Annotated in this window: 53 protein-coding genes, 1 tRNA gene and 1 pseudogene (1 of these 55 running past the window's edge); 27 read left to right on the forward strand and 28 right to left on the reverse strand. The window is 34.2% G+C overall.

Annotated features, from left to right (window positions below; translation table 11 throughout):
* From dnaA to VIX88_RS00015, 3 genes are all read left to right on the forward strand, one after another.
* Positions 1-1476: a chromosomal replication initiator protein DnaA gene (dnaA, locus tag VIX88_RS00005; protein WP_214193931.1), complete on the forward strand. Its 1476-nt coding sequence runs from the start codon at positions 1-3 to the stop codon at positions 1474-1476.
* Positions 1477-1569: 93 nt separating this feature from the next.
* Positions 1570-2001, forward strand: a complete 432-nt coding sequence (locus VIX88_RS00010; RefSeq protein WP_214193932.1) for a low molecular weight protein-tyrosine-phosphatase — start codon at positions 1570-1572, stop codon at positions 1999-2001.
* A gap of 13 nt (positions 2002-2014) precedes the next feature.
* Positions 2015-2719: an SAM-dependent methyltransferase gene (locus tag VIX88_RS00015; protein ID WP_109474919.1), complete on the forward strand. Its 705-nt coding sequence runs from the start codon at positions 2015-2017 to the stop codon at positions 2717-2719.
* Between the two features lie 5 nt (positions 2720-2724).
* Here VIX88_RS00015 and VIX88_RS00020 read toward each other — a convergent pair whose 3' ends face one another.
* The 4 genes from VIX88_RS00020 to VIX88_RS00035 all read right to left on the reverse strand — a co-directional run bounded on the left by VIX88_RS00020 (position 2725) and on the right by VIX88_RS00035 (position 8928).
* Complete coding sequence (locus tag VIX88_RS00020; RefSeq protein ID WP_214193933.1) at positions 2725-3159, reverse strand: RrF2 family transcriptional regulator; 435 nt, start codon at positions 3157-3159, stop codon at positions 2725-2727.
* 11 nt (positions 3160-3170) lie between these two features.
* Positions 3171-3548 (reverse strand): hypothetical protein, encoded by a 378-nt coding sequence (locus tag VIX88_RS00025; protein ID WP_079208363.1) that lies wholly within the window; start codon positions 3546-3548, stop codon positions 3171-3173.
* 60 nt (positions 3549-3608) lie between these two features.
* Entirely contained in the window at positions 3609-4079 is a 471-nt protein-coding gene (locus VIX88_RS00030; protein ID WP_109474920.1) for an Lrp/AsnC family transcriptional regulator, read from the reverse strand.
* A gap of 130 nt (positions 4080-4209) precedes the next feature.
* A complete protein-coding gene (locus tag VIX88_RS00035; protein WP_214193934.1) occupies positions 4210-8928 on the reverse strand; it encodes a translocation/assembly module TamB domain-containing protein in 4719 nt (1572 codons plus the stop codon).
* A gap of 4 nt (positions 8929-8932) precedes the next feature.
* Between VIX88_RS00035 and tsaD the strand changes: the two genes are divergently transcribed.
* Both tsaD and VIX88_RS00045 read left to right on the forward strand, forming a co-directional pair.
* Positions 8933-9958 carry a tRNA (adenosine(37)-N6)-threonylcarbamoyltransferase complex transferase subunit TsaD gene (tsaD, locus tag VIX88_RS00040; RefSeq protein ID WP_109474922.1) on the forward strand — a complete coding sequence of 342 codons (1026 nt, stop codon included), beginning with the start codon at positions 8933-8935 and terminating at the stop codon, positions 9956-9958.
* Positions 9959-9969: 11 nt separating this feature from the next.
* Positions 9970-10665: an RsmE family RNA methyltransferase gene (locus VIX88_RS00045; protein ID WP_153926538.1), complete on the forward strand. Its 696-nt coding sequence runs from the start codon at positions 9970-9972 to the stop codon at positions 10663-10665.
* Positions 10666-10774: 109 nt separating this feature from the next.
* On the opposite strand, the gene ggt is transcribed toward VIX88_RS00045, so the two are convergent.
* The 7 genes from ggt to VIX88_RS00080 form a co-directional block, all read right to left on the reverse strand.
* Positions 10775-12463 (reverse strand): gamma-glutamyltransferase, encoded by a 1689-nt coding sequence (gene ggt, locus VIX88_RS00050; RefSeq protein ID WP_109474924.1) that lies wholly within the window; start codon positions 12461-12463, stop codon positions 10775-10777.
* 153 nt (positions 12464-12616) lie between these two features.
* A complete protein-coding gene (locus VIX88_RS00055; RefSeq protein WP_225908238.1) occupies positions 12617-13168 on the reverse strand; it encodes a DUF6624 domain-containing protein in 552 nt (183 codons plus the stop codon).
* Between the two features lie 195 nt (positions 13169-13363).
* Positions 13364-13903 (reverse strand): hypothetical protein, encoded by a 540-nt coding sequence (locus VIX88_RS00060; RefSeq protein ID WP_153926539.1) that lies wholly within the window; start codon positions 13901-13903, stop codon positions 13364-13366.
* A 68-nt stretch (positions 13904-13971) separates the two neighbouring features.
* Complete coding sequence (trpA, locus tag VIX88_RS00065; protein ID WP_079208084.1) at positions 13972-14706, reverse strand: tryptophan synthase subunit alpha; 735 nt, start codon at positions 14704-14706, stop codon at positions 13972-13974.
* A 10-nt stretch (positions 14707-14716) separates the two neighbouring features.
* Positions 14717-15016, reverse strand: coding sequence for a hypothetical protein (locus VIX88_RS00070; protein WP_079208082.1), 300 nt, complete (start codon positions 15014-15016; stop codon positions 14717-14719).
* 3 nt (positions 15017-15019) lie between these two features.
* A complete protein-coding gene (trpB, locus tag VIX88_RS00075; protein ID WP_079208080.1) occupies positions 15020-16204 on the reverse strand; it encodes a tryptophan synthase subunit beta in 1185 nt (394 codons plus the stop codon).
* Between the two features lie 12 nt (positions 16205-16216).
* Positions 16217-16855, reverse strand: a complete 639-nt coding sequence (locus VIX88_RS00080) for a phosphoribosylanthranilate isomerase (RefSeq protein WP_064971322.1) — start codon at positions 16853-16855, stop codon at positions 16217-16219.
* 107 nt (positions 16856-16962) lie between these two features.
* On the opposite strand from VIX88_RS00080, the gene VIX88_RS00085 reads away from it, so the two are divergent.
* Positions 16963-17841, forward strand: coding sequence for an IS982-like element ISRa1 family transposase (locus tag VIX88_RS00085; RefSeq protein WP_127919822.1), 879 nt, complete (start codon positions 16963-16965; stop codon positions 17839-17841).
* Between the two features lie 14 nt (positions 17842-17855).
* Here the strand turns inward: VIX88_RS00085 and trpC are convergent, their stop codons facing one another.
* From trpC to VIX88_RS00110, 5 genes are read right to left on the reverse strand one after another with little or no spacing between them, the layout of a single operon-like run.
* Complete coding sequence (trpC, locus tag VIX88_RS00090) at positions 17856-18623, reverse strand: indole-3-glycerol phosphate synthase TrpC (protein ID WP_064969544.1); 768 nt, start codon at positions 18621-18623, stop codon at positions 17856-17858.
* Positions 18624-19202, reverse strand: coding sequence for a DNA-3-methyladenine glycosylase I (locus VIX88_RS00095; protein ID WP_064969545.1), 579 nt, complete (start codon positions 19200-19202; stop codon positions 18624-18626).
* On the reverse strand, positions 19202-20188 hold the full coding sequence (gene trpD / locus VIX88_RS00100; protein ID WP_064969546.1) for an anthranilate phosphoribosyltransferase: 987 nt from the start codon (positions 20186-20188) through the stop codon (positions 19202-19204). The genes VIX88_RS00095 and trpD overlap by 1 nt, the downstream gene beginning before the upstream one ends.
* A gap of 23 nt (positions 20189-20211) precedes the next feature.
* Positions 20212-20784 carry an anthranilate synthase component II gene (locus VIX88_RS00105; RefSeq protein ID WP_064969547.1) on the reverse strand — a complete coding sequence of 191 codons (573 nt, stop codon included), beginning with the start codon at positions 20782-20784 and terminating at the stop codon, positions 20212-20214.
* Positions 20785-20802: 18 nt separating this feature from the next.
* Entirely contained in the window at positions 20803-22218 is a 1416-nt protein-coding gene (locus tag VIX88_RS00110) for an anthranilate synthase component I family protein (RefSeq protein ID WP_064969548.1), read from the reverse strand.
* Positions 22219-22583: 365 nt separating this feature from the next.
* Between VIX88_RS00110 and thrS the strand changes: the two genes are divergently transcribed.
* The 9 genes from thrS to purF all read left to right on the forward strand — a co-directional run bounded on the left by thrS (position 22584) and on the right by purF (position 33291).
* The gene (gene thrS / locus VIX88_RS00115) at positions 22584-24509 is read left to right on the forward strand and encodes a threonine--tRNA ligase (protein ID WP_214193935.1); all 1926 of its coding nucleotides are present in this window, start codon (positions 22584-22586) and stop codon (positions 24507-24509) included.
* Between the two features lie 86 nt (positions 24510-24595).
* Positions 24596-25093, forward strand: a complete 498-nt coding sequence (gene infC, locus VIX88_RS00120; protein ID WP_064969550.1) for a translation initiation factor IF-3 — start codon at positions 24596-24598, stop codon at positions 25091-25093.
* A 37-nt stretch (positions 25094-25130) separates the two neighbouring features.
* Positions 25131-25328, forward strand: a complete 198-nt coding sequence (rpmI, locus tag VIX88_RS00125; protein WP_004918979.1) for a 50S ribosomal protein L35 — start codon at positions 25131-25133, stop codon at positions 25326-25328.
* A 123-nt stretch (positions 25329-25451) separates the two neighbouring features.
* Entirely contained in the window at positions 25452-25796 is a 345-nt protein-coding gene (rplT, locus tag VIX88_RS00130) for a 50S ribosomal protein L20 (RefSeq protein WP_004918977.1), read from the forward strand.
* 120 nt (positions 25797-25916) lie between these two features.
* A complete protein-coding gene (locus tag VIX88_RS00135) occupies positions 25917-26810 on the forward strand; it encodes a 3-hydroxybutyryl-CoA dehydrogenase (RefSeq protein ID WP_014938699.1) in 894 nt (297 codons plus the stop codon).
* An 85-nt stretch (positions 26811-26895) separates the two neighbouring features.
* Positions 26896-27135: a hypothetical protein gene (locus VIX88_RS00140; RefSeq protein ID WP_004918972.1), complete on the forward strand. Its 240-nt coding sequence runs from the start codon at positions 26896-26898 to the stop codon at positions 27133-27135.
* Positions 27136-27317: 182 nt separating this feature from the next.
* Entirely contained in the window at positions 27318-31022 is a 3705-nt protein-coding gene (locus VIX88_RS00145) for a phosphoribosylformylglycinamidine synthase (RefSeq protein ID WP_214193936.1), read from the forward strand.
* 45 nt (positions 31023-31067) lie between these two features.
* Positions 31068-31787, forward strand: coding sequence for a phosphoribosylaminoimidazolesuccinocarboxamide synthase (gene purC, locus VIX88_RS00150; RefSeq protein WP_052911047.1), 720 nt, complete (start codon positions 31068-31070; stop codon positions 31785-31787).
* Between the two features lie 28 nt (positions 31788-31815).
* On the forward strand, positions 31816-33291 hold the full coding sequence (gene purF, locus VIX88_RS00155) for an amidophosphoribosyltransferase (RefSeq protein ID WP_214193937.1): 1476 nt from the start codon (positions 31816-31818) through the stop codon (positions 33289-33291).
* Between the two features lie 107 nt (positions 33292-33398).
* Here the strand turns inward: purF and VIX88_RS00160 are convergent, their stop codons facing one another.
* Positions 33399-34277 carry an IS982-like element ISRa1 family transposase gene (locus VIX88_RS00160; RefSeq protein WP_127919813.1) on the reverse strand — a complete coding sequence of 293 codons (879 nt, stop codon included), beginning with the start codon at positions 34275-34277 and terminating at the stop codon, positions 33399-33401.
* 106 nt (positions 34278-34383) lie between these two features.
* Here VIX88_RS00160 and VIX88_RS00165 point away from each other — a divergent pair, with 106 nt between their 5' ends.
* Both VIX88_RS00165 and VIX88_RS00170 read left to right on the forward strand, forming a co-directional pair.
* On the forward strand, positions 34384-35262 hold the full coding sequence (locus VIX88_RS00165; protein ID WP_049334384.1) for a helix-turn-helix transcriptional regulator: 879 nt from the start codon (positions 34384-34386) through the stop codon (positions 35260-35262).
* 64 nt (positions 35263-35326) lie between these two features.
* Positions 35327-36031 (forward strand): intradiol ring-cleavage dioxygenase, encoded by a 705-nt coding sequence (locus VIX88_RS00170; RefSeq protein ID WP_064969554.1) that lies wholly within the window; start codon positions 35327-35329, stop codon positions 36029-36031.
* Positions 36032-36115: 84 nt separating this feature from the next.
* Here the strand turns inward: VIX88_RS00170 and lysS are convergent, their stop codons facing one another.
* From lysS to VIX88_RS00185, 3 genes are all read right to left on the reverse strand, one after another.
* Positions 36116-37813, reverse strand: coding sequence for a lysine--tRNA ligase (lysS, locus tag VIX88_RS00175; RefSeq protein WP_004918966.1), 1698 nt, complete (start codon positions 37811-37813; stop codon positions 36116-36118).
* 139 nt (positions 37814-37952) lie between these two features.
* Positions 37953-38996 (reverse strand): cytochrome-c peroxidase, encoded by a 1044-nt coding sequence (locus tag VIX88_RS00180; RefSeq protein WP_064969555.1) that lies wholly within the window; start codon positions 38994-38996, stop codon positions 37953-37955.
* Positions 38997-39203: 207 nt separating this feature from the next.
* Entirely contained in the window at positions 39204-40493 is a 1290-nt protein-coding gene (locus VIX88_RS00185) for an adenylosuccinate synthase (protein WP_214193938.1), read from the reverse strand.
* A 125-nt stretch (positions 40494-40618) separates the two neighbouring features.
* Between VIX88_RS00185 and VIX88_RS00190 the strand changes: the two genes are divergently transcribed.
* From VIX88_RS00190 to VIX88_RS00200, 3 genes are all read left to right on the forward strand, one after another.
* Positions 40619-41134: a TlpA family protein disulfide reductase gene (locus VIX88_RS00190; RefSeq protein ID WP_064969556.1), complete on the forward strand. Its 516-nt coding sequence runs from the start codon at positions 40619-40621 to the stop codon at positions 41132-41134.
* Between the two features lie 69 nt (positions 41135-41203).
* On the forward strand, positions 41204-41434 hold the full coding sequence (locus VIX88_RS00195) for a DUF2007 domain-containing protein (protein ID WP_004918958.1): 231 nt from the start codon (positions 41204-41206) through the stop codon (positions 41432-41434).
* A gap of 54 nt (positions 41435-41488) precedes the next feature.
* Positions 41489-41562, forward strand: a tRNA-Ala gene (locus VIX88_RS00200).
* A 99-nt stretch (positions 41563-41661) separates the two neighbouring features.
* On the opposite strand, the gene typA is transcribed toward VIX88_RS00200, so the two are convergent.
* Entirely contained in the window at positions 41662-43467 is a 1806-nt protein-coding gene (typA, locus tag VIX88_RS00205; RefSeq protein ID WP_064969557.1) for a translational GTPase TypA, read from the reverse strand.
* A 429-nt stretch (positions 43468-43896) separates the two neighbouring features.
* A complete protein-coding gene (locus VIX88_RS00210; RefSeq protein ID WP_004918955.1) occupies positions 43897-44136 on the reverse strand; it encodes a YdcH family protein in 240 nt (79 codons plus the stop codon).
* A gap of 144 nt (positions 44137-44280) precedes the next feature.
* On the opposite strand from VIX88_RS00210, the gene udk reads away from it, so the two are divergent.
* The 3 genes from udk to rsgA are packed head-to-tail and all read left to right on the forward strand — an operon-like array spanning position 44281 to position 46239.
* The gene (gene udk, locus VIX88_RS00215) at positions 44281-44901 is read left to right on the forward strand and encodes a uridine kinase (RefSeq protein WP_310503712.1); all 621 of its coding nucleotides are present in this window, start codon (positions 44281-44283) and stop codon (positions 44899-44901) included.
* A complete protein-coding gene (locus VIX88_RS00220; RefSeq protein WP_310503713.1) occupies positions 44898-45272 on the forward strand; it encodes an FtsB family cell division protein in 375 nt (124 codons plus the stop codon). Before udk ends, VIX88_RS00220 begins: the two co-directional genes overlap by 4 nt.
* A 19-nt stretch (positions 45273-45291) precedes the next feature.
* Entirely contained in the window at positions 45292-46239 is a 948-nt protein-coding gene (gene rsgA / locus VIX88_RS00225) for a ribosome small subunit-dependent GTPase A (protein WP_310503714.1), read from the forward strand.
* Positions 46240-46241: 2 nt separating this feature from the next.
* Here rsgA and VIX88_RS00230 read toward each other — a convergent pair.
* The 6 genes and pseudogenes from VIX88_RS00230 to VIX88_RS00255 form a co-directional block, all read right to left on the reverse strand.
* A pseudogene (locus tag VIX88_RS00230) lies at positions 46242-47308 on the reverse strand (anhydro-N-acetylmuramic acid kinase).
* Positions 47309-47566: 258 nt separating this feature from the next.
* Positions 47567-48421, reverse strand: a complete 855-nt coding sequence (locus tag VIX88_RS00235; RefSeq protein WP_064969562.1) for a nucleoside phosphorylase — start codon at positions 48419-48421, stop codon at positions 47567-47569.
* Between the two features lie 19 nt (positions 48422-48440).
* On the reverse strand, positions 48441-48770 hold the full coding sequence (locus VIX88_RS00240; RefSeq protein WP_064969563.1) for a translation initiation factor: 330 nt from the start codon (positions 48768-48770) through the stop codon (positions 48441-48443).
* A 128-nt stretch (positions 48771-48898) separates the two neighbouring features.
* Complete coding sequence (gene rny, locus VIX88_RS00245; protein ID WP_064969564.1) at positions 48899-50473, reverse strand: ribonuclease Y; 1575 nt, start codon at positions 50471-50473, stop codon at positions 48899-48901.
* Between the two features lie 266 nt (positions 50474-50739).
* Entirely contained in the window at positions 50740-51018 is a 279-nt protein-coding gene (locus VIX88_RS00250) for a cell division protein ZapA (RefSeq protein ID WP_052911069.1), read from the reverse strand.
* Positions 51018-51320, reverse strand: a complete 303-nt coding sequence (locus VIX88_RS00255) for a hypothetical protein (protein ID WP_064969565.1) — start codon at positions 51318-51320, stop codon at positions 51018-51020. The genes VIX88_RS00250 and VIX88_RS00255 overlap by 1 nt, the downstream gene beginning before the upstream one ends.
* A gap of 254 nt (positions 51321-51574) precedes the next feature.
* Between VIX88_RS00255 and VIX88_RS00260 the strand changes: the two genes are divergently transcribed.
* The 4 genes in view from VIX88_RS00260 to VIX88_RS00275 are tightly spaced (at most 41 nt apart) and all read left to right on the forward strand, a layout consistent with a single transcriptional unit that may run on beyond the window.
* Entirely contained in the window at positions 51575-53434 is a 1860-nt protein-coding gene (locus VIX88_RS00260) for a DNA topoisomerase IV subunit B (RefSeq protein WP_061710066.1), read from the forward strand.
* A 19-nt stretch (positions 53435-53453) separates the two neighbouring features.
* On the forward strand, positions 53454-53948 hold the full coding sequence (locus VIX88_RS00265; RefSeq protein ID WP_004919024.1) for a hypothetical protein: 495 nt from the start codon (positions 53454-53456) through the stop codon (positions 53946-53948).
* A 2-nt stretch (positions 53949-53950) separates the two neighbouring features.
* On the forward strand, positions 53951-56524 hold the full coding sequence (locus tag VIX88_RS00270; RefSeq protein WP_061710067.1) for a DNA gyrase/topoisomerase IV subunit A: 2574 nt from the start codon (positions 53951-53953) through the stop codon (positions 56522-56524).
* A gap of 41 nt (positions 56525-56565) precedes the next feature.
* Positions 56566-57671, forward strand: partial view of a RelA/SpoT family protein gene (locus VIX88_RS00275; protein ID WP_061710068.1) — the 5' portion only. 1102 nt of this gene lie beyond the right edge of the window; the window shows 1106 of its 2208 coding nt (coding positions 1-1106); the start codon lies at positions 56566-56568; its stop codon lies off the right edge, out of view.

Genomic DNA, 57671 nt, shown 5'->3' on the forward strand with positions numbered 1-57671 from the left:
ATGGAGCAAGATTTATTCATTATTTGGGATAGATGCCTACAATTTATGAAGGATAATCTTAATGCTATGGAGCAAGGAGATGCTATGGGTAAACTAGGCAGCTCATTCCATTTGTTGTTTGATAGAGTACAGCCAATATCATTAGTTAATAACAATTTGACCATAGGTGTTCCTAGTGATTTTTATAAAGAATACATAGAGGAAAACTATTTGCCATTATTGTCAGCAGCTCTTAGAAAAAATATAGGTAAAGGTGTTAAGTTGTGGTATTCTGTACTAGATAAAAAATCTCAAGAAAATCAACAGGTACAGCAGCCAACTGCTCATATAAAAGGTATGAGTACACCAGCACCAAAACCACAGGAAATTATGCCACCGTCTTTGTCTGGTAAGATACAAAATCCTTTGGTAGTACCTGGTTTAAAAAAGATAAGTGTAGAGTCTAATCTCAATCCAGTACATTCATTTGATAATTTTGTGGAGGGAGAAAGTAATAAGTTCGCTTTTTCTGCTGCTAAAATTATAGCCAAAAGACCTGGAGAAACTTCTTTTAACCCAATGTTTATCTATGGTGGTGTTGGAGTAGGGAAGACACATATTGCCCAAGCAATTGGTTTAGAAATCAAAAATACATATCCAGATAAAGTTGTACATTATTTATCATCTGAGAAATTTATACAACAGTTTATAAAGGCGGCTAACTCTAACAGAGGTAATGCTAATAGCAGAGAAGACTTTGCTAACTTCTATAAGATGTTAGATGTACTTATTGTAGATGATATTCAGTTTTTATCTGGTAAAAAAGCAACACAAGACTCATTCTTCCATATTTTTGACTATTTGCACCAAAATGGAAAGCAAATTATCCTTACTTCGGATAAAGCTCCAGCAGATATTATGGATATTGAGGAGCGAGTAGTATCTCGTTTCAAATGGGGACTTACGGCAGAAATTAAATCACCTGATTACGATACTAGAAGAAAAATTATAGTGGATAAACTCCATAGAGATGGTATTGTTCTTAGTGAGGATATGATAGACTTCTTAGCGGGTGAGGTACAATCTAATGTTAGAGAGTTGATTGGTGTTATCAATGCAGTTATTGCTTATTCTACTATTTATAAGTCTGATTTAACTTTAGACTTATTGAAGGAGACAATCAATAAAATATCAGCTAACCAAAAGAAAGTTATTAGTATTCCTTACATTCAAGAAGTGGTTTGTGATTATTTTGGTATCAAGAGAGAGCAATTATTATCTAAAACTAGAAAGAGAGATATTGCATTACCAAGACAGTTGGCTATGTATTTCGCAAAGGAATTTACAGATGCAACCTTTACGAAGATAGGTGAGGAAATGGGAGGTAAAGACCATTCTACGGTAATGTATGCTTGTGATACGGTTAAAAATACGGCAGAGGTAGATAAACAAATGCGAAAGTACATAAAAGAATTGAAGGAGAAAATAAGAAAATAATTTTGATTTTTTAGGTTAGTATTAGAAAAGGGATTATCTTAGGGCGTTCGTAGTTTTAGGGTAATCCTTTTCAATTTAGTAAAAATATTGGTTATGAAAATTTTAATGCTTTGTTTGGGTAATATATGCAGAAGTCCTTTAGCAGAAGGTATTCTAAGGGCTAAAATATCAGAAGAGTATTTTATAGATTCAGCAGGGACAAGTGCTTATCATGAAGGAGCTGAGGCAGATCCAAGATCTATCCAGACTGCCGATTTTTACGGTATTGATATTAACGGTCATAGATCTCGCCCTTTAGTGAAGGAAGATTTTGAAATTTTTGACCGAATTTACTGTATGGATAAGCAAAACTACAAAGATGCTATGGCTTTAGCAGAAAATGAGGAGCAACGCCAAAAACTAGTACTTATTCTAGAAAATAATGCCGAAGTACCAGACCCTTATTATGGTGGTGTAGGTGGCTTTGAAAAGGTGTATCATATGTTGGATAAAGCTTGTGATAGAATATTTTGGAACTTAATTTAAAACCTCGTTTATAATGTTATTTCTTATACCTGCCTATTTGTCAGAAGAAAGTCCAAAGGAATACTTTGCTCCTATTATAAAGGATTATATCTTAAAGACTGATTATTTTTTTGTAGAGAATGAAAAAACAGCAAGAAAGGTAATTAAGTTTTTTTGCCCTGAAAAAAAACAGTCAGAACTCAGGCTATTTTTACTCAATAAACATTCCGAAGAGAAAGATTTGCAGGAAGCAACACTCTTGATGAAACAGGGGACAGATTTTGGGCTTTTATCTGAGGCTGGATTGCCATGTATTGCCGACCCTGGTAATATTATGGTAAAATGGGCGCATCAAAATGATATTCAGGTAGTGCCTATTAGTGGACCTTCATCTATTATTTTGGCTCTTATTTCAAGTGGATTTAATGGGCAAAATTTCACTTTTAATGGTTATCTTCCTATAGATAAAGTGGAGCGAAAAAAACAAATTTTGTTTTTGGAGCAGCAGGTTCAAAAGACAGGATATACACAAATTTTTATGGAAACACCTTATAGAAACAATCAACTTTTGGAAGATTTGTGTAAGTTTCTAAATCCTAATACTAAGCTTTGTATTGCGGCTAATGTTACTCACCCTAGTGAGGAGTTTATTAAAACAAAAGAAATTAAAAACTGGAAAAAGGAAAAACCTGATTTACACAAAATTCCAGCTGTGTTTGTTATTGGTGCTACTAGATAAAAAATCTAAATTTTTAGCCAAGCTAAACCTTGTTCTGTCTTTAAAGCTAAATCGTAGAGAGAGTAACTTTTAGTAATGTTCTCTAATTTGGCTTTTATTTCTCTAAAATCATTGTGTACAGGGCAAGGATTTACAGATGAGCATTCTTTTAGTCCTAGTCCACACTTGGTAAAAAGTCCACTTCCATCTATGGCGACAATAATGTCGTAGATTTTAATTTCTTTAAGTCGTTCTATATCAATAGAAAATCCACCTTGGTGCCCTCTTACAGACTCTATGATATTAGCCTTACAGAGCTGTTGTAGTATTTTGGCAATAAAAGCTACAGGAGCATCAATAGACGCTGAAATTTCTTTTACATTAACCCTTTGATTGTTTAGTCTTTTTTGGGCAATGCAAATGGCAGACCTAATGGCATATTCGCACGCTTTAGAAAACATAACTAGATGGATTATTTAAAGTATTGCCATTTAGGGATAATCATCAATAGCCCCAGTCCTACATATAAAAATAGATTGGTAACATCTGTGTATAGGAAGGTAGAAAGATAAAACTGATGTAGAATAAAATGGGCTATTACAGCTAAGGGGAATAAAAAGATACCTATTTTTCTATACAATATGATAAGAAAAAGCCCAACTAATGCTAATAAATCTACTCCGAATATAAGGTAAAAATACCAAGTAGGTATATTGATACTTTCGTGCTGAGAGAACTCATCTATATCAATACCCAACCCCATAAGAGTAAATATAGCTAAAACTCCAATAGCTATATAAAAGCTATTAGTTTTTTTAGGCTCATCATTAAAGTAGTTTCTGTCTTCCATTCCGTAAAATTAAAAAAAGCCTTTGATAAAACAAAGGCTTCTTATAAAAAAATAAGTTTATTAAGCTTTAACAGCTTGTATTAGTCTGTTTTTATCACTTAGATACTCTTCCATAGAAATCATACTTTCTGTTCTGGTAACATCTTCAATGTCGTCTATTTGGTAGATGACATTCTTAGCATCTTCTGTATTTTTGGCTTTCATTTTACAGAAAATGTTGTATCTACCAGATACTACACTAGTTTCTATAATGTTAGGGATTTTTTCTAATTGTTTCAACACTTCTTGGGTTCTATTAGATTTAGTTAATAGTATTCCTATAAATGCGGTAAAAGTATAGTCTAGTTTCTCGTAATCTATTTTCAGAGAAGAGCCTAAAATAATTCCTGCGTCTTCCATTTTCTTAACTCTTACATGTATGGTTCCTGCAGAAACATTAAGATTTTTTGCTATTTCTGTAAAAGGCATTCTTGTATTTTGTACTAAATAATCTAAAATGCTTTTGTCTATTTCGTCCAAACGGTAATCCATAGTATTAAATATTTTTACTTTATTATCAAAATTTGAGTTTTATTTTTACAAAATTACGAAAAAAAACGAATAACTTAGTTATTAAATTTTGACATTTTATGTTAATTTTTTTGAGAAAAATTTAACAAATTTATTTTGTCTTAGTACTGTCCGTAGTTTCCTTAGCTTTGAAACTATCTTTTTTCTTTCTACTGAAGAAACGATTGAAACTTTTACTATAAACCACACCGCCTCCCCAAGATTGGTTAGCTCCTGCGTTTTGTCCCACAATATTAGAAATATTAGAAGGTTTAGAGTAGGCTCTTAAGATACGACTACCATCATTACTTTTAGACCAATCATACTCTATAATTCCTTCTCCAGAAAGAAAATTATTTGCTTCTGCGTTTTGGTTTCTTGCGATAGGAACACCTAATCCTGTTTTAATATTAACTCTAGGAGAAAGGATAAAGCTTAATCTACCAGAAGCTCTATCAGCGGTATTGGTAGCTTGATCTCCGCGGATATAATCCAAATCTATTTGGAACTGATTACTAATGGTATTAAGTACCGCACCAAGCTGCTTCATTAGAAGAGCGTATCCTTGGGAAGTTACAGTACTTCCTACATCAAATGTAAGGCCTCCTGTGTTAGCTACATTGAAATTGTTAAGTGCTAGAATAGAACCGAACTGAATGATTTTTTCATCTGGGGTACTCATTCTAAAAGCAAGAGCTTCTTTAATCTGACTAGAAACATCAGGTGTCTTTATATCAAACTGAATATCAGGGTTAGACAATGATTGTGTGATTTTAGTTTCTAGCATTACATTTACAGGAGGAAGTTTTCCTGTATTAAGGTACTCTCCCAAATTGGTTACAGTTCTATAATAGTTTGCCGAAATATTGAGTGCTGGATTCATTACATTATTATCCCAAGAAATGCTACTTCCTTTTGCAATTTGAAAAGAGCGTTCTAGTATTGCTTTTGAAACATATGTACCATTATCTACTATATATGTTCCGTTCATAGACATTTGCCCGTTTCTGTTCATTCTGAACCTCAGATTTTCTGCAGTTCCTCTCACACTAATATCTCCTATATCATCTCCTACCAATACATTTACGGTAGAGCCTCTATCTACATCTAGGGCTAAATCTATATTCATATTTGCTCCAGATTTTTCTCTTTTGGCTACAGTGAGTTGCCCGTCTTCATTTCGTTCTACAAAACGAAGCATTTTAAATTCATCTACCGAAGTTGCCGAGTTACTATTAAGTGTAAATACACTATTATTTAAAACTTTTGTTCTAGCATTGATGTTAAGAGCTGTAACAGCACCATCTACAAATATATCTCCTGTACCGTAAACTCTTCCCCAAAAAACATCAAAATCTCTTTGAGTGGTATTAAGAAGCATTAAATTATCCGTCCTGATAATGAGGTTGAGCCCCATAGACGCAATATTATCAAACTGGATAGCTCCAGAAACACTACCTTTAGAACTAGTTCTACCATCACTTATTCCAATATTATTGAGGGTGGCAAAACCTTTTGATAAAGGGATAACGGTGTCATCAAAGTAATAATCTACGCCTGAGAAATTGAGTTTAAAACCAAATTTAGATAAGGCTATATCTCCACTATAATTGATGTCGTCTACAGTACCATTTATCTTAAGCTGTCCACTAGCATTACCTCTAAAGTTGCTAAATACAGCTTTTACAAATTCTTGTACAAATGCTAAATCAAATTTATTTAAATCAGCGGTAAGGTCTAGACTAGGAGAAGGCGTATTATTATCTACTTTTCCAAAGATTCTGAGCTTATCATTTCCGAAAATTTCTGAAGAAGTTACTTTAACATTTACATCAAAAATGTTAGGACGCTCGGTTTTCTCTGCATTGATTAGTAAATCTCCTAAGTTTTTGTCATGTATAGAGAAACCATCTACTTTTAAATCTACAATAGGTTCTATATTATTTTTGAGGATAGCTAGTTTTATGGTTCCGTTAGCGTTACCCTTAATATTTAAGTCGGAGCTACCTTCTTTTAAGGCTAATACTTTAGAGAGATTAACATTTTTAACATCAATATTAGCATTGATGTTTTTAGCATCTTTATAAGTACCATTAACTAAAACTTCACTGTCGTCGGAATAAAATTTTAGATTTTCAATGTCTATAAATCCTGTTTTTTTTCTGTAGGTAATAGAGTGATTAAGCTCTGGCGAAGTGTCTACATTCCACACAAAGCTATTGAGTTTAACCTCGGTAGGCTCGAATCTTATAATATAATCACCGTTTGCATTAGTCGTTTGATTAAGATTAACCGCGTAAGATTTCATAGCATCTTCCTTCTCATCTTTATCGGTGCCATGTAAAAATCTTATGGCAAGATGTAGATGTTCTCCATCAGGATTTTTGCCTATAATACTGGCATTTTTAAGGATATTTTTATTGTATTCAGCACGGTTCATTTCCAAAGAGAAATTATCTTCTCTACTTTTGGTATCTATTTTAAGTGCTAATCCATCAATCATGATGCTATCCTTTTTAGCAGGAGATTTTATATTATACTTAACATCTGTTTCTGCTAAAATTTGGTTTACCTTTTCGGTTTCTTTTTTACCAATGATATATTTTAAATAGCTAGTATCTGCATTTAATAGTAAATCATTACTATTGCCGTCATAACTTCCAGATACAGAGAGTATGTTACTTACTCTCAAATTAGGTTCAAAAAAGTTGATAAGTCCTTGTGAAATTTTGAAGTCTAAATCTAAATATTGCCCTCTATATAGGCGTTTAGGTTGATTAGTAACCAGTAGTTTGCTTATACTATTTTGCACCATACCACCTATGTCTCCCAAATTGAATTTTCCTGCAACTTTACCTTCTACTACATTAGGTGCGTTTACGGATACAATTCTTTTTCCGTCCTCAAAATAAGCTTTAACATCTCCTGTTGGAAGAGCTATTTTTTGGTCTTTGGATAAAACTTTAACATCTCTAAGATGAGCGTTTAGTTGCATATCGTTAATATCCTTCATAAACACTTCTGTATCTACATATCCACTTATTATCTGTCTTTCAGAACTTCCAGAGAAATAGCTGGCGTTCAAATGGTTGATGTCTGCTGTTACATTGGCATACAATCTAAGAGTACTAAAATCAAAAATACCTTTAACATTTGCTTGCGCATTTTCATCATTTATGTTTACAATACCTTCGTAGCGTTTTTTGTTAAGATATCCGTCTAAAACCAGATTATTGAGGGTTTTATCTAACAGTTCTATACGCCTGATGTTAGACTTGGTTCTGAGTTTCATTTGATTGATATCAAAGCTTTCTCCATCTAAATCAAATCGACCAGAAATAAGCCCAACCTGTGGATTTTTGGTAATAGTGGCTACATTCAGATTAGTAACTTCTAATAAGCCATTATACTTAGGAACTTTACTATATTCTCTTAGAGTAAAACGGTCTATTTTTGCCTGCCCAACACCTGAAATTAAATTTCCTCTAAGAGCAATTTGTTCAGGATTAGCTTTTAGCATACCATTATATTTTATTCTACCAAAATCATCAGCCACATTACCCATTTTTTTTGAAATAAAACTAGGGAATAAACTTTTTAGCCCTTTATAAGTAAGGTCTGTAGAGATACTATTGGTTTCTACGGAGAAACTTTTGTCTAGTATTTTGGCAACCTTTATAGATGATGAAACTATTTTAGAATCATTATCACCTATGGCAAATTGATTTAGAGTAAAGTTATTGAGTACGCCAGTCATATTTCCTGAGGTACTGATGGGCTTGTAGTTATCCCAATCTCTTACAAAGTAACTGATGTCATAACCACTTATTTGGCTACCTTTTTTCATCTGCATATCCCATTTTACTTTGTTACCAAAGTCTGCCCAAGTACCATTGTTAAGATTAAATTTTAAACTTCCGTGTAGCAAGCTGTGGTCAGTATTGATGAGTAAATCGTCTAAGAAAAGAGCCTCTTTGGTTAGAGAAAAATCCGTAGAGAAAGTATCCAAAAAGTGTTTTTTGCCCCATCTTTTGGTCGTCATTCTAAATTGATTTACTTTAGCACTAACTTCCGGACCTTTAACTTTTAACTCAGGGATTATCAAGTTTAAATTTTCGGCATCTAGCCATCTTCCCTCGTCTCCTGGGTGATTCTGATTGACGATAGAAAGTTTGGAATCCTCAATAATTACACGAGTTTTAAGTTGAAATGGAGGTTTATTTGGGTCTGGTTTTTTGCCATTATCGAAAAGCTCTACAAAACGGATAAAGTTAGGAATGCTATCACCTTTGTAGGTAATCACTTTCATATCCAAGTTTTTGATAGATAGTGATTGGAACTTGATATGTCTAGAATTTGCTAAAATAGAAAACCAGTCTGAATCTGCGTACAACTCTTTAGCCTTAATAAATTGATAACCTTTATGGTCTTTTACAGTTACTTTATGTAGCGTAACATCTCCAAAATAATTAAGGTCTATTTTTTCAAAAGCTATTTGGGTATTAAGGTCTTGGTTGAGTTTCTTTACCACCTTTTGGGTAAGCCAATTTTTAGTAACAGGTAGATTTATGGCAATAAATCCAATAGCAAATAAAGATAAGAGCGTCCAAAAAAGTACCAACAAAAGTTTAGCCCACCAAGAGTAGCTGGTAACATCTTTAGCGGCTTGTTTTGCAAATTCTTCGGCGGTTTCTTTAGGGTTTTCTATAGCATCTTTTAAAAACTCTTTGGTTTCTTGTACTTTCTTTTCTATATGTTGTTCCGCCTCATTTATTTTATTAGAAATAGGATTATCTTTTTTGTTATCGTTATTATTATTTAAATTTGCCATAATTATGAAACAATCTATTATCTTAGGTATAGAATCCTCTTGTGATGATACTTCTGCCGCTATTATTTCTGGTAGAAAAATTCTTTCTAATGTAGCCGCTACTCAAGCCATTCATAATGAGTACGGTGGCGTGGTGCCAGAGCTGGCCTCTAGGGCACATCAGCAAAATATCATTCCTGTCATAGAGCAATCTATACAAAAAGCAAATATACAACAAAATGAGATTTGTGCCATAGGTTTTACGAGAGGTCCTGGACTTTTGGGCTCTTTACTGGTAGGAACTTCCTTTGCGAAGTCTTTAGCAATGAGTTTGGAAGTTCCATTGATAGAGGTTAATCACCTTCAGGCTCATATTTTGGCTCATTTTATAGAAGATGCCAATCCTAATCCGCCCAAGTTTCCTTTTTTATGCCTTACAGTAAGTGGTGGGCATACAATGATTGTCTTGGTTAAAGACTATTTTGATATGGAAATTATTGGGAAAACCATAGATGATGCCGCAGGTGAAGCCTTTGATAAAATAGGAAAAATATTTGATTTAGATTATCCTGCTGGACCTATCATAGATAAGAAATCTCAAAATGGAAATCCTAATGCATTTACATTTAATAAGCCTAAACTAGAGGGCTACGACTATTCTTTTAGCGGAATTAAAACTTCGGTGTTGTACTTTATACAAAAAGAATTAAAGAAAAATCCTCAGTTTGTCAATGAAAATATAGATGATTTGTGTGCATCTGTTCAGAAAAATATTATTGAAATATTGATGACAAAACTAGAGAAAGCTGCTAGTGATTTAGGCATTAAAGAAATAGCGATAGCTGGTGGGGTTTCGGCTAACTCTGCCTTGAGACAAGCTATGAGAGAAAACGAACAAAAGTTAGGTTGGAATATCTATATTCCCAAATTTGAATATACTACGGACAATGCTGCAATGATAGCAATGGTAGCCCAACTAAAATACGAAAGGGGAGAGTTTGCCAACCTTTCTACAACGGCTACTGCAAGATATGAGTTAAATGTAAAGTAAAACCTTTTGATATGAAATTATTTTTTGGAGAAATTTTAAATGATAGAGTGATAATTGATGCTGATGAACAACATCATATATCAAAGGTTTTGAGAATGAAGGAAGCAGAGGAGATTTATGTAACCGATGGAAAGGGTAATGTAGCAAAGGGCAACCTTGTATTTGAAGGAAAAAAAGTAGAACTGGATATTTTAGAAATCAAGACAGAGACACCGCAGTTTTCGCCTTATTTGCATATTGCAATAGCTCCTACTAAAAATATAGACCGTACAGAGTTTTTTGTAGAAAAAGCTACCGAAATGGGCATTTCCGAAATTTCATTTTTATTGACGGAGAAATCTGAACGCAAACATATCAATATAGATAAAATTCAGAAAAAAGTTATAGCCGCATCTAAACAGAGTTTGAGGTATCATTTTCCAAAGGTTAATGATTTACAGAAATTCACTAGCTTTATGCAAACTCAAACTACCGAAAATACTTTTGTAGCTCATTGTGATAAAGCATTTAAGCGAGTATCATTATCCGAAATTCCTTTAGTTGATACAGTTTGTTTTTTAATTGGTCCTGAAGGCGATTTTAGTCTATCAGAGATAGAATTATTACTAGAAAAAGGTGTACAAGCAGTATCGTTAGGCAATCAAAGATTAAGAACGGAGACAGCAGGAGTCTTTGTTGCTGCTTGGAATTATAATAAAATGTTATAAAAAATTATAATTATGTTCTACAGGTTGCAAGAAAGTTATTTATTTCTATTTATTAAAAAACGACTGCCTCAATAGACAGTCGTTATATAAGTTAAAGTATAATTATATTTTATTCTACAGCTACGGCATCGTCGCCTCTGCTATCGGCTACAGCAGTGATATTACCGTTTTCATCTTTCAGAACAATTTCTGTTTTACCAATACTTCCTCGTTCTTTAAAGGTATAGCCTTTTTGTTCTAAAGATTTTATCGTAGCTTTAGAGAAATCCTTTTCAACTGCGATGTTTTCTGGTAACCATTGATGATGGAACTTTGGCAGGTTAATCGCTAAGTTTGGACTTAATTTAAAATCTACAACATTTACAATAGCTTGAAATACAGAAGTAGGTATCGTAGTTCCACCAGGTGTTCCTACCACCATTACAGGTTTATTATCTTTTAATAAAATACTTGGCGTCATAGAAGACAACATTCTTTTACCTGCTTTAATAGCATTAGCTTCTCCGCCTACTGCTCCAAATAAGTTAGGAACTCCAGGTTTGATGGAGAAATCGTCCATTTCATTATTTAAAAAGAAACCAGCACCAGAAACTACTACTTTGCTACCATAGTACCCATTAAGCGTCGTAGTTACAGAAACCGCATTTCCTTCTTTATCTAAAATAGAAATATGTGTTGTTTGAGTACTTTCTTGATTAGGGTTAACTATCTTACCAACCTCTGCACTAGGCGTTGCTTTAGACATATTAAACGACGCCCAGCGTTTCTTAAGATAGGCATCCGAAAGTAGCATTTCTGTTTTATCTTCAATAAAATCAGGATCGCCCATATATTCTGCTCTGTCTGCATAGGCACGGCGTTCTGCTTCTACCATAATCTGAACTGCTTCTGGAGAGGCATATTGATATTGAGCAAGATTTTCATAAGCCGACATTTTCAACATCTGAGCTAACAATATCCCGCCACTTGACGGTAAGGGCATAGAGACTAGTTGGTGTCCTTTGTAATCAAAAGTTAAAGGTTTACGATTTTTAACTTGATAATTTTTTAAATCTTCTAAACTAATAATACCGTTACCTCTCTTCATTTCTTCAACTATTAATTGAGCCGTTTTACCTTCGTAGAAGCCTTTTTTACCAAATTTTTGTATTCTCTTAAGTGTTTCTGCTAAGTCTTTTTGTACCAATACATCTCCTGCCTTCCAAGGTTGCTCTTTTACGAAAACAATGGAGTTCTTATTATGTTTTATAAAATCTTTTTGGCATTCATTAAGTAGATTAGCTTCTTTTTCCGTGATAGCAAAGCCTTTCTCTGCCAAATCTATAGCAGGTTGTATCAGTACTTCCATTGGGAGAGAAGCGTATTTTAGAGTTTCATAAAACCCTGCTATCGAGCCTGGTATTCCTACAGCTAGTCGTCCGTTTTGTGATAAATCTGTACTGGCAATACCTTTTTTATCCAAATACATATCTCTATGTGCCTTGGCTGGTGCCGTTTCTCTAAAGTCTATGGCTATTTTTTCTCCGTTAGATTTTACCGCTACTAAAAAACCACCACCACCTATGTTACCTGCCTGAGGATAAACCACAGCTAAAGCATACTGTGTAGCAATAGCAGCATCAAAGGCATTACCGCCTTTTCTTAATACTAAAACACCTGCTTCACTGGCAAGAGGATGAGCCGAAACCACCACACTTTTATTGTGAGTTTTAACTTCTTTTACTATATCATAATCTGTAAATTGGGCAGAAATTACCACAGACCATAATGCAAATACTACAAATTTTATCTTTTTCATACGTTAATTGAATATTTATGGGGAGCTTTTTAGTTCTACCAAATCATTTTGTTAGATTCTAGCAGCTAAATTAAACAAATTAGTGGAAGTAAAATATTTTTTTTGGAATAAAAATGGCTACCTTTTATAAAAACTATATTAGCTGTTACACCTTTATTTTTTTGTGAGTTTTTCTATTTCATCTAATGTATATTTTTTAGAATAGTCTATTCCCATAGATTTAGCGTAATCTTCTATAGATGTTTTTATATTCATTGACTTTCTTAACTCATTAACATTTTCAGGATTTTTAATTGGCCAAATAAAATTTACCCACTCTTCTTTTTTAGTTTCAGGATTTATAAACAGTCTTCCTGCACCTTGAGTTCCATAAATTTGTTCTTTTCCTTGATACATTAGCATTCTATCTTTCATCATCGCAATGTGTTGTTTTCCTAAATCTCCATTTTCACTTGCTTGTACCATTAATGGATAATATTTCTCAATTACAGGTAGTTTTGAGTGTTGAATTACATACCAAGCCGCAGTATTTAATTTTTCCCCCACAAGTTTTTTTCCTGGATAGCCATATTTCTTTATTATTTTTTCAATTTTGATTAAGTTTATGCTATCATTTTTTGCAGTTAAATTCCAACCTAATTTTTGAAATTTATCTTCAGAAATATTATAGGATTTTAAGATTTCATTTTTCCTTTCAGGTTTCAAATCAGGTGTAAAAAGTTCTCTTAATTCTTGGTCGGACTTTAAAATTAGAGATAGTTCATTTTTAAGATTTTCTTTTTACTTTTGTGTTACAGAGCAAGAAGTTAATAATAGTAAAGTTAAAATTATTGAAAAACTTTTCATGCTATTTATGTGGAATTTTTGGGATACAATAAATGACTTTTTGAATTATATATACTAGCTTTTTCTGAATAATTTCTTTAGATTTCTTTCATATTGACCATTCACATCAACTCTTGTAATATCGCCAAGTGACAAAAGTATAAACTTTCTGTCCAATGAAGACATCGTTCCAAATTCGTGAATCACAACCGAGCTGTTATCCATTTCGTGAATTTCTCCTATGAAACAAACACTGCTGTTAATATCTTGAATATGAACCGTTAGATGATTATAAAGTTGATTTACACTTTCTAAAATTGTCTGAATTGATTCTAAATTTATATTTACCTTATTTTTTATCCTTTGGGTTGAGTCTATAAGTTTTGTAACACTTTCAAGATCATTTCCTGACCATCTTATTCGTGTAATATTGTGCCTTAAAAGAATCGTTAAACCGTCATAATTGCATTCTTTATCAAATTTTTCAATTAACAAAAAGTCATCATTAAAGTCAATTATAAAACCATAATCAGATTCATCATAATTATCGGTATAAATATCCACCAAAATGTTTTCTGTTTTTAGTTTTTCTAAATATTTTGTGTACAAGTTCATTGTTTAGTCATTTATTTCTACATCGTTTTTTGTAATTGTACTTTGGGCTACACAAAAATAACAAAACACTAAGATTTAATACTTTGTATAAAAACTTTAGCTTTTTCTTTCCAATCAGATTCTTCTAAAAGAATTTTCACAAATGCAGTGCCTATAATACCGCCATCGGCTTGTTCGGTAACTGTGATAAAGTCGGTTTTATTTTTAATCCCAAAGCCTATCATTAGTGGATTTTTCAGTGGTAATGAGGCTAATCGATTAAGGTAATCTTCATTTTTCAATGTTTTGGACTCGTTGCCCGTTGTGGACGAAGAACTCACGGCATACAAAAATCCAGAGCTTAAACTATCCAAATACAAAATTCGCTCGTTAGATGTTTCTGGTGTTACTAAAAAGGTAAAGTTTAGATTAAACTTTTTGAGAATGGTTTGGTATTTTTTTTCAAACTCAATAGGAGGGAGGTCGGGGATAATCAGTCCATTAACGCCTGTTTCTTGGCATTTCTGACAAAACTTCTCAAAGCCATAAGAAAGCACAGGGTTAATATAGCCCATCAAGATTATTGGAATACTAATTTCGCCCTTAATTTTTGCTAACTGTTCAAAGAGTTTCTCTATTGACATTCCGTTTTCTAAGGCTTTAATGTGAGCTTGTTGTATCACCTCACCATCGGCAACAGGGTCGCTATAAGGCATACCAATCTCCATCATATCAGCCCCAGCTTCTTGAATTGTTTTAATGATTTCTGCAGTATCTTCCAGCTGAGGAATACCTGATGTAAAGTATATGTTTAATTTTTTCATTTAGAATATTTTAAGGTAAAAGAGTACAAATTAAAAATAGTATAGCTAAACAACCAATTATAATAAGATTGATATTTCTTTTCACTATTTTCTTTTTCTTATTTAGTATGATAGCTTCTATAATCATTGCAACAAACCATAGGAATGAAAACAAAGTAATAAGAAAAAAAATAGGTCCCACGTCTCCCGTGCCACAACGCCTGTCAGGAGCCGTGTAATCTAAATAAGAATAAGCCATAGGAAGAGCTAAAATCCAAGATAAAATTAGAATAACTATTCTTACTACAATATGGATAATATTACTTTTCATAGATTAAATATTTAGATAGCTTAAATAAGTTTCCATATCCTTATCGCCTCTACCACTTAGGCAGATGACAACAATGTCTTCTTTTCCAAACTTCTTTTTATCCAAAACCGCCAAGGCGTGGGCACTTTCTAACGCTGGAATAATACCTTCTGTTTTAGTCAGATTAAATGCGGATTTTAGAGCTTCATCATCGTTGATGCTTAAAAATTCGGCTCGTTTTTGTTGGTAAAGATTGGCGTGCATCGGTCCAATCCCCGGATAATCTAATCCCGCAGAAATAGAGTAGGGCTCAATCACTTGTCCGTCTTTGGTCTGAATAACCAAACTCTGACTGCCGTGCAAAACGCCAATGCTCCCCAAAGCCGTTGTTGCAGCAGTTTCTCCGGAATGAACGCCCAAACCACCAGCTTCTGCCGCAATGATATTGACTTTTTCATTATTCACGAAATGATAAAAAGTCCCTGCGGCATTACTACCGCCGCCCACACACGCAATGAGGTGGTCGGGATAATCTCTGCCTTCCTGTTCTTGTAATTGGACTTTAATTTCCTCTGAAATAACAGACTGAAACCTTGCCACCAAATCAGGGAAAGGGTGAGGACCAACCACGCTACCTATAATATAATGGGTGGTTGTAGGATTATTTATCCAATCTCTTAAAGCCTCGTTTACAGCGTCTTTTAAAGTTTTGGAACCCGAAGTCGCAGGAACAACTTTAGCACCCAACATCTTCATTCTGGCCACATTAGGAGCTTGTCGGGCAATATCTATTTCGCCCATATAAACAATACACTCCAAGCCGAGCAAAGCACACGCCGTAGCAGTGGCAACGCCGTGTTGTCCAGCACCTGTTTCGGCTATGATACGCTGTTTACCCAACTTTTTTGCTAAAAGAGCTTGTCCTAAAGCATTATTGATTTTATGGGCTCCTGTATGGTTTAAATCTTCTCTTTTAAGGTAGATTTTAGTGCCATATTGTCGGCTCAAATTGGGGGCAAAATACAATGGTGTTTCTCGCCCCACATAGTTTTTTAATAACTCTTTAAACTCCTTCTGAAAATCTTCCGAATAAATGATTTCCAGGTATTTGTCTTGTAATTCTTTAACATTAGGGTAGAGCATTTCGGCAATAAAAGCACCGCCAAATTCACCGTAATATCCTTCTTTATCTGGATTTTGATAATTCATTTTAATCTATTTCTATTGATACAAACTTAATTTAAAATTTTTAATAAGCTCCACCTCTTTATTGCCTGCGGAAATTTCAAATTTACTATTGAGGTCTAAAGCGATTGGTTTTTGTTTAATAATTGAGATTTTGCCAATGTTCTCATTAGAAATACCACCGCTTAAAAAATAAGGTTTTGTAAGGTTTAACTCATTTAATAGTTGCCAATCAAATCGTTTGCCTGTTCCGCCAAAGGCTTTGCTATCCGTGTCAAAAAGTAAAAAATCTATTTCAGATAGTTCTGAAAAATCCGAAATGTCAGGCATAGTTTCTCCCACCCGTATCACTTTTATAATTTGCGTTTCTTGTGGGAGTTTACTCTTTAAATCACGAATAAAATCAGAGGTTTCATCGCCGTGCAGTTGAACCAAATTAAGTCGAGCTTCCGTAATGATTTGCACTATTTTTTCGGTGGTTTCATTTACGAAAACACCCACTTTTTGCCTATGGTTTAGCGAAGCAATTTCCTTTGGTGCTAAATGGTTTAATACATATCTTGGTGATTTTTCGTAAAATATAAAGCCGAGATAATCTATTTCTAAATCTATAATTTCCCGAATTTGATTCAAATCGGTAAGTCCACAAACTTTTATTTTAGGTGCTGGTTTCATTTTTTATTTTATTTCTTCAAACCCGTTGTGCATTATGAAATGAAAAAAACAAGAGTTGTTTATTAGACTGAAAATCAGTATATTGTTTTTGCTATAAAACGATATAAATGAACAACATAGAGCAAATATATGAAAGAATTTTGGAAGTTTTAGGACTTTTTTCAGAAAATCAACTGATTAGTTATCAGAGAAGAACACCTAAAATGAGCGATTTAGAAGTCATAAGTCTTAATATTACTGCTGAATACTTGAGTATTGATAGCGAATTACAGTTATTTAGAAAATTGCCAAACTCTCTGATAAACAAAATTGAAAGAAGTGTTTACAATAAGCGAAAACGAAGACTATCCCTACAAACAGAGCAAATTAGACAGCGTATTTCGATGGAGTTCAATGAGTTTGAAGATATTTTTATCGTTGATAGCATGCCAATGAAAGTTTGTGAAAATGCTCGTTCTACTCGTTCAAAAATTTGTAAAGAGCAATCCTATTCTTCACCAACATATGGTTATTGTGCTTCACAGAAATTATATTTCTATGGCTATAAACTACACGCAGTATGTTCTTTAAATGGTGTGATTAAGAATTTTGATATAAGCCCTGCATCCGTTCACGACATCCACTATTTAAAAGATATTGGTGAGCAAATGCGAAACTGTACTTTAATTGGAGATAGAGGCTATTTATCAGCAAAAGTTCAAATAGATTTATTTAACTATGCTAATATTAAATTAGATACACCAATGAGAAGTAATCAGAAAGATTATATTCCTCAATTTTCATTGTACAAGAAAAAGCGAAAACGAATTGAGACATTTTTCTCTCAACTTTGCGACCAATTTATGATTAAAAGAAACTATGCTAAAACTTTTGAAGGCTTTAAAACAAGGATAATCAGTAAAATAACCGCCGCAACGGTTATTCAATATATCAATAAATTTATCTTCCAAAGAAAATTAAATCATCTAAAAATCAGTATTATTTAAAATGCACAACGAGTTTATTCAATAAAAGATTGTAAAGCCATTCCAACATGGTTTTGCTTCATAAAATATTCGCCCATTAAAAAAGCATCAAAACCATTGTTTTTTAGTTTTTTATAAATTTCAGGACTATAAATGGCACTTTCGGCAACGCCTAAAGTGCCTTCAGGCAATTGGTTTCGCATTCTAATGGCGTGTTCGTAATCCACTTCAAAAGTGTTGAGGTTCCGATTGTTAATGCCTACCATTTTTAATTTGGAATAATATTTATCAAAATCTTCACCGCTATAAAATTCCAATAAGACATCTAATCCCAAGAGGTGTGCTGTATCTGTAAGGTCTTCAATCTGAGATTTGGATAAAATATTGGCTATAAGCAAAATACAGTCTGCACCGTAAGCTTTGGCTTGATAAATTTGATAATCATCAACAATAAAGTCTTTCCTTAGCAAAGGGATATCGTAAACATTGGCTTCCTCCAAATCGGTTAAACTTCCTCCGAAGAAAGGCGTATCCGTCAATACAGACACACAAGCCGCTCCGTATGCCTTATATAGCGGTAAAATCGCTTGGATTTTAGCCTCTATGTTGATGTTATTTTTAGAGGGCGATTTCCTTTTAAACTCGGCTATAATTCCATACGGATTGGATTTTAAACTCTCAATAAAACCTCGTGTAGGCTGATAGAAAAACGGAGTGTCCTTGAGTTTTTCTAACGGCGTCTGCTTCTTGGCTTGCTGAATTTCGTCCAGTTTACAATCTACTATTTTGTCTAAAATGGTCATTTAATTTAGGTTTTTAGGGTGTTTGTAACAAGTTTGCACATGGTCGTTTACCATACCGATGGCTTGCATAAAGGCATAAATAATGGTAGTCCCTACGAATTTAAACCCTCGCTTTTTTAAGTCTTTGGATATTTTATCCGATAGCGAAGTAGAGGCGGGTACTTCCGATAGGTTTTTAAACTCATTTTTAATTGGCTGATGCTCCACAAAACGCCATATATACTGGGAAAAAGTACCAAACTCTTCTCTAACTTTTATAAAAACCTTAGCGTTTTTAACTGAAGATTCTATCTTTAATCTGTTGCGGATAATTCCCGTGTTATGAAATAATTCTTCGAGTTTAGTTTGGTTGTAAGTGGCGATTTTGGTATAGTTGAAATCATCAAAGGCTTGTCTAAAATTTTCTCTTTTTTTCAAAATGGTTATCCAACTCAATCCCGCCTGAAACCCTTCCAACAAAAGCATTTCAAAGAGCTTTTTGTCTTCAAAAACAGGCTCTCCCCATTCTGTATCGTGGTAATTGATGTAAATTTCATCATTGGTTACCCAGCCGCATCTATCTTTGTTTTTTAGTTCCATTAAGCGGTTATTTTATTTAGGCAATCTTTAGCTTTTCTTTCCAATAGACTTTTTTTCGCTAATTCAAAACAGTTTTGATAATCCCCATATTTTTTAGTATTATAAAGTGCCATTGCGGCATTGGCTAAGACGACGGCGTTTTGCTCTGGAGTACCTTTGCCGTCTAATATATTAAGGAAAATAGTTGCCGCTTCCTCTTTGGTTTCGCCACCGTAAATTTGGTCTTCTGAAATATTTTTAAATCCTAATTCTTCGGCGGAATAGATGTATTCTCCATTTTTATCAAAAACTTTGGTGTCTTGGGTAAGGCTAATTTCATCATAGCCATCTAAGGCGTGGACAAGCATAAATTCGGCATTTTCCTTTTGCAATAAATACTGATAAAGCCTCGCTATCTCCAAATTATAAACGCCTATCATACTGTATTTGGGCTGAACGGGATTAACTAAAGGTCCCAATAAATTAAAGAAAGTCCTAAGTCCCAACGCTTTTCTAAGAGGTGCTACTGATTTTAAAGCGGGATGAAACAACGGCGCGTGAAGAAAACAGATATTCCCTTTTTCTAAATCTGATTTTAATCCCTCTGAATTATTTTTAAATTGGTATCCTAAAAGCTCCAACACATTAGACGAACCACTTACCGAAGAAACCCCATAATTACCATGTTTCGCTACTTTTTGTCCAGCTCCTGCAACGATAAAAGAGGCTAAGGTAGAAATGTTAAAGGTATTTTTGCCATCGCCTCCTGTGCCTACAATATCCACTAAGTCTCGAGTTCCTAAATCTACTGGAGTAGCCAGATTGAGCAGGGCTTCTCTAAACCCCATTAACTCATCTAAAGTAATAGCCCTCATCATAAAAACACTTATAAACGCAGTGGCTTCGGTCTCATTAAATTTATTTTGAGCCAACTCTATCATAACAGACTTCGCCTCTGATTTACTAAGCGTTTGATGATTAAATAGATAGTTTAATATTTGTTTCATAATTTATTTTTTACAAATACCTCCTATGAAGCATTTAGAAAGTCACTTAAAATCGTTCTCCCCAAAGGGGTTAAAATACTCTCGGGATGAAACTGAACGGCGTGTACATCGTAAGTTTTGTGCTGAAGTGCCATAATCATACCTTCCTCATCAACGGCCGTTATTTCTAATTCCGAAGGAAAATCCTCAAGATTTACAGCCCAAGAATGATACCTGCCTATTTCTATATTTTTGGGCATATTTTGAAACAAAAGGGCATCTGACTTTATAATTTCGGCTTGTGTAGCCACACCGTGATAGATTTTATCTAAATTAACTAAACTTCCTCCAAAAGCCTCTGCAATGGCTTGTTGTCCAAGACAAACTCCCAAAATAGATTTGGTAGATGCGTAGGTTTTAATAACCTCTAACAATCGTCCTGCCTCGCTGGGAATACCGGGACCTGGGGACAATATTATTTTATCATATTGCTCTATATCTTCTAACGGAATTTTATCATTTCTAAAAACATCTACCTCATTGCCTGTAATTTGCTCTATCATTTGAACTAAATTATAGGTAAAACTATCATAATTATCAAATACTAATATTTTCATTTTTTTGTCTTTAAATTTTTAAGCTCTATTTAGAGTCTCTGCTTTTTTAATAGCTTTTTTTAGGGCATTAAGTTTGTTATTAACTTCTTGTAGTTCGCTTTCTGGAGAAGATTTTGCCACAACTCCAGCTCCTGCCTGATAATAAAGGTGATTATTCTTGGCTAAAAAAGTCCTAATCATAATCGCTTGGTTGCAAGTCCCATCGAAACCTACAAAACCGATACAACCTCCATAATATCCTCTCGAAGTAGGTTCGTACGAATTAATAAGTTCCATAGCCTTGTATTTAGGAGCACCACTCAATGTACCCTGTGGAAAGGTAGTCGCTATCATTTCGTATGGATTGATATTGTCGCTTAATTCGGCTGTTACTTCGCTTACCATATGTATAACTGATGAAAAAAACTGGATTTCCTTTAGTTTAGAAACGCTAACATTTTTTCCCAATTTACTAAGATCATTTCGTGCTAAATCTACCAACATCGTATGTTCTGCATTTTCTTTTGGGTCGGCTTTCAAGTCTTCTGCCGATGCTAAATCTTCCTGAATATTTCCCGTTCTTTTAAAAGTACCTGCAATAGGATGAATAATGGCTTTTTTATTTTTGATAATCAACTGACTTTCAGGACTAGAACCCATCAATTTATAATCACCATAATCAAAGAAAAATAGATATGGCGAAGGATTGATATTCCTTAAAGCTCTATACACTTGGAACTCATCTCCTCTGTATTTTTGCTGAAATCTACGGCTAAGCACCATTTGGAAAGTATCTCCTCTAAAAGCGTGTTTTTGAGCCTGTTTTACCATTTCTAGATATTCTGCATCTTCAAGATTAGAAGTTTCTTGTTCTATGCTTTCAAACGGATATACTGCTATAGATTTATGATTGATAATATCTTCTAAATAAGATATTTCCGAATTTACCCCCTCTATCTTATTCTCTATAATTCTCATTTCATCATTGGTATGATTAAAAGCAATGATGTACTGATAAAATCTATATCTAAGAATTGGAATTTCCGTTTCTTTGCTTTGAGGTTTAAACTTAATAGACTCAAAGAAAGGAATAGCTTCATAACTTGTATAGCCAAAAAAGCCTTGAGCCATTTTATCAATAGCACTTTCCACTTCTTCACATTTGAAATTTTCCGCAAAGTCTTGGAGAACATCTGTTAGGAGGACACCCTCTTGAAAGTTTAATTTTTGGGGTGGCTGGTCGGGAAATTTAATTTCATAATTTTCATAATTATTCACCTCTATACCAGCAATCGCATTTACTCCTATGAAAGAGTAGCTACCGTTATCTGCATTATGTTCTGTACTCTCCAAAAGAATTGTATCTCTAAATATATCACGAAGTTTCAGATAAGTTCCCATAGGTGTGTGTAAATCTCCCATAAGAACTTTGGACTCTGTTTTAATTCTAACCATTTTTAAAATTCAATTTAAAATAAAAAAACTCCTACGATAATCCGCAGAAGTCTTTATTGTTTATTACTATCCTTAAATTTGTTTTCTTACCAAAAAAGCTAAATACGATAGAAGTTCAGACCCTGCTTGAGAGTTTGACACCACCATTCCTGTATTACACCGTTTGTTTTCATTTAGCAAATGTAATATTTTTTTATTAAAAAACAAGTGTTTAATGCTTCAAACTTGAAAATTTTTAAGAAAACTGTTTACTTTGAATAAATTCTAAACTTCATTAGAGACTTATATATAAATTTGAAGTAATATATTTTTATGATAAAAAACTTTTTGTAATTTTGCATTTTGTTTAAAAATATATTACAATAATGGTAAAAATCACACTCCCTGATGGAAGTATCAGAGAATTTGAAGGAGTAGTAACTCCTTTAGAAGTAGCAAAATCTATTAGTGAAGGGTTGGCTAGAAATACCATTTCAGCCATGGTAAACAACAAACAAGTGGAGGTAACCACCCCAATAACCGAAGATGCTACGGTACAACTTCTTACATGGAATGATGATATGGGAAAGAAGGCTTTTTGGCATTCTTCTGCTCACCTTTTAGCACAAGCAATATTGGCGTATTATCCAAATGCTAAACTTACCATTGGTCCTGCTATAGAGAATGGTTTCTACTACGATGTAGATTTTGGAGAGGAAACTTTATCTGAAAAAGATTTTGAAAAGATAGAGCAAAAAATGCTAGAAAATGCAAAGAAAGACTCTACCTTTAAACTTTATGCTATTTCTAAAGCAGAGGCTTTGAAAGAATATGCTGACAACCCATATAAAACAGAATTGATAGAAAATCTTAATGATGGAGAAATTACTTTCTGTTCTCACGACGATTTTACAGATTTATGTAGAGGTGGGCATATACCTTCTACGGGGATTGTCAAAGCAGTTAAGATACTTAATGCTGCAGGAGCCTATTGGCGTGGTGATGAGAAAAATCCACAATTAACGAGAGTTTACGGGATATCTTTCCCTAAACAAAAAGACCTTAAAGAATACCTAGAAAGATTAGAAGAGGCTAAGCGTAGAGACCATAGAAAACTAGGGAAAGAGCTAGGCTTATTTACTTTTTCTGAAAAGGTAGGTGCAGGGTTACCTTTATGGTTACCTAAAGGAGCGGCTCTTAGAAAAAAATTAGAAAGCTTCCTTTCAGAAGCACAAAGAAAAGGCGGTTACGAATTTGTAATGACTCCACACATTGGGAATATAGAACTATATAAAACCTCTGGACATTATGAAAAATATGGAGCAGACAGCTTCCAACCAATAAAAACGCCGCATGTAGGAGAGGAGTTTTTATTAAAACCAATGAACTGTCCACATCACTGTGAAGTTTATAAAGCACAACAATGGTCTTATAAAGATTTACCTAAAAGATATGCAGAGTTCGGTACGGTATATCGTTATGAACAAAGTGGCGAATTACACGGACTTACTAGAGTAAGAGGATTTACTCAAGATGACGCCCATTTATTCTGTACACCAGACCAACTATTAGAGGAGTTTGAAAAAGTAATAGACTTGGTACTTTATGTGTTTAAATCTTTAGGGTTTGAAGACTTTATAGCACAGGTATCATTGAGAGATAAAGAGAACAGAGCTAAATATATCGGTTCTGAAGAAAACTGGGAGAAAGCAGAGTCTGCGATTATTACGGCGGCTAAGAACAAGGGACTCAACACTGTTGTAGAATATGGTGAGGCTGCATTTTATGGACCTAAATTAGATTTTATGGTTAAAGATGCTTTGGGTAGAAGTTGGCAGCTAGGAACCATACAGGTAGATTATAACCTTCCTGAAAGATTTGATTTAGCCTATGTAGGTAGTGATAACGAGAGACATCGTCCTATCATGATTCACCGTGCACCTTTTGGTTCTATGGAAAGATTTATTGCTATTTTAATTGAAAATACAGCAGGTGATTTCCCACTTTGGTTAAATCCAGACCAGTATATACTACTTCCAATCAGTGAAAAATATACAGATTACGCTAAAAAAGTTTCACAATTATTAGAAAATCACGATATTTGCGGACTGGTAGATGAGAGAAATGAAAAAACGGGTAAAAAAATCCGTGATGCAGAAATGAAGAAAATACCATTCATGCTCATTGTAGGAGAGAATGAAGCAGGAAACCAAACGGTATCTGTAAGAAAAAGAGGAGAAGGAGATTTAGGAGAAATGAGTATAGAAAGCTTTGTGGAATATTTTAAAAATGAAGCAAAGATTGTAAAGTAAGGTTTAACAATTAAAAATATAAAGCCATAGCAATTAGAAAAAAAATTAACAGGTCAGCACCGCGTCGCCAGCAGGAGGATGCGCACATGATTAATGAAAAAATCCGTGCTAAAGAGGTTCGCCTTGTAGGGGATAATGTAGAACCAGGTATATATCCGCTAGCCAAAGCTAAAGAATTGGCAGAAGAACAAGAACTAGACTTGGTAGTTATATCTGATAAAGCAGAGCCTTTCATTGCTCGTATTATGGATTATAAAAAGTTCCTTTATGAGCAGAAGAAGAAACAAAAAGAACTTAAGGCTAAACAAGTAAAAGTAGTGGTAAAGGAGATTCGTTTTGGACCCCAAACCGATGACCACGACTACGAATTCAAGAAAAAACACGCCGAAAAGTTCTTAGAAGAAGGCTCTAAACTTAAGACCTATGTGTTTTTTAAAGGTCGTTCTATTGTTTTCAAAGATCAAGGAGAAATACTTTTATTAAAACTTGCTCAAGATTTAGAGCACGTAGGAAAAGTAGATCAGCTACCTAAACTAGAGGGCAAAAGAATGATTATGATGATGAGTCCTAAAAAAACAAAATAAACATATATTGATAACAAAACGATAAAAAAGCAAAAAAATGCCAAAATTAAAAACGAAATCAGGAGCTAAGAAGCGTTTTGCTCTTACCGGAACTGGTAAAATCAAAAGAAAAAATGCTTACAAAAGTCACATCTTGACTAAGAAGGAAACTAAGCAAAAGAGAAATCTTACGCAAACTTCTTATGTTCATTCATCTGACGAGAAAAGCGTTTTGAAGCAATTAGCTATCAAGTAGTTTTTATAAATCAGTTATTCGGTTTATAAGAATTCAAAAAATTCAAACAAGTTTAACCCTGAAATGGTGCCACTAAGAAAGCGTTAAAACTTCGCCCATTTCAAAAAAACAAATTATTAAATTATGCCAAGATCAGTAAATTCTGTAGCGTCAAGAGCACGCAGAAAAAAAGTAATGAAACAAGCTAAAGGTTTTTTCGGTAGAAGAAAAAACGTTTGGACTGTTGCTAAAAATGCCGTGGAAAAGGCAATGCAATATGCCTACCGTGGTAGAAAAGAGAAGAAAAGAAATTTCAGAAGCCTTTGGATTATGCGTATCAACGCAGGATGCAGAGAATACGGAATGTCTTACTCTCAGTTTATGGGAGCTCTTAAAAAGAACAACATTGAATTGAACAGAAAAGTTCTTGCAGACCTTGCAATGAATCATCCTGAAGCATTCAAAGCTGTTGTAGATCAAGTAAAATAAATGTTTAATTTTTTTGTTATCAATATTAAAGAGAGAGTTTTAATTACTCTCTCTTTTTTATTTGTGTCTATTAAGAATTTGTATTATTTTTAGTGACTGAAATTTATAATTAAATCAAAAATGAAAAATATTGTAGTAATTGGAGCTGGGACAATGGGAAATGGGATAGCTCATACCTTTGCTCAAAATGGTTTTAAGGTAAATTTAGTAGATATTTCGCAGGAAGCTCTAGATAAAGGTGTTGATACTATTTCTAAAAATTTAGATAGAATTATTTCTAAAGGATATCTTACCGAAGCTCAAAAAGAAGAAACACTAAACAATATTACTAAAAATACTTCCTTAGAAAGTGCTGTTAAAGATGCAGATCTGATTGTGGAAGCCGCAACTGAAAATACAGAGTTAAAATTGAATATCTTTAAACAAATAGATACTTTAGCTCCAGAGCATTGCATTCTTGCCACCAATACATCATCTATATCCATTACTCAGATTGCGGCGGTAACACAAAGACCTGATAAAGTCATCGGAATGCATTTTATGAATCCTGTTCCTATTATGAAATTGGTGGAAATTATCAAAGGCTATTCTACTTCTAAAGAAACTTTCGATGCGGTTTATAAAATGTCAAAAGACTTATCAAAGGTGCCTGTAGAAGTTAACGATTATCCAGGTTTTGTAGCCAATAGAATCCTAATGCCAATGATAAACGAAGCTATAGAAACTTTATATAATAATGTAGCTGGAGTTGAAGAAATAGACACCGTGATGAAGTTAGGTATGGCACATCCTATGGGACCGCTACAACTAGCGGATTTTATAGGTCTAGATGTTTGTTTAGCAATTCTTAATGTAATGTATGATGGTTTTAAGAATCCAAAGTACGCCCCATGTCCACTATTGGTAAATATGGTAATGGCAGGGAAATTAGGAGTGAAATCAGGAGAAGGTTTCTATGACTACACCGAAACAAAAAAGGCTGAAAAAGTAGCCCGTATGTTTTCTAAAAATTAACAAAATTTAATTCAGATTAACAGAAATAATTGTTTATATTTGCAGAACAAGATTCTAACACTAGAATATTAAAATTTTAAAACCAATGAAATTACCTAAATTTTTATTAGCGGACAACACAGAGTTTCCAGAAGACTTATTCGTAGTTCACACTGAGTACCCTAGATTCATTCTTAATGTAGAGGAGGAAGAAGTAGAGTGGCTAGATGATTTAGAAGGAGATGATGAAGAGAGCATTGCAGATGAAGCTACTAAAGCTGTAGAAGCTGCTTTCAAGTGGTGTGATGCTGAATTAGAAAAATATGATGACGAAGATTTAGACTAAAAATGACTTAAATTCGTTATTAACATAAAAGGCTGTTATTGGGGTGTCCAGTAGCGGCTTTTTTTGTGATATTTTTTTACAGAAGTCGTAAAATAGTCAGTTTTATATTCTGAATAAAATCAAAAATTGAGTATTTTTGGAACGCTCTAATTTTTGAAAAATAAAATCTAAAAAATCTAATAATGAGTAAAAGAATTTACGTAGAAAAAAGAGGGATTTTTGATGTAGAAAGTCCTAAAATTTTCGATGAAATAAAGAATATATTACCTCACATCAAACAGGTAAAGGTTTATAATATCTACGATGTTTTTGGACTTAATGACACTGATTTTGATAAAGTAGTATATAATGTCTTTGCAGACCCTGTAACCGATGTTTTGCACTATGAAAACCCTGCTAAGAGTTCATCTTTTGCTATGGAATTTCTGCCAGGGCAGTATGACCAAAGAGCAGATTCTGCACAACAATGTATTGTATTGCTAACAGAAAATACTCAAGCCAAAGTAAGAAGCGGAAAGCTAGTAGAAATAGAAGGTATCAACAAAGAAGAACTACAAAGAGTAAAAGATTTACTCATCAATAGAGTAGAATCTCAGGAGAAAGACCTTTCTAAATTACAAATTCCAAAAGAGGAAACTCCGAAAGAAGTGGTAATCTATCACGATTTTATAACTTTAAACGAATCACAATTAAAGGAATTCTATACAGAACAAAATTTCGCTTTCGGGTTAGATGATTTAGCTTATATACAAGATTATTTTAAGTCAGAACAGAGAAATCCAACAGAAACAGAGCTTAAAGTTTTGGATACTTATTGGAGTGACCATTGCCGACACACCACCTTTGAAACAGAACTTAAAGACATTCGTTTTGAAGGACAATTTAAGGCAACTTTAGAACATATTTTTAAAGATTATTTGGAGAAAAGAGCTTTTTTAGGGCGAGAGGCTAAACCTATTTCGTTAATGGATTTGGCTACCGTTTGTGCTAAATATTTCCATAAAACAGGCAAACTAGACAATCTTGTGGTTTCAGACGAAATCAATGCTTGTACTATCAAAATAGATGCTGAATTTGAGGGTAAAAAAGAGCCTTGGTATCTTTTATTTAAAAATGAAACTCATAATCACCCTACGGAAATAGAGCCTTTTGGGGGAGCATCTACTTGCTTAGGTGGTGCTATTAGAGACCCATTATCTGGGCGTTCGTTTGTATATCAGGCGATGCGTCTTTCGGGAGCAGCAGATGTGTTGGAGCCTGTGGAAAATACGCTCAAAGGGAAACTGCCTCAAAGAACAATTACCAAACAAGCCGCTAATGGTTATTCGTCCTACGGAAATCAGATTGGTTTAGCGACGACTCAGGTTTCCGAAATTTATCACGAGGGCTATCGTGCTAAGAGAATGGAAGTTGGTTTTGTAGTAGGAGCTGTACCCGTAGATTGGGTAAAAAGAGAGCAACCTAAGGTAGGGAATTTAGTCATTATTTTAGGAGGTGCTACGGGTAGAGACGGCGTTGGAGGTGCTACAGGCAGTTCTAAAGAGCAAGACGAAACTTCTATCCATACACTATCTACCGAGGTACAAAAGGGTAATGCTGTGGAGGAAAGAAAAATACAAAGGCTTTTCAGAAATCCAGAGGTTACAAAATTGATTAAAAAATCAAATGATTTTGGTGCTGGAGGAGTTTCGGTAGCAATAGGCGAAATAGCTGAAAGTTTGGAGGTTAATCTTGATGTTCTTCCATTAAAATATGAAGGACTTAACGGAACAGAATTAGCTATATCTGAATCTCAAGAGAGAATGGCAGTGGTAATAGATGCCAATGATAAAGATAAATTCATCAACTTTTGTAAGGAGGAGAATATTTTGGCAGTAGAAGTTGCTAAAGTTACAGATTCTGGCAGAATGCAAATGTTTTGGAGAGGCGAGAAGATTGTGGATTTGAGCCGAGCGTTTTTAGATACCAATGGCTGTTCTAAAACACAAAAAGCATTAGTTAATCATCTTCAAGAAGTACAGGCAGAAAGGTTAGAATTTAACGAAACTAACTTTAAAAAATTATTAGCTGATAAAAATGTAGCCTCTCAAAAGGGGTTATTAGAAATGTTTGACTCTAGTGTAGGAGCAACTACGGTAGCAATGCCTCTAGGTGGAAAACATCAACTAACACCAATGGAAGGAAGTGTTCAGACTTTACCAATTATGGAAGCCAAGGATATAGAAACCGTTTCTTTAGCCAGTTGGGGGGTTGATGCTGCCATTTCGGAACAAAACTCAATGGTAGGAGCGGCTAATGCCGTAGTGGAGAGTGTGGCTAAAATTGTAGCGATGGGTGGAGATTTCCGCAAGATTCGATTAAGTTTCCAAGAATATTTTGAAAAACTTGGGCAAAATCCAGATAAATGGGGAAAACCATTAGCCTCGTTGCTAGGAGCTTATCATGCTCAAATGAATTTTGAATTAGCCGCTATTGGAGGGAAAGACTCTATGTCTGGTACTTATCAAGACATCAATGTACCGCCTACACTTATTTCGTTTGCGTGTGCAGATGGTCAGAAATCTAATATCATTTCGCCTGAATTTAAAAAAGCAGGAAATTTAATTTATCATTTCTATCATTATTCTCAAGAAATAGAAGAAGCTAAAGGACTTCCTAACTATAACGATTTAAAGGAAATATATACCTATATTTTCAATCAAATTAAAGATAAAAAAATCGTTTCTGTAAAAACCATAAAAGAAGGTGGTATCGCTGTAGGGTTAGCCAAAATGACTTTTGGAAATGGGTTAGGAGCGATAGTTAATGCTAATGATACCGCTTTATTAGAAAAAAATATCGGAGGATTACTTATTGAAAGTACAGAGCCTTTATCTCACCAGTTACTACAAAAGATAGGCGAGGTTAGCAACGATAAAAAATTAGTAATCAACAATGATAGTTTTGATATAGATGATTTGAAGAAAGTCTATTGTCAAACTTTTGAACCGCTTTTCCCAACAAAGGAAAAACAAAAAATAGAACTAGAATTAGACACCGAACTCAATTCTATTGAATCTAGAACGATTATCATTAAAAAACATCATATTACCAAACCAAAGGTATTCACGCCTGTTTTCCCAGGTACTAATTGCGAATATGAAACACTTAATGCCTTCCGAAAAGAAGGAGCAGAGGTTTCTATGAAGCCACTGGTTAATCTTAACCACAATGCTTTGCAAGAGAGTATCAAAGCGTGGGCTAAGGAGATAGACCAATCCCAAATTTTGGCTTTTTCGGGTGGTTTTTCCGCCGGAGACGAACCAGATGGCTCTGCCAAATTCATCGTGAATGTGCTTAAGAATAATATAATGCGTGAGGCTGTACACCGACTTTTGGAAAGAGATGGTATGATTATCGGTATCTGTAATGGCTTCCAAGCATTGGTAAAATCGGGTCTATTACCTTATGGTGAGATTAGAGATTTAGACCAAAATTCCCCTACTTTGGCTCATAACAGTATCGGCAGACATATTTCTCAAATGGTTAATGTGAAGGTGGTTAATGAGGATAGCCCTTGGCTTAAAGGTATGAAAGGGGAGATTTATACCATTCCTATTTCCCACGGAGAGGGACGATTTATGGCATCAGAAGAAGTGATTACTCAATTATACAAGAATGGACAAATTGCGACACAATACGTAGATTTAGACGGAGCTATTGCTCACGGTATGCCATACAATCCTAACAATTCTCTATTTGCAATTGAGGGTATTACCAGCCCTTGCGGTAAGATATTCGGTAGAATGGGACACCCTGAACGCTATGCAGAAGGATTGATGAAGAATATTCCAACGGCAAACTATCATAATATATTTAAGAACGGGGTTTCTTATTTCAGAGATTAAAAATGAGTGAATGTTTTAGAAAAATAATAAATAAAAAGTATAAAAATGAGTCAAAAAGGAGCTATGCTTTACGAAGGTAAGGCGAAACAGGTATTCGCTACGGATAAAGCAGACGAGGTGATTGTTCGTTTTAAAGATGATGCTACGGCATTTAATGCTCAAAAAAAAGGACAAGTAGATAAGAAAGGGCAAATGAATAACGCCATTACAACGCTTATTTTTCAATACCTTAACGAGAAAGGGATTCCTACCCATTTTATTAAACAGCTAGACGACAGAGAGCAGTTAGTAAAAAAAGTGGACATTATTCCATTAGAAATGGTAGTGAGAAACTACTCTGCGGGAAGTATGGCACAGCGTTTAGGTATGGAAGAAGGCATCAAATCTCCTATTACTATTTTTGATATTTGCTATAAAAAAGATGAGTTGGGAGACCCACTAATCAACGATTATCACGCCATATTTCTAGGAGCTGCTACGAGAGAAGAACTAGACGAGATGTATTCCTTAACGGATAAAATCAACCAAATTCTAATTGAGTTATTTGATAGAATGAATATCATCTTGGTAGATTTCAAAATAGAACTTGGTAAAACATCAGACGGACAAATCATTTTAGCTGATGAAATTTCTCCTGACACTTGCCGCCTTTGGGATAAAGATACAATGAAAAAACTGGATAAAGACCGTTTTAGAAGGGATTTAGGTGGTGTTACAGAGGCATACGAGGAAATTTACGAAAGACTAAAAAAAGTGTTAGCATAACTAACCCATATTTAGGATATATTAACTAATGAAAAACTTAACTGAACATAAGGAAACTTATCTAAAGCAGTTTCAACGTCGTCCGTATGGGAGAAATCTGTTGAGAACAAAACAAGAAGAGGCTTTAGACGCTCCACAAGAAGAGTGCGGTATTTTTGGACTGTATTCAGAAGACAATTTGGATACCTTTTCATTGTCTCAATTTGGGCTTTTTGCTCTTCAGCACAGAGGTCAAGAGGCTTGTGGTATTTCTGTGAGTAACAGCGGAAAAATCATCAATATTAAAGATGAAGGGCTTGTTCTAGATGTCTATAAAGAAATTAAAGACCCCGAAGATTTTATGGGGAATGCCGTAATAGGGCATACCAGATATACCACAGCTGGAGATAAGAAAAAATACAACTATCAGCCGTTTTTTGCTAAAAATGAGTACGACCAAATTATCCTATCCATAGCTCATAATGGCAACCTAACCAACGCTATGGAACTAAAGCAAGAGCTAGAAGCAGAGGGCGTGGTTTTTAGAGCAACTTCCGATTCTGAAGTTATCCTAAGACTTATACAAAAAAACTTAGATTTAGGGCTTCGTGGAGCGATAAAGGTAACTATGGAGAAGATAAAAGGTGCTTACTCCGTGGTGGGAATGACCCGAAATAAATTCTTTGCCTTTAGAGATTTTAACGGCATTCGTCCGTTGGTATTAGGAGAGATGAAGGAAAGTAATACCTATGTAGTCGCTTCTGAAAGTTGTGCTTTAGACGCTGTGGGAGCTACTTATGTAAGAGATATTAAACCTGGAGAAATCATCTATACAGGTGAAAACGAAGAGGGGCTGAAATCTTATATGGTTAAAAATGACTGTGAAAGAAACATTTGCTCTTTCGAGTACATCTATTTTGCACGACCAGACTCTGAGATGGAGCAGATAAATGTACACGAAATTAGAGAAAAATCTGGGGAGAAAATTTGGGAACAAGCTCCTGTAGAGGCTGATATTGTTATAGGTGTTCCTGATTCTGGAGTACCAGCCGCTATTGGGTTTTCTAAAGCATCGGGCATTCCGTTTCGTCCTGTTTTAATTAAAAATAGATACATTGGTCGCTCTTTTATCGTGCCTACACAAGAGATGAGAGAGCGAATAGTAAATCTAAAACTCAACCCTATTATTTCCGAAATTAAAGGAAAACGAGTAGTAATTATAGATGACTCTATTGTAAGAGGTACAACTTCCAAACGATTGGTGAAGATTTTAAAAGATGCTGGAGTTAAAGAAATACACTTTAGAAGCGTATCTCCGCCTATTATTGCACCGTGTTATTTGGGAATAGATACACCCACAAAAGACGATTTAATCTCTGCCAATATGAGTTTAGAAGAACTGAGAAATTATTTAGGAGTGGATACTCTAGAGTTTTTAAGCTTAGAAAATCTTAAAGCTATTTTGGGCTCGGATAAACATTGTTTCGGTTGTTTTACAGAGCGTTATCCTGTAGCTAAAGACTAAATTAAGAAAGGGTTAGCATTTTGCTAATCCTTTTTAGTTGATTTAAATTCTTACATTTTAATAAACTTGTATCTTTGTTTATTGTTTATAATAACTCGTTGTGCATTTTAAATAATACTGATTTTTAGATGATTTAATTTTCTTTGGAAGATAAATTTATTGATATATTGAATAACCGTTGCGGCGGTTATTTTACTGATTATCCTTGTTTTAAAGCCTTCAAAAGTTTTAGCATAGTTTCTTTTAATCATAAATTGGTCGCAAAGTTGAGAGAAAAATGTCTCAATTCGTTTTCGCTTTTTCTTGTACAATGAAAATTGAGGAATATAATCTTTCTGATTACTTCTCATTGGTGTATCTAATTTAATATTAGCATAGTTAAATAAATCTATTTGAACTTTTGCTGATAAATAGCCTCTATCTCCAATTAAAGTACAGTTTCGCATTTGCTCACCACTATCTTTTAAATAGTGGATGTCGTGAACGGATGCAGGGCTTATATCAAAATTCTTAATCACACCATTTAAAGAACATACTGCGTGTAGTTTATAGCCATAGAAATATAATTTCTGTGAAGCACAATAACCATATGTTGGTGAAGAATAGGATTGCTCTTTACAAATTTTTGAACGAGTAGAACGAGCGTTTTCACAAACTTTCATTGGCATGCTATCAACGATAAAAATATCTTCAAACTCATTGAACTCCATCGAAATACGCTGTCTAATTTGCTCTGTTTGTAGGGATAGTCTTCGTTTTCGCTTATTGTAAACACTTCTTTCAATTTTGTTTATCAGAGAGTTTGGCAATTTTCTAAATAACTGTAATTCGCTATCAATACTCAAGTATTCAGCAGTAATATTAAGACTTATGACTTCTAAATCGCTCATTTTAGGTGTTCTTCTCTGATAACTAATCAGTTGATTTTCTGAAAAAAGTCCTAAAACTTCCAAAATTCTTTCATATATTTGCTCTAAGTTGTTCATTTATATCGTTTTATAGCAAAAACAATATACTGATTTTCAGTCTAATAAACAACTCTTGTTTTTTTCATTTCATAATGCACAACGGGTTTATAATAATTTATTTTAAATGTTTACAGCTTATAGTATAGAAGATTTCGTAGGACAAAAGCTAAAGCATAAAGATTTCCTTATCCATAGATTAGAAAATTTAGATTATTTACCACCTCAATCTATAAAAACGCCACATAAACATCTATTCTATGAAATTTATTTACTAAAAGAAGGCTCTGCCATACATAATGTAGATTTTAATACATTTCATATTAAAAACAATAACCTCTTTATTATCAATGAAGAGCAAGTACATCACTTAGAGAAAAATGTTAGTCAGGAGCTTAAAGGTTACAGGATTTTATTTACAAAAGACTTTATAAATAACAGTTTAATTCCTTCTAATCTTTTATTTGAAATTGTGTATTTGCATAATATTCGATACCAACCACTTATTTCAATTGCTGAACATAGTGAATTATATACTTATGCCCACTTACTTTTGTCAGAATACAATCAACAAACTCTAAGTTTAGAAAATATAAAAGCCTTATTATTTTTATTTTTAAATGAAGTTAAAAGAAATATTATATCTGATACGAACGATGATTTTATTTATACTAACAATCAAATTCGTAGTTACAAATTATTTCTAGACTTAGTAGAAACCAATTACTATAAAGATTTATCTCTAGAAGACTATGCCAAAAGAGTTAATATTTCTACCCGACAATTAAGTCGTATGATAAAGCTTATTTCTAATACTACATTAAATACTATAATATTGAATAGAAGGCTACTGCAATCTAAAAGATTGTTAAAGCATAGTGATTTATCTATTTCAGAAATAGCTTACGAAGTAGGATTTTTAGAACCATCTTATTTTTGTAAGGTTTTTAAAAAAAATAATGGTGTTACTCCTTTTCAGTTTAGAAAAGAACAAAATGTTTTATAAAATGTCTGTATTTTACTATTTTCTGAAGTAAAGAATATTGTTCTTTGTAAGTAAAGAATAATATATGGATAGGAAAAAATTTTTACAGAAAGGTTTATTAGGGTTGGGGACTATAGTTGCAATACCATCAATAATTACCTCTTGCTCAAAAGATAGAGAATCAGGCAGTACAACAAGTACTGATTCTAGTACAGGAAACTGTAGTTTATCACCAAGTGAAACAGCAGGTCCGTTCCCAATTAAGACGCCTGCTCAATTAGTTAGAGAAAATATTGTAGGAGACCGCTCAGGTGTTGCTCTCCTTATAAATTTAACGGTACAAGACCAAAGTAATAATTGCCAACCAATGGCTGGTGTTTTGGTGGATATTTGGCACTACGACGCCGAGGGTAATTACTCACAGTATGGAGGTGGAGGTATGCAACAGGCAAATTATACTAGTAATAATTTTTTAAGGGGCAGAAGCACTACGGATAAAAACGGACAAGTATCATTTATAAGTATTTTCCCAGGTTGGTACAAAGGGCGTGCACCACACATACATTTGGAAATTCTTAATGCAAATGGAAGTTCTATTAGAGTTTCGCAGATAGCTTTCCCAAAGAGTGTTTGCGATACTGTTTATGCAACAACAGGCTACAAAGGAGTAGCTGATACACAAAACGAGAGTGATAATGTCTTCTCCGATAGTTTAAGTGGTAATATGTTAGATGACATCAAAGGAGATGTTGCTAATGGTTATACACTTACCAAAACCATTGTCGTTTAGAATATTATTGTAACTCAAAAAATAAAGCAGGCTCTATAAATTTTGAGCCTGCTTTTAATTTTATACTTTGGTAAAGTTCTATTTTTAAACTATTTGGAAATATTTATCCTCACCTTCAGTTACTAGAGAAATTAAATTATTAGAAACTAATAGTTTAGAAGACTTATCCCATTTCTTTCCACTTAAGCCTGATTGAGTTTTTAAGTCAGCTATCAGCATTTTACCGTTGTTTTTATTAAGAATACCAAGGATAATTTCTTCATTTTCTCCAATCTCTACTTTAGGCTGAGCCTTTTCTGGTCTCATTTGAGGGAAGAATAAAACCTCCTGAATAGAAGCATTATTCGTTAAGAACATCACCAACCTGTCCATACCGATACCCAAACCAGCCGTAGGCGGCATACCGTATTCTAAAGCTCTTAGGAAATCTTGGTCGATAAACATCGCTTCGTCATCACCCTTTTCTGAAAGTTTAAGTTGCTCTTCAAAACGTTCTCTTTGGTCAATAGGGTCGTTAAGCTCAGAGTAAGCATTCGCAATTTCTTTTCCACAAACCATCAACTCAAATCTTTCGGTTAAGCCCTCTTTGCTTCTGTGCTTTTTAGTAAGCGGCGACATTTCGATAGGGTAGTCAGTAATGAAGGTCGGCTGAATAAAGTTACCTTCGCACTTCTCTCCGAAAATTTCATCAATGAGCTTGCCTTTCCCCATCGTGTCATCCACTTCAATACCGATGGATTTGGCAAAGGTTCTAAGTTCCTCTTCGGTTTTTCCCGTAATATCAAACCCCGTAAATTTCCGAATGGCGTCCGTCATGGAAATTCTTGGGTAAGGGGCTTTCCAATTGATGGTATGTTCGCCAAACTGAGATTCAGGTTTCCCATTCACCGCAGTAGCACAATGCTCCAACAGTCTTTCGGTAAAATCCATCATCCAGTTGTAATCCTTGTACGCCACATAAATCTCCATGGCTGTAAACTCAGGGTTGTGAGTTCGGTCCATACCTTCGTTACGGAAGTTTTTGGAGAACTCATACACCCCATCAAACCCGCCTACGATAAGTCTTTTAAGATAAAGCTCGTTAGCAATTCTCATATATAGTGGAATATCCAAGGCATTATGATGTGTAATGAATGGTCTTGCTGAAGCTCCACCTGGAATAGCCTGTAAAATAGGCGTTTCTACCTCAAAATATCCAGCGTCATTAAAGAACCCACGCATTGCGTTAAACAATTTCGTTCTTTTTACAAAAATTTCTTTAACATGTGGGTTTACTGTAAGATCCACGTAGCGCTGTCTATAACGAAGTTCAGGGTCGTTAAAAGCATCGTGTACCACACCATTTTCATCAGTTCTTGGTTGAGGAAGTGGACGAAGAGTTTTGGTTAATAGAGTGAAATTTTTAACCATTACCGTCATTTCTCCTACTTGAGTTTTGAACAATTCTCCCTCTACGCCTATAATATCTCCAATGTCTAAAAGATGCTTATAAACTTCGTTATAAAGGGTTTTGTCTTCCTCAGGACAAATTTCATCTCTATTAAAATACACTTGTATTCTGCCTTCGCTATCTTGTAATTCGGCAAAAGAAGCTTTCCCCTGGATTCTTCTAGACATTAGCCTACCAGCGATTTTAACCTTGCTTCCTTCTTGAAAATTTTCTTTTATAGATTGTGTGGTATGTGTAATAGCATATTCGTCTGCCGGAAAGGCATTTATGCCCATTTGAGAAAGTTTTTCTAACTTTTCTCTACGGATAATTTCTTGTTCTGATAAATGCATCATTTTATTCTAAATTACGAGGTTGCAAAGTTAATAATTTAATATAGAGACACCAAAAACCTAAGATTGATATCATAAAAAAACTCAAGGCTATATAGAAAACCTTGAGTTTTTAAGTTAAAATATACTACAAAATACTTTATTTATTAGCTACTGTTTTATACTTGTTGTCTATATCTGCCGTTAACGACTTCAAGAAAGCAACTATATTTTCAACATCTTTATCACTAATATCCTTATTGTTTTGTATTTTACTCATAATTCTTACGGCTTCTTCTAATGAAGCTACAGAACCATCGTGGAAGTAAGGATAAGTTTTTTCAACATTTCTAAGACTTGGTACTTTAAATAAATATTTATCTTTCTCATCTTTAGTTACATCTTGTCTTCCCAAATCTACTTTCTTACTCTTAGTATAATTCCAATAATCTGCATAAACCCCAAACTTTTGTAAAGAGCCACCTCCTACGGCAGGACCGTTATGACAAGCTATACAAGCATTATCTATAAAGGCTTTTAGACCATCTTTTTCCTTTTGTGTTAATGCATTTTCGTTTCCGTTTAGATATTTATCAAATCTACTTTCAGGCAACAATTGTCTCTCAAAACTACCAATCGCTTTAGTTAAATTTTTATAAGTAACAGGCTGAGCTTCATTAGGAAATGCTTTTTTAAATAAAGCTTGATATTCAGGGATTTGTCTTAACCTGTCTTCTAAGAATTTCTCAGATGGGATATTGTGCTCTATCGGATTTAAGATAGGCATTCCTGCTTGTTCCTCTACATCTTTAGCTCTTCCGTCCCAAAACTGCTGACTGTGTAGCGAAGCATAAATCACGGTAGGAGAGTTTCGTCCTCCAAATACCTTAGTATCCCCAGGAGAAGTTGGCAGGTTATCTACACCAAAAGTACTTAAGTTATGACATGAGTTACAACTAATAGTTTCGTTTTTAGAAAGTCTTTTATCAAAATATAACTTCTGACCAAGATTAATCATATCCTCACTGAAATCACCTTTATCAGTTATTGATACTGGTTTGAAGTATTGATTAGAACTTCTCATTAAATCAGACATTCCAGAGGTGTCAAATACATACTCTGCTTTTCCTTTGTCCACTTGTTCAGTACAGCTTACTAACATAACTCCTAAAAGTACTGTAAAAATAGCATTACTCCTTCTCATATCACAATTATTATAATTCTTTTACAAAAATAATAAATATTACGTGAAGTATTTTATGATAAATTATGTTTATAGAATATTTCTATTACCACTACTTTAATTATAATTTATTTTAAATATAAATAATATAAGTATTATTTTTTACAAAAAAAGTCAGTTATGAATTTTCACAACTAACTTTTATAATACTGAATGATAAAGTCTATTTTAAAATAATTCTTTTCTTATAATATTCTGAGTTCTTTCTGGCCCTACAGACACCAAATAAACATTGATACCTAAATATTTCTCTATAAATTCTATATATTTTTGAGCGTTCACGGGTAACTCATCATAAGAACGAGCTTTGGTAATGTCTTCCGTCCAACCTTCTAGGGTTTCATATATAGGCTCATAATCATAAAGTTTGGTAGTAGAAGAGGTGAAGTAATCTATAATTTTTCCGTCTTCTGTTTTGTATTTAGTTGCTACTTTTAGCTCTCCAATATTAGTTAGTACATCTAGTTTTGTTATAACTAAATTATTGATACCGTTAATCATACAAGCGTGCTTTAGCGAAACCAAATCTAGCCAACCTGTTCTTCTAGGTCTTCCTGTGGTTGCTCCAAACTCATGACCAATTTGTCTAATTTTTTCGCCTAAATCATTATCTAACTCAGTAGGAAAGGGTCCATTACCTACTCTTGTGGTATAAGCCTTAGCCACACCTATTAAATTTTTGAGAGCTGTAGGTGGCACACCCGCACCTGTACAAACCCCTCCTGTAGATGGAGATGACGAAGTAACATAAGGATAAGTACCAAAATCTATATCCAACATTAAAGCTTGAGCCCCTTCAAACAAGATATTTTTTCCGTCTTTAATCGCCTCGTTAATCTCTAGCTCTGTATCTACAATTCTGTCTTTTAGCTGTTCTCCAATAGCTAAAAACTCATTATAAATCGTGTCAAAGTCTAGAGTAGGTTTATTAAAATACTTTTCAAATAGTGAATTTTTAACCTTAAGATTTACTTTAATTTTTTCTGCTAAGACTTCTGGGTTTAGTAGGTCAATCATTCTTATTCCTACTCTTGCAATCTTATCTTCGTAGCACGGTCCTATACCTTTCTTAGTAGTTCCGATTTGCTTTTCTCCTACCAATTCTTCTTCCCTGTAAGTGTCTAAAAGAATATGATAAGGCATAATAACATGAGCTCTCCTACTGATAAAGATGTGGCCTGTACTAAGCCCTTTAGCTTCTATTTGTTTTATTTCGGAGATAAACGCTTTAGGATCTACCACTACACCATTAGCTATCACACATTTACCCTTGCATTGTAATACTCCAGAGGGCAAAAGATGTAGAACAAACTTGTCTTCACCCACATATACAGTATGCCCAGCATTGTTCCCACCTTGGAAACGCACCACATAATCTGATTTTGCAGAAAGTACATCTGTAATTTTACCTTTGCCTTCGTCTCCGTATTGGAGTCCTACTACCACATAAGTTGACATATTTTTTACTTTTTTATTAGAATGTTACAAAAATAATTTAAAAAAATGGGATATCAAAAGTCTTTTTGGTTTTGTTTTTGATAAGGAAAGTCTGTATTATTGTAATCTTAATTTATTTAAAACTTATGAAAAAAATACTCGTAATAACAGGAATGATGTTCGGAGCTTTAGCATACTCACAAGAAGCCCCTAAAGTTTTAAAGACTAGTTTTAGTGCATCTGCTCTGTCTCAAAAAGTACAAACAATAGACGGAAAGAAAGTTACAATTAAAGATGTACTAGCTAAACACAAGGGAAAAATACTTGTATTAGATATGTGGGCAAGCTGGTGTAGAGATTGTATTAACGCTTTACCTGCTGCAAGGACGCTAGAGAGCAACAATCCTAATGTAGACTTTGTATTTCTATCTTTAGATAGGAACGAAGAGGCTTGGAAAAAAGGATTAGACAAGCACGAATTAGCTAATAAAGAAAATTATTGGTTCTTTTCTGGATGGAAAAACAATTTTAACAATTATATAGATTTAAATTGGATTCCTCGCTATATTGTTATAGATCAGAAGTCTGATATTGCTAAATATTATGCTATTACGCCTGATGATCCTGATATTCAGAAAACGATAAATGAGCTATCAAAATAAATACGCCTTGTGGAAATTTGGTTATTACAAATAAAAGTAGTATATTGGGGTCATTAACCTAAAAAAATAATGATTATGGACGTAGTAACAAGAGTTCCCGTATTTGAGGGAGATACCATACAAGAAGTACAACTAATTAAATCAAAGTTAGAAGAAGCAGGTATCACAGCAGAAGTAGAGAATAGTTATCTTTCATTTTTATCTACGCCTACAGCAACAACTATGAAAGTTAAGGTAGAATTAAAAGATGAAAAAAAGGCTTTAGAAATTGTAGATGAATATCTAAAGTCTCAACAGTAGAAATACTATTTTGCTTTTGTGTTAAAATATTTATATCTTCGCAAAAGCAATCTTGGGGAATTGGCGCAGTTGGCTAGCGCGTTTGACTGGCAGTCAAAAGGTCACGGGTTCGAATCCCGTATTCTCCACTTTTTCAAATTTTATATAATAAAGCTACTTTCTTTGGAGTAGCTTTAGTTTTTTACAAAAAAATCCCACTATAAAATTTATAATGGGATTTTGATATTTTAGGCTTTTGCCATTCTTTCGGCTCTTTTTCTATCCTCTTCGGAAAGAATCTTCTTTCTCATTCGGATAAAATTAGGTGTTACTTCTATACATTCGTCTTGTTGTATGTATTCCATACACTCCTCTAAGGTCATAAGAACTTTAGGCGCGATGCTACCATCTTTATCTTTACCCGCAGCACGCATATTGTTAAGTTGCTTACCTTCTACAATATTCACTACCAAATCTCCTGGCTTGTTCTGTTCGCCTACAATCATACCTACATAAATTTCCTCGCCTGGGTCCACAAAGAAACGCCCTCTGTCTTGTAGCTTTTCAATAGAGTAGGCGGTAGATGACCCTTGGTTTTTAGAAATCAATAAACCATTACTTCTACCAGGTATCTGACCTTTGAATGGTTTATAATCCACAAATCTATGTGCCATAATGGCTTCCCCAGCCGTTGCAGTAAGCATTTGAGAACGAAGACCTATAAGACCTCTAGAAGGAATTTCAAACTCTAGGTGTTGCATTTCTCCTTTGGTCTCCATAATGTGTAAATCTCCTTTTCTCTGTGTAGCTAAGTCTATCACTCTAGAAGCATATTCTTCAGGAACATCTACCACTAAAGACTCGTAAGGTTCGCACTGTTCGCCATCTATTTCTTTAAGAATTACTTGAGGCTGACCGATAGTCATCTCGTAACCTTCTCTACGCATAGTTTCTATAAGTACAGATAAGTGCAATATCCCTCTACCAAATACTAAGAAAGTGTTTGCATCTTCTGTTTGTTGTACTCTTAAGGCTAAGTTTTTCTCAAGTTCTTTTTCTAATCTTTCCTTTAAATGGTTGGAAGTAACATATTTACCATCTTTACCAAAGAACGGAGAGTTGTTGATAGAAAAAGTCATATTAAGAGTAGGCTCATCTATAGACAACCTTGGAAGAGGTTCTGGATTTTCTAAATCTACGAAAGTGTCTCCTATCTGGAAATTGTCAAAACCAACGATAGCACAAATATCTCCTGCAAATACCTCGCTTACTTTTTTCTTACCTAAACCTTCAAAAATATAAAGTTCCTTTACTTTACCTTTAAGGATTTTGCCGTCTTCTTGAGCTAAGCCAATCCATTGAGATTCTTTAACCGAACCTCTGATGATTTTCCCTACGGCAATTCTTCCTAAGAAAGATGAGTAGTCTAAAGAGGTTACTTGCATTTGTAGATTACCTTCTTCTACTTTTGGTTCTGGTACATATTGTAGGATACCGTCTAGGAGTGGTAAAATATTTTCTGATTTTTCTAGGCTTGAATTAAACCAACCTTCTTTGGACGAGCCATAGAAAGTAGGGAAATCTAGCTGTTCTTCGGTAGCGTCTAGGCTAAAGAACAAATCAAAAACTTGGTCGTGAACTTCATCTGGACGACAGTTAGGTTTGTCCACTTTATTGATAACCACAATAGGCTTTAATCCTAATTCTAATGCTTTATGCAAAACGAAACGAGTTTGTGGCATAGGTCCTTCAAAGGCATCTACAAGTAGTAACACACCGTCTGCCATTTTAAGCACTCGCTCTACCTCACCACCAAAATCGGCGTGTCCAGGCGTGTCTATTACATTTATTTTAGTATCCTTATAGGTTACCGAGATATTTTTAGAAAGAATGGTGATGCCTCGTTCTCTTTCAAGGTCATTATTATCCATAATAAGCTCACCACTTTCTTGGTTTTCTCTAAAGATGTTAGTTGCGTGGATAATTTTGTCCACTAAAGTTGTTTTTCCATGGTCCACATGGGCGATAATCGCGATGTTTCTAATATTTTGCATAAAGAAAAAATTACGCCGCAAAAATAGGAAAAAAAATGGACTTAGAAGGTCTTTAAATGATAATAAAATAACTTAATGGAGGGATTTCATTGCGTTGTTCTAAGAAATTTTCTCACTTATTGACCTTTTATCTCTTTAAAATTGTATTTCTCTTAACCGCAATCCTATTTTTCCCCTTTGCATTTGCATTTTCCCCTCCTGCGATTGTATTTCTACCAATTACAATTAGGTTTTTCCTTTCTGCAATTCTATTTTCCCCCTTTACATTTACATTTTCCCCTCTTGCGATTGTATTTCTACCAATTACAATTAGGTTTTTCCTTTCTGCAATTCTATTTTCCCCCTTTACATTTGCATTTTCTTCTCCTGCAATTGTATTTCTACCAATTACAATTAGGTTTTTCCCTTTTGTAGGTTCATTCTATCCTTTTACGGTTGCGTTTTTAGATACTCATAGATTTCATCTTTTAGATGTAGTCTTATTTTTCTAAGTTCCGTTAAAAATTCATCTGTAGTATGGTTTTGCTCTCCTGCTTCATAGTGTTTAATTTTACCATTAACCTCGTCATAGTCGTTGAAAAGTTTTTTGAAATGATTGTCGGTTTGTTTTAAATCTGAAATTTTTTCTGAAAATTCAGGGAATTCGTTGATTAAAATGTGATTTTCCATTAGATTATATTTTTTATAATGTGAAGTTAGCAAATTCAACCAAAATCTGCAATGTGAATTTTGTCACTAGCTAATTCGATATAGTTTACATTATTTTTTGTTATATTATGTATCTTTGCGGAAATAAAAATAGATTGAAATAAGATGTTAGTAATAGGAATAGCAGGGGGTACTGGTTCGGGAAAGACTACAGTGGTTAATAAGATTTTGAAAAAACTAAATGTAGAGGGAGTAAATGTTCTTTCTCAAGATAACTATTATCACGACAACCAAAATCTTAGTATGGCGGAGCGAGAAGGGCTTAATTATGACCACCCAAAGTCGATAGATTTTGAACTTCTACGCGAGCACGTAAGGGCGCTTAAGAATAATGAGCCTATAAAGCAGCCTATTTATTCATTCGTTACCCATTCTCGCACGGGAGATTATGTCACTGTGGAGCCTAAGAAAGTATTGCTTGTAGAAGGTATCTTAGTACTTACCGATAAAGAGTTGCTTAAAGAATTTGATGTAAAGATTTTTGTGCATGCCGATTCGGACGAGCGTCTAATCCGACGTATTAAAAGAGATACGCAGGAGAGAGGCAGAGATTTGGAAGAAGTGCTTTACCGCTACCAAACAACCTTGAAACCAATGCATCAAGAGTTTATAGAGCCGTCTAAAAACGAGGCGGATATCATTATTCCTAATATGAAACAAAATCCTGTAGCGATAGATTTTTTAACCACGGTCATCAGTAATTCTCTAAAAAAACAATCTGAATGAAAAAGCTCATTAAAGATATAAATACAACAGAGGAGTCTAAAAAAAATTCTCCTAAAATGGAATTTTTTAAGAAATACATACTTAATAAATATGTTGTTACTATTGTGGCTTTTTTTGTTTGGATGACTTTTTTTGACAACACCTCTTTTCTTGTGATAAGAGATTTAGACTCAGAAATTAAAAAGTACGAGGAACAACTAGACTACTACAAAACAGAGTATGAAAAAAATGATGCTTTCTACAAAAAACTAATGTTTAATAGAGGAGAGAAAGAGAAATTTGCTAGAGAGAATTATTTTATGAAAAAGTCTAATGAAGAAATTTTCATACTAGTAGCTGATAGCACCAATGGTAATAAGACAACAAAATAAATAACACTTCTTATTCTTAATGGGCAGTAACGAAAGCATAACATTTAAAGGACTAATTACGAAATCTACGGGAAGTTGGTATCAAGTTTTGGAACAAGATACTCAGCAGTTCTACGAGGCAAGAATGAGAGGTAAATTTAAACTCCAAAAGACAAGGCTTACCAATCCTCTCGCTGTGGGAGATTGGGTAGAATTTCAGCTAGAAACCGATGGCGTTGCTTGGATTACTAAAATAGAGTCAAGAAAAAATTATCTCATCAGAAAGTCGGTTAATTTATCCAAAGAAGCTCATATCATAGCGTCTAATATAGATGTAGCTTGTTTTCTTTACACTTTAAATAGCCCCGAAACTTCGTTAGGTTTCCTAGACCGTTTTTTGGCTTGTTGTGAGGCTTATAATATTCGTCCACTTATATTGTTCAATAAGGCAGATATGCTGAATGAAGACGATATAGAATATGTAGAAGCTCTTAGAACTATCTATCATCATATTGGTTACGATAGTCTTTTGATTTCGTCTCGTACTCAACAGAATTTGGAGGAACTTAAAGCTATTCTTAAAGATAAAATTTCAGTATTCTTTGGGCATTCGGGTAGTGGCAAATCTACACTTGTAAATGCTCTACAACCAGGGCTTAATTTAAGGACTGGCGAAGTGTCAGAAGTTCACCTCAAGGGTAAACATACCACGACTTTTGCTCAAATGCATTTTTGGAACTTCGGCGGTAGCGTTATAGATACGCCAGGAGTTAGAGAATTTGCGATGATAGATGTTGAAAAGGAGGAAATACAGCATTATTTCCCTGAAATATTTAGAACGAGAGAGGACTGTAAATTTCACAATTGCTTGCACCTTAACGAACCTAAATGTGCCGTGCTTTCTGCTATAGAAAGCGGTGATGTTCTTGAAAGCCGTTACGCTACCTATACTAAACTAATGGAAGAGTCTGAAGAACAAGGATTTTAAAGTTATAATAATGCTCCATTCAGAAATAATACTCCAGAGCTGTGGTTATACTTTGCTCCTGTTACAGATGCCAAAACATTGGTTTTACCTTGCCACTTCAAAAGTCCTAACAAACCAAAAATAAGAGCTTCTTTGTATTCCAAAACTTCCGAAGACGGAATAATTATTTCTATATGAGGAGCTAAAAAACTCAGTCTTTCAATAAGAAATTGATTGTAAGCTCCACCCCTCCTGTAATCAAAAGTCTTTTGCCGATATTCGTATCCAAAACATTGGCTATTTGTATAGCTATATGTTCTACCAAACTTGCCAATAAGTCTTTAGGCTCTAAAGAAAATGTTTCTATAATTGGGATAAACCATTCATTCACCTGTTCAATTCCTAAAGATTTGGGGTGAGATTGTTTATAAAAGGATAGGGCATTAAGTTTATCAACAAGAGTTTGGTATATCTTACCACTTCTAGCAATTTCTCCGTTTTTATCATAAGGAAAAGAAAAATACTTTTCGGAATAATAATTCAATAATGTATTCACGGGGCAAATATCAAAAGCCAATCTTTCCCCATTTCTTTTGTACGAAATATTAGAAAACCCTCCTAGATTAAGACAAAAATCGTAGTCCGAAAACAGCAACTCATCACCCATAGGTACCAACGGTGCTCCTTGCCCACCTAAACGGACATCTTGCACTCTAAAATCGCCTACTATCGGAACATTTATCTCTTTTGAAACAGTTGGTAAATTACCTATTTGCAAAGTAAAACCACCTTTAGGATTGTGCCACACTGTATGCCCATGACTGGTAATTAAATCCAAATTTTTAATATTTTCTATTTTAATAAACCTTAATATTTCTTGATTAAGATAGTTTGAGTATTCTGCATTTAGTAACGCTACTTCCTGCTTTGTTTGTTGAGCAGCAGACTTTAGCTTCATCTGCCATTCCTTAGGATACGGATAGGTTTGAGCCTTTATAATTTCAAAATCATAAGTACTTTCATCTATTTTAAAATAGCAAAAATCAATTCCGTCTAATGAAGTACCAGACATCACCCCAATAATGTACATTTTTTCTCTTTTATATTTTTATTATGGCATTCCCTTTTCCGAGTCTTTACCCTAGGCTAAAAGGGGCGGGCTTTCGGCTTTATCTTTTTCATCGGTCGTACCTCCCTCAGAAAAAGGATATCGCCTCTATCCCTAATGCAGAACAATTGCCAATTTAAGTAAAATTGTTGAAATTAGAAGTCTTTCATTTATAACTATAAAAGGAGGCAAAAGCCTCCTCATTATGTAGTTCTGTTAGATATTATAAATTTTGAGTTTTTATTTGATAATTCTATCCAACACCCATTCTATCATATTTTTTTCTGAAGCGTGGTGGTCTGCAGAAAACTCTCCTCTACGGCGATTAGCAATTACACAGTTTACGGTAAGAGCCTTATGACCAAGTAGTTTTGATAGACCATAGATTGCGGAAGTTTCCATCTCAAAATTAGAAACGCCTAAATCATTAAGGGTTTCTAAAAAGTTTTCATCTACCGCTTTAAGCCTTAGCTGTCTTCCTTGTGGAGCATAGAATCCAGGGAAAGTAGCCGTATTTCCGTGGTATTTGGCATCTTTGTAATAATCTGAAATATCTTCTGCCCAGTCTGAAAAATAAAGCATTGATTTTATTTTCTCATAAGGGAACTTTTCTAAGAAATTTCTAGAAAATTTATTTTCAAACTGATAGTCTTGGTAGAAATGTAACAAACCATCAAGCCCCACCACATTTTGAGTTACCAACATATTATCTACCTCTATATCAGGGTTTACGCTACCGCAAGTTCCTAAACGGAACAACTGTAACGCAGTATGCTCTGACTTGAATTCTTTATTTTTCAAATCAATATTTACCAAGGCATCTAGCTCATTCATTACGATGTCTATATTCTCAGTACCAATACCTGACGACATTACCGTAATTCTTTCTCCTCTAAGCGTCCCTGTATGAGTATAGAATTCTCTTTTGTTCTTTTTGATTTCTATTTTATCAAAATACTTAGAAACCTTAGGAACACGGTCTGGGTCTCCTACCAAAATTATTTTTTCTGCAATATCCTCTGGAAGCAAATTAAGGTGATACACACTTCCGTCTTCATTAAGCACCAGTTCTGATGCAGCTAACTTATTAAGCATAATTATATATTTTTTATTTTTATCCTCCTACTCGTTTTGTTTTATATCCCATCTCTTTAAGAATGTCCATTATCTTATCTCTATTGTCGCCTTGTATAATGATAACACCGTCTTTTTCGGAGCCACCTATTCCTAAAGTTGTTTTAATTTTTTTAGAAATTTGTTTCAGTTCATCATCATTACCTTCAAAGCCTTCAATCAGAGTTACGGGCTTACCATTTCTCCCTTTTTTTTCATATTTACAGATAAGAGGCTCTTTCTGAATAGAAGTTTCTACCTCTTCTTCAAGCTCAAAATCTTGCTCTATATGATCAGGAAAAAGGTTCTTTAGTTGGTCTCTTAAATCCATGTTTCAAAGGTAGTAATTTGTTCTTAATTCTGATGCTATTTTGGAAGTGATTTTTTGCAGTTCTTCATAAAGAAAAAATCCAAACCTAGTTATTAAGTTTGGATTTTTAGATATAAAATAGTTAATGTTTATCGTGCAATGTTAACAGCTCTAGTTTCTCTAATCACCGTGATTTTTACTTGTCCTGGATAAGTCAGTTCATTTTGAATTTTCTCTGAAATATCATAAGAAAGTTGAGCGGCTACACTATCATTTACTTTAGCACTCTCTACCATTACTCTAAGCTCTCTACCTGCTTGGATAGCGTAAGCACTAGAAACTCCTTCAAAACTCAATGCTGCTGCTTCTAAATCTTTTAACCTTTGGATATAAGATTCTAAAACCTGTCTTCTCGCTCCAGGTCTTGCACCTGAAATTCCGTCTGCTACTTGGATAATAGGAGAGAGAAGGGAAGTCATTTCTATTTCGTCGTGGTGTGCACCTATGGCATTTACCACTTCTGGATTTTCTCCAAATTTTTCTGCCCACTGCATACCTAACAAAGCGTGAGGAAGTTCAGACTCTTGTTCTGGTACTTTACCAATATCGTGTAGTAGACCAGCTCTCTTAGCTAATTTCACATTAAGACCTAGCTCTGCCGCCATAGTAGCCGCTATATTAGCCACCTCACGAGAGTGCTGTAATAAATTCTGCCCATAAGAAGAACGATACTTCATTCTACCTACTATTTTTACTAGCTCTGGGTGTAAACCGTGTATTCCTAAATCTATAATAGTTCTTTTACCAACTTCTATAATTTCTTCTTCTATTTGCTTTCTTGTTTTTTCTACAATTTCCTCAATTCTTGCAGGGTGAATTCTACCGTCTGTAACTAATCTGTGGAGAGATAGCCTTGCTATTTCTCTTCTCACAGGGTCAAAACAAGATAAAAGGATAGCTTCTGGTGTATCATCTACTATAATTTCTACGCCTGTAGCTGCTTCTAAAGCACGGATATTTCTACCTTCTCTACCGATAATTCTCCCTTTAACATCATCAGATTCTATATTAAATACAGATACCGAATTTTCTATAGCTTGTTCTGTTCCTATTCTTTGGATAGTTTGGATAACTATCTTTTTAGCTTCGTTCTTTGCATTAAGTTGAGCTTCCTCCATTATGTTCTGAACATAAGATTGAGCTTTAGTTTTAGCTTCAGATTTCATGGTTTCTACCAATTCCTCTTTAGCCTCTTCAGCAGAGTAGCCTGAAACTTTTTCCAAAAGTTCTACTTTTTTAGCAATAGCAACGCTAAGCTTTTCTTGTTTCTTCTCTAGTTGTTCTTCCTTTCTAGAAAGGTCGCTAAGTTTCTTGTCTAAATCTTTTTCTAATTTACCTACTTTGCTTAGTTCGTCATTTAGTTTCTGCTCTTTATCTCTCGCTCTTTTCTCAACCTCCTGCATTTTCTTTTCTCTCTGTTGTATGTGAGCATCATGTTCTGTTTTGAGCTCTAAAAAGCGTTCTTTAGCTTGTATGTTTTTTTCTTGCTTTATACTTTCAGCTTTTACTTTAGCCTTTTCTATTAAATTCTCTGCGTTTTTCTTAGCATCTTCCACAATGAATTTTGCCTTAGAATTCAACGAGCTTTTAGCAAAAGCGAATCCTATAGCGGCTCCCACTATAAGACTACCGAGTATACTGATGATTAAAACTACTGTATCCATTTATATATATTTATTAATTTTTAACTTTTTTCCATAAAAAAACCTACAACCATTCTGTAAGATTAAAAGAGTAAACTCCTAATCAACACGATTCAGGTTAAGTCTTACTATCTGTAATCCGTGATAAAACGGCACGCCATCTAGCAAGCATTTACCCAGTATTAGTTTAGCGTTGAGTTTACCTTAATTAGTGTTAGAACAGTTGCAGGCAAAATTTCACACAATAAAAGGAAAGAAATTTATTGTATCCTAATTATTGTTTCTATTTACTCGTCCAATAATTGACTGAGGCTGCTCAATCTCTTTTGGACTGTTTCTATATTATTCTCTCCATTTTGTTTGGCTACTTCTGCATTAGTACCTAGTTTTAACGCACACATTGCCAAAACATCTTGTTTATCTTGAACATTAAAATTAGTTTCAAACTCCTTAATCATCGTCTCTATTTGTTTTCCTACCTTACGGAGTGTTTCTTCTTCGTCGGCAGGTACATTAAGTGGGTATCTTCTACCAGCTATATTGATATTGATTCTACGCACTTCCATTACAAGCCTTTATTTTGAAGTTGTGCAATACAGGCATCTATTTCCTTAATAAGCCTATTGATATGGTTTTTCATCAATCTATTATGGTTGGGATTACCCGATATTGCAGAAACTAACTTTATTTCTTTATATTTTTCCAACAATTCCTGATGAGCTTTTTTTTCTGCATCTAATTTCTTCTTCGTTTCATTATGACTATCCAAAAGAGCCGAATAATCATCTTTAAGCTTTTGATAATCACTTCTTAAGTGGATTACCTTTTGTTCAACTTCTGAAAAATGATTTTCTATCTCTTTTAGCATATCCTCAGGATGTGTTCTAACCTTGACACAAAAGTATAAAAAAAACTTCGCCTACTAAAAGGATTTTTCAACTTTTTTAAACACTGCTTAGTTATAGTATTTATGTACTCGAGTATTTAAAGCGTTTAATATTTTGATTGTTTGAGGTTTATAGTGAGCTGTAAAAAATACTTTTGTTTAAAATTTTTCTTTTAAAATAGGTTTGCTTAAATTTGTGGGTTATTGTTTTTTACATTAAAAAAAGAGGCTTATTTATGAGTGAAGCATTACAACAGGTTAATTATTCCGAAGATAACATTAGAACTCTCGATTGGCAAGAGCATATTAGACTTCGTCCAGGTATGTATATTGGGAAGTTGGGAGATGGTTCATCGGCTGATGATGGTATCTATATTTTATTAAAGGAAATTCTGGATAACTCCATAGATGAGTTCAGAATGAAAGCTGGTAAAAGGATAGAAATCAAGCTAGATGACAGAAAAGTCCAAATCCGAGATTATGGAAGGGGAATCCCTTTGGGGAAAGTGGTAGACGCTGTTTCTAAAATGAATACTGGAGGGAAATATGACAGTAAGGCATTTAAGAAATCGGTGGGACTTAACGGAGTAGGTACAAAAGCAGTTAATGCTTTATCCGAATATTTCAGGGTAAAATCGGTGCGAGATAATAAAACTAAAGTGGCTGAATTTTGCAGAGGTAATATCACAGAGAATTTTCCAGAAGAAGACTCTAGCGATAGAAACGGAACTGAAATTACCTTTATTCCAGATGCTGAAATATTTTTGAATTATAAATTCAGAAAAGAGTATATAGAGCGTATGCTCAGAAACTACGCTTATCTAAACCCAGGTCTTAAAATCATTTTTAATGGAGAAACTTATTTTTCCGAAAATGGACTGAAAGATTTATTGGAGGAAGAAATGGAAAGCCAAACGCTTTATCCAATTGTACATCTTAAAGGTGATGATATAGAAGTGGCCATTACTCACTCGGATAAGTCTCAAACGGAAACTTACTTTTCGTTTGTTAATGGGCAAAATACTACACAAGGAGGAACGCACCTTAATGCCTTTAGAGAAGCTTATGTAAAAACAATACGAGAATTTTTCAATAAAAACTTTGATGCTTCGGACATTAGAAAGTCCATTATTGCCGCGATTTCTATAAATGTAGAAGAGCCTGTCTTTGAATCTCAAACCAAAACCAAGTTAGGCTCTAATGATATTGGTCCACAAGGTCCTACCGTAAGAACTTTTGTGATAGATTTTCTTAAGACCAAATTAGATAATTTCCTACATAAAAACCCAGAAGTTGCAGAGGCAATTTATAAGAAAATACTAGTTTCTGAAAGAGAAAGAAAAGAACTTTCTGGAATACAAAAACTCGCTAGAGAAAGAGCTAAAAAGGTATCTCTACACAATAAAAAACTAAGAGATTGTAGGCAACACTACAATGAGCAAAAAGCCGATAGAAAATCAGAAACTCAGATTTTTATAACGGAGGGAGATTCTGCATCAGGGTCTATCACTAAGTCTAGAGATGTAGAAACTCAAGCCGTGTTTTCTCTCAAAGGGAAACCACTTAACTGCTACGGACTTACCAAGAAAGTAGTGTATGAAAATGAGGAATTCAACCTCTTACAAGCCGCACTTAATATAGAGGAAAGTTTAGAAGATTTAAGATACAATCAAGTCATTATTGCTACCGATGCCGATGTGGACGGTATGCACATTAGATTATTGATGATAACTTTCTTTCTTCAGTTTTTCCCTGATTTAATTAAAAATGGACATTTGTATATCTTACAAACACCATTGTTTAGGGTAAGGAATAAGAAAGAAACTCGCTATTGCTACACAGAAGAAGAGCGTATAAAAGCACTAAATGAACTTGGTAAAAACCCTGAAATCACTAGATTTAAAGGTCTTGGAGAAATCTCTCCAGAGGAATTTAAACACTTTATAGGGAAAGACATTAGACTTGAACCTGTGGTGATAGGGAAAGACCAAACTATAGACCAAATTCTAGAATTTTACATGGGTAAAAACACACCTGATAGACAGCAGTTTATTCTAGAAAATTTAGTTGTAGAAGAAGTTATAGAAGGAGAATAAATTTGTGTATTAAAAAACTATGAGATTAAGTAATAAGGTAAGAACTCCCTATTATCAGTTTATATTTACTTTGGCAAATATAACGCTATTGGTAGGTTTAATTTTCTTTATACTACAAAATAAAGTAGCAAAACTATTTACTATACCTATTGATATTGGTATTATAGCTTTTGCCATTCTTCTATATCTCATTTTTTATATCAGGGGAAGACAAATTTTTGAGTACGATAGTGATGGCGAAGCCCTTAATTTTCAAAATAGAAATATCATTGATTCTCTAGGCAAAAACGCAAAAGATGAATTTCCAAAATATAAATTAGATTCTTACGAAATAGTTGATGTTTTCCTGTTTAGAAGATTATATATAAGACTAAAAAATAAGAAAGGAAGTTTGACTGTGCTTAAATACGATATTTCTTACCTTAATAGTAAAGAGATAAAAGATTTAAAACTATCGCTTAACAGAACCATAAAATCAAATCAAGAAAACTCTAACAATAGAGATATAAATTAGTAATGGAAGAACAATATCAGAAAGGAGAAACACTGAAAAAAGTTTCAAGATTATATAAAGATTGGTTTTTAGATTACGCATCTTATGTGATATTAGACCGTGCCATTCCTTCTATTTTTGATGGTTTCAAACCTGTACAAAGGAGGATTATGCACTCTATGAAAGAGTTAGAAGACGGTCGTTACAACAAGGTGGCGAACATCGTAGGGAATACAATGAAATATCACCCTCACGGTGATGCTTCCATTACAGATGCAATGGTTCAGATTGGTCAAAAAGAACTCCTTATAGACACACAAGGTAACTGGGGAAATGTCTATACTGGCGACTCCGCTGCTGCTGCTAGATATATAGAGGCGAGGCTAACTCCTTTTGCATTAGAAGTTGTATTCAACCCAAAAACGACTCACTGGGTAAAATCTTATGACGGCAGAAATAATGAACCTATAGATTTACCTGTTAAGTTTCCGTTACTTCTCGCTCAAGGTGTGGAAGGTATTGGTGTAGGGCTTTCTACTAAAGTGATGCCTCACAACTTTAATGAACTGATAGAAGCCTCTATTGCATATCTTAAAGGAAAGAAATTCCAGCTTTATCCAGACTTTATGACGGGTGGTATGCTAGATGTTAGCAACTATAACGATGGCGAAAGAGGTGGAAGATTAAGGGCGAGAGCTAGGATTATCCAAAAAGATAAGCATACTTTATGCATTACTGAACTTCCGTTTTCCAAAACGACTAGCGACTTGATTGATAGTATAATCAAAGCTAACGAGAAAGGAAAGATTAAAATCAAAAAGATAGAAGATAACACTTCTGACCAGGTAGAAATCAACATTCATCTTAATAATGATGTTTCGCCTGATAAGATGATAGATGCCTTGTATGCGTTTACAGATTGTGAAATTTCCATTTCGCCCAACGCTTGTGTTATCGTAGGCGATAAACCGATGTTCTTGAGTGTTTCGGAAATTTTAAAGAGAAATACAGACCACACCGTTTCTCTTCTAAAAAGAGAACTAGAAATAGAACTTGGAGAGTTGGAAGACAAGTGGCATTTTGCTTCTCTAGAAAGAATCTTTATTGAAAACGAAATTTACCAAGAGATTAAAGGCAAAGACTCTAAAGAAGCGGTTTACGAAGCCATTAACTTAGCCCTTCAACCTTTTACCAAAAACTTAATGAGAGAGGTGGTTACCGAGGATATTATTCGTCTTACGGAGCTTCCGTTTATGCGTATTTCTAGATATGATAGAGATAAAGCATTAGAAAATATTGCCGCTCTTGAAGGTAAAATGGAGGAAGTTAAGCATCACTTAGCTCATTTGGTAGAGTATGCCATCAATTATTTCCTTAATATTAAAAAAAAATTTGGTAAGGATAAAGAACGCCGAACAGAACTTAGAGTTTTTGATACTATTGATGCCACAAAAGTAGCCGTAGCTAACGAAAAATTCTATGTTAATAGGGCAGAGGGCTTTATAGGAACATCACTTCGAAAAGACGAGTATGTGTTTGATTGCTCCGATATAGACGATATTATTACCTTCAGAAAAGATGGGGTAATGCAAGTAACTAAGGTAGAACCCAAAACTTTTGTGGGCAAAGATATTATACACACAGGCGTTTGGAAAAAAAATGATAAACGCACCGTTTATAATATGATTTACCGAGAGGGCAAAACGGGACCTTACTATATGAAAAGGTTTTCTGTAACCTCCATCACAAGAAATACCGAATATCCTTTAGCTTCTGAAGCTAAAGGTTCAGAAGTACTTTACTTCTCCGCTAATCCTAATGGAGAAGCAGAGGTAGTAACGGTTCTTTTGAAGCCTAATGCTAGAATACGAAAAAATAAAATAGAGATAGACTTTTCAGATTTAGCCATTAAGGGTAGAAATTCTAGAGGAAATCTAGTCACCAAATATGCCGTAAAAAAGGTAGATTTGAAGGAAGAAGGCGTTTCCACATTAGCACCTAGGAAAATATGGTTTGATGAAACAGTGAGAAGGCTTAATGCCGATGCAAGAGGTACATTATTAGGCAGTTTCAAAGGAGATGATAAAATACTTACCATCAATACCAAAGGAGAAGCTAAACTAATGACTTTTGATTTGATGAATCGCTTTGATGATGAGTATCTAGTACTTGAAAAATGGAGACCAGACCAACCTATTACTTGTATCTACTATGATGGCGAGAAGGAAATCTATTTCATTAAGAGATTCTTACTAGATAACACCCTTAATCCTCAAGTATTTATGCCTAGTGAACACCCAAAATCCTTTATTGAATTTGTGGGCGCTCAAGACGGTTGTACTGCAGAAATTATCTTCGGAAAAGACAAAACAGGCAAAGAAAAAGACCCTGAAATTGTAGATATAGACGAGTTTATAGCAGTTAAAGGGATTAAAGCAATGGGCAATCAGTTTGTTAAGGAAAAAGTGAAATCCATCAATATTACCATTCCAGAAAGAGAGGATGAAGAAGAACCCGAAATAGAAGAAAAAGAACAGTCTAATGATTCTGACGATATACCAGAAGAAGGTATTATAGGAGATTTATTTGGAGGCTAGAGGTATATAAATGTTTTATGTTGGTTTTAAAGTAGAAATATATGGTTTACGATTTAGAAAAAGAAAATAAAGAGATTTTGGCAAGGTATAAGGATCTAATATCCAATACTTACAGAACTCTCAACGAAGAGCAAAATAAGCTCATTCGTAAAGCTTTTGATATAGCACTAGATGCACACAAAGATCAAAGGCGAAAAACAGGAGAGCCATATATCTACCATCCAATCGCTGTAGCCAAAATAGTCGCTGAAGAGATAGGTTTGGGAGCAACTTCCATTGCTTGTGCTTTATTGCACGATGTTATAGAAGATAGCGATTATACCTATGAAGACATCAAAAAGATATTCGGAGAGAAGATAGCCAGTATCGTTAATGGATTAACGAAAATTTCGGTGATGAACAACCAGAATATTTCTATACAATCCGAAAATTACCGAAAGTTGTTACTTACATTATCCGAAGATTTTAGGGTTATTTTGGTTAAAATTGCAGACCGCCTACATAATATAAGGACGCTGGATAGTATGCGTCCAGACAAACAGAAAAAAATAGCTTCCGAAACGGTTTACATCTATGCTCCATTAGCTCACAGGCTGGGACTTTATAATATTAAATCTGAGTTAGAAGATTTATCTCTAAAATATAATAATCCTGAAGTTTATACAGAAATTACCAGCAAACTAGATTTAGCCAAAGAACAAAGAGAAGGCTATCTAGAAGAATTTAAAAATGAAGTTTCCGAATATCTTTCTAAAGAAGAATTAGATTTCAAAATAAAAGGAAGAACCAAAGCTATTAGCTCCATTTATAGAAAAATGTTGAAGCAAAATGTTGGCTTTGAGGAGGTTTATGATAATTACGCTATTAGGATTATTTACAAATCTGACCTTAAAAACGAGAAGTTTTTAGCGTGGAAAATCTATTCCATTGTTACAGACCTTTATAAGAGTAACCCTCAAAGAATGCGAGATTGGATTTCTGCTCCTCGTTCCACTGGATATGAAAGTCTTCACCTCACGGTATTAGGTCCTGACAACAAGTGGATAGAGGTTCAAATCCGTTCCGAAAGAATGGACGAAATTGCTGAAAAAGGGGTAGCGGCTCATTATAAATATAAGGAAGGGTTCAGACGAAATAGTGATGATAC

Source organism: Riemerella anatipestifer, from assembly GCF_035666175.1.
Taxonomy (GTDB): Bacteria; Bacteroidota; Bacteroidia; order Flavobacteriales; family Weeksellaceae; genus Riemerella; species Riemerella anatipestifer_D.

What these genes read in the sequence shown, in the direction of transcription:
- dnaA (WP_214193931.1), top strand. Translation starts at nt 1, where the DNA reads ATGGAGCAAGATTTATTCATTATTTGGGATAGATGCCTACAATTTATG.
- VIX88_RS00010 (WP_214193932.1), top strand. Translation starts at nt 1,570, where the DNA reads ATGAAAATTTTAATGCTTTGTTTGGGTAATATATGCAGAAGTCCTTTA.
- VIX88_RS00015 (WP_109474919.1), top strand. Translation starts at nt 2,015, where the DNA reads ATGTTATTTCTTATACCTGCCTATTTGTCAGAAGAAAGTCCAAAGGAA.
- VIX88_RS00020 (WP_214193933.1), bottom strand. Translation starts at nt 3,159, where the DNA reads ATGTTTTCTAAAGCGTGCGAATATGCCATTAGGTCTGCCATTTGCATT.
- VIX88_RS00025 (WP_079208363.1), bottom strand. Translation starts at nt 3,548, where the DNA reads ATGGAAGACAGAAACTACTTTAATGATGAGCCTAAAAAAACTAATAGC.
- VIX88_RS00030 (WP_109474920.1), bottom strand. Translation starts at nt 4,079, where the DNA reads ATGGATTACCGTTTGGACGAAATAGACAAAAGCATTTTAGATTATTTA.
- VIX88_RS00035 (WP_214193934.1), bottom strand. Translation starts at nt 8,928, where the DNA reads ATGGCAAATTTAAATAATAATAACGATAACAAAAAAGATAATCCTATT.
- tsaD (WP_109474922.1), top strand. Translation starts at nt 8,933, where the DNA reads ATGAAACAATCTATTATCTTAGGTATAGAATCCTCTTGTGATGATACT.
- VIX88_RS00045 (WP_153926538.1), top strand. Translation starts at nt 9,970, where the DNA reads ATGAAATTATTTTTTGGAGAAATTTTAAATGATAGAGTGATAATTGAT.
- ggt (WP_109474924.1), bottom strand. Translation starts at nt 12,463, where the DNA reads ATGAAAAAGATAAAATTTGTAGTATTTGCATTATGGTCTGTGGTAATT.
- VIX88_RS00060 (WP_153926539.1), bottom strand. Translation starts at nt 13,903, where the DNA reads ATGAACTTGTACACAAAATATTTAGAAAAACTAAAAACAGAAAACATT.
- trpA (WP_079208084.1), bottom strand. Translation starts at nt 14,706, where the DNA reads ATGAAAAAATTAAACATATACTTTACATCAGGTATTCCTCAGCTGGAA.
- VIX88_RS00070 (WP_079208082.1), bottom strand. Translation starts at nt 15,016, where the DNA reads ATGAAAAGTAATATTATCCATATTGTAGTAAGAATAGTTATTCTAATT.
- trpB (WP_079208080.1), bottom strand. Translation starts at nt 16,204, where the DNA reads ATGAATTATCAAAATCCAGATAAAGAAGGATATTACGGTGAATTTGGC.
- VIX88_RS00080 (WP_064971322.1), bottom strand. Translation starts at nt 16,855, where the DNA reads ATGAAACCAGCACCTAAAATAAAAGTTTGTGGACTTACCGATTTGAAT.
- VIX88_RS00085 (WP_127919822.1), top strand. Translation starts at nt 16,963, where the DNA reads ATGAACAACATAGAGCAAATATATGAAAGAATTTTGGAAGTTTTAGGA.
- trpC (WP_064969544.1), bottom strand. Translation starts at nt 18,623, where the DNA reads ATGACCATTTTAGACAAAATAGTAGATTGTAAACTGGACGAAATTCAG.
- VIX88_RS00095 (WP_064969545.1), bottom strand. Translation starts at nt 19,202, where the DNA reads ATGGAACTAAAAAACAAAGATAGATGCGGCTGGGTAACCAATGATGAA.
- trpD (WP_064969546.1), bottom strand. Translation starts at nt 20,188, where the DNA reads ATGAAACAAATATTAAACTATCTATTTAATCATCAAACGCTTAGTAAA.
- VIX88_RS00105 (WP_064969547.1), bottom strand. Translation starts at nt 20,784, where the DNA reads ATGAAAATATTAGTATTTGATAATTATGATAGTTTTACCTATAATTTA.
- VIX88_RS00110 (WP_064969548.1), bottom strand. Translation starts at nt 22,218, where the DNA reads ATGGTTAGAATTAAAACAGAGTCCAAAGTTCTTATGGGAGATTTACAC.
- thrS (WP_214193935.1), top strand. Translation starts at nt 22,584, where the DNA reads ATGGTAAAAATCACACTCCCTGATGGAAGTATCAGAGAATTTGAAGGA.
- infC (WP_064969550.1), top strand. Translation starts at nt 24,596, where the DNA reads ATGATTAATGAAAAAATCCGTGCTAAAGAGGTTCGCCTTGTAGGGGAT.
- rpmI (WP_004918979.1), top strand. Translation starts at nt 25,131, where the DNA reads ATGCCAAAATTAAAAACGAAATCAGGAGCTAAGAAGCGTTTTGCTCTT.
- rplT (WP_004918977.1), top strand. Translation starts at nt 25,452, where the DNA reads ATGCCAAGATCAGTAAATTCTGTAGCGTCAAGAGCACGCAGAAAAAAA.
- VIX88_RS00135 (WP_014938699.1), top strand. Translation starts at nt 25,917, where the DNA reads ATGAAAAATATTGTAGTAATTGGAGCTGGGACAATGGGAAATGGGATA.
- VIX88_RS00140 (WP_004918972.1), top strand. Translation starts at nt 26,896, where the DNA reads ATGAAATTACCTAAATTTTTATTAGCGGACAACACAGAGTTTCCAGAA.
- VIX88_RS00145 (WP_214193936.1), top strand. Translation starts at nt 27,318, where the DNA reads ATGAGTAAAAGAATTTACGTAGAAAAAAGAGGGATTTTTGATGTAGAA.
- purC (WP_052911047.1), top strand. Translation starts at nt 31,068, where the DNA reads ATGAGTCAAAAAGGAGCTATGCTTTACGAAGGTAAGGCGAAACAGGTA.
- purF (WP_214193937.1), top strand. Translation starts at nt 31,816, where the DNA reads ATGAAAAACTTAACTGAACATAAGGAAACTTATCTAAAGCAGTTTCAA.
- VIX88_RS00160 (WP_127919813.1), bottom strand. Translation starts at nt 34,277, where the DNA reads ATGAACAACTTAGAGCAAATATATGAAAGAATTTTGGAAGTTTTAGGA.
- VIX88_RS00165 (WP_049334384.1), top strand. Translation starts at nt 34,384, where the DNA reads ATGTTTACAGCTTATAGTATAGAAGATTTCGTAGGACAAAAGCTAAAG.
- VIX88_RS00170 (WP_064969554.1), top strand. Translation starts at nt 35,327, where the DNA reads ATGGATAGGAAAAAATTTTTACAGAAAGGTTTATTAGGGTTGGGGACT.
- lysS (WP_004918966.1), bottom strand. Translation starts at nt 37,813, where the DNA reads ATGCATTTATCAGAACAAGAAATTATCCGTAGAGAAAAGTTAGAAAAA.
- VIX88_RS00180 (WP_064969555.1), bottom strand. Translation starts at nt 38,996, where the DNA reads ATGAGAAGGAGTAATGCTATTTTTACAGTACTTTTAGGAGTTATGTTA.
- VIX88_RS00185 (WP_214193938.1), bottom strand. Translation starts at nt 40,493, where the DNA reads ATGTCAACTTATGTGGTAGTAGGACTCCAATACGGAGACGAAGGCAAA.
- VIX88_RS00190 (WP_064969556.1), top strand. Translation starts at nt 40,619, where the DNA reads ATGAAAAAAATACTCGTAATAACAGGAATGATGTTCGGAGCTTTAGCA.
- VIX88_RS00195 (WP_004918958.1), top strand. Translation starts at nt 41,204, where the DNA reads ATGATTATGGACGTAGTAACAAGAGTTCCCGTATTTGAGGGAGATACC.
- typA (WP_064969557.1), bottom strand. Translation starts at nt 43,467, where the DNA reads ATGCAAAATATTAGAAACATCGCGATTATCGCCCATGTGGACCATGGA.
- VIX88_RS00210 (WP_004918955.1), bottom strand. Translation starts at nt 44,136, where the DNA reads ATGGAAAATCACATTTTAATCAACGAATTCCCTGAATTTTCAGAAAAA.
- udk (WP_310503712.1), top strand. Translation starts at nt 44,281, where the DNA reads ATGTTAGTAATAGGAATAGCAGGGGGTACTGGTTCGGGAAAGACTACA.
- VIX88_RS00220 (WP_310503713.1), top strand. Translation starts at nt 44,898, where the DNA reads ATGAAAAAGCTCATTAAAGATATAAATACAACAGAGGAGTCTAAAAAA.
- rsgA (WP_310503714.1), top strand. Translation starts at nt 45,292, where the DNA reads ATGGGCAGTAACGAAAGCATAACATTTAAAGGACTAATTACGAAATCT.
- VIX88_RS00235 (WP_064969562.1), bottom strand. Translation starts at nt 48,421, where the DNA reads ATGCTTAATAAGTTAGCTGCATCAGAACTGGTGCTTAATGAAGACGGA.
- VIX88_RS00240 (WP_064969563.1), bottom strand. Translation starts at nt 48,770, where the DNA reads ATGGATTTAAGAGACCAACTAAAGAACCTTTTTCCTGATCATATAGAG.
- rny (WP_064969564.1), bottom strand. Translation starts at nt 50,473, where the DNA reads ATGGATACAGTAGTTTTAATCATCAGTATACTCGGTAGTCTTATAGTG.
- VIX88_RS00250 (WP_052911069.1), bottom strand. Translation starts at nt 51,018, where the DNA reads ATGGAAGTGCGTAGAATCAATATCAATATAGCTGGTAGAAGATACCCA.
- VIX88_RS00255 (WP_064969565.1), bottom strand. Translation starts at nt 51,320, where the DNA reads ATGCTAAAAGAGATAGAAAATCATTTTTCAGAAGTTGAACAAAAGGTA.
- VIX88_RS00260 (WP_061710066.1), top strand. Translation starts at nt 51,575, where the DNA reads ATGAGTGAAGCATTACAACAGGTTAATTATTCCGAAGATAACATTAGA.
- VIX88_RS00265 (WP_004919024.1), top strand. Translation starts at nt 53,454, where the DNA reads ATGAGATTAAGTAATAAGGTAAGAACTCCCTATTATCAGTTTATATTT.
- VIX88_RS00270 (WP_061710067.1), top strand. Translation starts at nt 53,951, where the DNA reads ATGGAAGAACAATATCAGAAAGGAGAAACACTGAAAAAAGTTTCAAGA.